The organism is Traorella massiliensis (genome assembly GCF_900104665.1).
Taxonomy (GTDB): Bacteria; Bacillota_I; Bacilli_A; order Erysipelotrichales; family Erysipelotrichaceae; genus Traorella; species Traorella massiliensis.
This window is the reverse complement of sequence record NZ_LT629967.1, coordinates 605,715-661,371: the sequence shown is the minus strand read 5'-3', so window position 1 is coordinate 661,371 and position 55,657 is coordinate 605,715. Positions and strand designations below refer to the sequence as shown.

Annotated in this window: 55 protein-coding genes, 3 tRNA genes, 1 other RNA gene, 1 pseudogene and 1 other annotated feature (1 of these 61 running past the window's edge); of the genes and pseudogenes, 15 read left to right on the top strand and 45 right to left on the bottom strand. The window is 34.9% G+C overall.

Features of this window, described 5'->3' with window-relative positions; translation table 11 throughout:
- Positions 1 to 404 precede the first annotated feature (404 nt).
- Together BQ5367_RS04430 and BQ5367_RS04425 are read right to left on the bottom strand one after the other, a co-directional pair.
- Positions 405 to 481: transfer RNA gene (locus BQ5367_RS04430), tRNA-Arg, on the bottom strand.
- A gap of 48 nt (positions 482 to 529) precedes the next feature.
- Complete coding sequence (locus BQ5367_RS04425) at positions 530 to 955, bottom strand: GNAT family N-acetyltransferase (protein ID WP_071441326.1); 426 nt, start codon at positions 953 to 955, stop codon at positions 530 to 532.
- A 139-nt stretch (positions 956 to 1,094) separates the two neighbouring features.
- On the opposite strand from BQ5367_RS04425, the gene BQ5367_RS04420 reads away from it, so the two are divergent.
- Positions 1,095 to 1,171, top strand: a tRNA-Arg gene (locus BQ5367_RS04420).
- Between the two features lie 300 nt (positions 1,172 to 1,471).
- Here BQ5367_RS04420 and BQ5367_RS04415 read toward each other — a convergent pair.
- Positions 1,472 to 2,191 (bottom strand): helix-turn-helix domain-containing protein, encoded by a 720-nt coding sequence (locus tag BQ5367_RS04415; protein ID WP_071441325.1) that lies wholly within the window; start codon positions 2,189 to 2,191, stop codon positions 1,472 to 1,474.
- A 305-nt stretch (positions 2,192 to 2,496) separates the two neighbouring features.
- On the bottom strand, positions 2,497 to 3,639 hold the full coding sequence (locus tag BQ5367_RS04410; RefSeq protein ID WP_071441324.1) for an MFS transporter: 1,143 nt from the start codon (positions 3,637 to 3,639) through the stop codon (positions 2,497 to 2,499).
- 265 nt (positions 3,640 to 3,904) lie between these two features.
- On the opposite strand from BQ5367_RS04410, the gene argS reads away from it, so the two are divergent.
- The 4 genes from argS to BQ5367_RS04390 all read left to right on the top strand — a co-directional run bounded on the left by argS (position 3,905) and on the right by BQ5367_RS04390 (position 8,505).
- Positions 3,905 to 5,548 (top strand): arginine--tRNA ligase, encoded by a 1,644-nt coding sequence (gene argS / locus BQ5367_RS04405; RefSeq protein ID WP_071441323.1) that lies wholly within the window; start codon positions 3,905 to 3,907, stop codon positions 5,546 to 5,548.
- 80 nt (positions 5,549 to 5,628) lie between these two features.
- Entirely contained in the window at positions 5,629 to 6,921 is a 1,293-nt protein-coding gene (locus tag BQ5367_RS04400) for an AraC family transcriptional regulator (protein WP_071441322.1), read from the top strand.
- A gap of 44 nt (positions 6,922 to 6,965) precedes the next feature.
- Positions 6,966 to 7,178, top strand: a binding site (T-box leader).
- Positions 7,179 to 7,214: 36 nt separating this feature from the next.
- Entirely contained in the window at positions 7,215 to 7,895 is a 681-nt protein-coding gene (locus BQ5367_RS04395) for an MBL fold metallo-hydrolase (RefSeq protein WP_071441321.1), read from the top strand.
- A complete protein-coding gene (locus BQ5367_RS04390; RefSeq protein ID WP_071441320.1) occupies positions 7,888 to 8,505 on the top strand; it encodes a pentapeptide repeat-containing protein in 618 nt (205 codons plus the stop codon). The genes BQ5367_RS04395 and BQ5367_RS04390 overlap by 8 nt, the downstream gene beginning before the upstream one ends.
- Positions 8,506 to 8,531: 26 nt before the next feature.
- Here the strand turns inward: BQ5367_RS04390 and BQ5367_RS04385 are convergent, their stop codons facing one another.
- The 24 genes and pseudogenes from BQ5367_RS04385 to secG all read right to left on the bottom strand — a co-directional run bounded on the left by BQ5367_RS04385 (position 8,532) and on the right by secG (position 30,482).
- On the bottom strand, positions 8,532 to 9,098 hold the full coding sequence (locus tag BQ5367_RS04385; protein WP_071441319.1) for a xanthine phosphoribosyltransferase: 567 nt from the start codon (positions 9,096 to 9,098) through the stop codon (positions 8,532 to 8,534).
- A 108-nt stretch (positions 9,099 to 9,206) separates the two neighbouring features.
- Positions 9,207 to 11,458: pseudogene (pflB, locus tag BQ5367_RS04375) on the bottom strand (formate C-acetyltransferase).
- Between the two features lie 73 nt (positions 11,459 to 11,531).
- A complete protein-coding gene (locus tag BQ5367_RS04370) occupies positions 11,532 to 11,858 on the bottom strand; it encodes a thioredoxin family protein (RefSeq protein ID WP_071441316.1) in 327 nt (108 codons plus the stop codon).
- On the bottom strand, positions 11,852 to 12,565 hold the full coding sequence (gene pflA, locus BQ5367_RS04365) for a pyruvate formate-lyase-activating protein (RefSeq protein WP_071441315.1): 714 nt from the start codon (positions 12,563 to 12,565) through the stop codon (positions 11,852 to 11,854). The genes BQ5367_RS04370 and pflA overlap by 7 nt, the downstream gene beginning before the upstream one ends.
- 77 nt (positions 12,566 to 12,642) lie before the next feature.
- The gene (locus tag BQ5367_RS04360; protein WP_071441314.1) at positions 12,643 to 13,392 is read right to left on the bottom strand and encodes a prepilin peptidase; all 750 of its coding nucleotides are present in this window, start codon (positions 13,390 to 13,392) and stop codon (positions 12,643 to 12,645) included.
- Between the two features lie 136 nt (positions 13,393 to 13,528).
- On the bottom strand, positions 13,529 to 14,428 hold the full coding sequence (locus BQ5367_RS04355; RefSeq protein ID WP_071441313.1) for a permease: 900 nt from the start codon (positions 14,426 to 14,428) through the stop codon (positions 13,529 to 13,531).
- 11 nt (positions 14,429 to 14,439) lie between these two features.
- Positions 14,440 to 15,456 carry a DUF362 domain-containing protein gene (locus tag BQ5367_RS04350; RefSeq protein ID WP_071441312.1) on the bottom strand — a complete coding sequence of 339 codons (1,017 nt, stop codon included), beginning with the start codon at positions 15,454 to 15,456 and terminating at the stop codon, positions 14,440 to 14,442.
- Between the two features lies 1 nt (position 15,457).
- Complete coding sequence (locus tag BQ5367_RS04345) at positions 15,458 to 15,949, bottom strand: flavodoxin (protein WP_071441311.1); 492 nt, start codon at positions 15,947 to 15,949, stop codon at positions 15,458 to 15,460.
- An 11-nt stretch (positions 15,950 to 15,960) separates the two neighbouring features.
- Entirely contained in the window at positions 15,961 to 16,482 is a 522-nt protein-coding gene (locus BQ5367_RS04340) for a cyclophilin-like fold protein (protein WP_071441310.1), read from the bottom strand.
- Between the two features lie 347 nt (positions 16,483 to 16,829).
- Positions 16,830 to 18,272: an IS200/IS605 family accessory protein TnpB-related protein gene (locus BQ5367_RS04335; protein WP_071440661.1), complete on the bottom strand. Its 1,443-nt coding sequence runs from the start codon at positions 18,270 to 18,272 to the stop codon at positions 16,830 to 16,832.
- A 212-nt stretch (positions 18,273 to 18,484) separates the two neighbouring features.
- Entirely contained in the window at positions 18,485 to 19,051 is a 567-nt protein-coding gene (locus BQ5367_RS04330; RefSeq protein WP_071441309.1) for an ECF transporter S component, read from the bottom strand.
- 110 nt (positions 19,052 to 19,161) lie between these two features.
- On the bottom strand, positions 19,162 to 19,509 hold the full coding sequence (locus BQ5367_RS04325) for a molecular chaperone Hsp90 (protein WP_071441308.1): 348 nt from the start codon (positions 19,507 to 19,509) through the stop codon (positions 19,162 to 19,164).
- 146 nt (positions 19,510 to 19,655) lie between these two features.
- Positions 19,656 to 19,731 (bottom strand) — tRNA-Ala (locus BQ5367_RS04320).
- 25 nt (positions 19,732 to 19,756) lie between these two features.
- Entirely contained in the window at positions 19,757 to 20,008 is a 252-nt protein-coding gene (locus BQ5367_RS04315; RefSeq protein ID WP_071441307.1) for a kinase to dihydroxyacetone kinase, read from the bottom strand.
- A gap of 11 nt (positions 20,009 to 20,019) precedes the next feature.
- Positions 20,020 to 20,730 carry a metallophosphoesterase gene (locus tag BQ5367_RS04310; protein ID WP_071441306.1) on the bottom strand — a complete coding sequence of 237 codons (711 nt, stop codon included), beginning with the start codon at positions 20,728 to 20,730 and terminating at the stop codon, positions 20,020 to 20,022.
- Between the two features lie 51 nt (positions 20,731 to 20,781).
- Entirely contained in the window at positions 20,782 to 21,693 is a 912-nt protein-coding gene (locus BQ5367_RS04305) for a patatin-like phospholipase family protein (protein ID WP_071441305.1), read from the bottom strand.
- Positions 21,694 to 21,994: 301 nt separating this feature from the next.
- Positions 21,995 to 23,524: a transposase gene (locus tag BQ5367_RS04300; RefSeq protein ID WP_083383155.1), complete on the bottom strand. Its 1,530-nt coding sequence runs from the start codon at positions 23,522 to 23,524 to the stop codon at positions 21,995 to 21,997.
- A gap of 189 nt (positions 23,525 to 23,713) precedes the next feature.
- Positions 23,714 to 25,222, bottom strand: coding sequence for a PepSY domain-containing protein (locus BQ5367_RS04295; protein ID WP_071441303.1), 1,509 nt, complete (start codon positions 25,220 to 25,222; stop codon positions 23,714 to 23,716).
- Positions 25,223 to 25,234: 12 nt separating this feature from the next.
- Complete coding sequence (locus BQ5367_RS04290; protein WP_071441302.1) at positions 25,235 to 25,789, bottom strand: RNA polymerase sigma factor; 555 nt, start codon at positions 25,787 to 25,789, stop codon at positions 25,235 to 25,237.
- 329 nt (positions 25,790 to 26,118) lie between these two features.
- Positions 26,119 to 26,497, bottom strand: a transfer-messenger RNA (tmRNA) gene (ssrA, locus tag BQ5367_RS04285).
- A 17-nt stretch (positions 26,498 to 26,514) separates the two neighbouring features.
- A complete protein-coding gene (gene smpB, locus BQ5367_RS04280; RefSeq protein WP_071441301.1) occupies positions 26,515 to 26,967 on the bottom strand; it encodes an SsrA-binding protein SmpB in 453 nt (150 codons plus the stop codon).
- Positions 26,968 to 26,981: 14 nt separating this feature from the next.
- Complete coding sequence (locus BQ5367_RS04275; RefSeq protein ID WP_071441300.1) at positions 26,982 to 28,130, bottom strand: CapA family protein; 1,149 nt, start codon at positions 28,128 to 28,130, stop codon at positions 26,982 to 26,984.
- A 2-nt stretch (positions 28,131 to 28,132) separates the two neighbouring features.
- The gene (gene rnr, locus BQ5367_RS04270; RefSeq protein WP_071441299.1) at positions 28,133 to 30,220 is read right to left on the bottom strand and encodes a ribonuclease R; all 2,088 of its coding nucleotides are present in this window, start codon (positions 30,218 to 30,220) and stop codon (positions 28,133 to 28,135) included.
- Positions 30,221 to 30,260: 40 nt separating this feature from the next.
- Complete coding sequence (gene secG, locus BQ5367_RS04265; RefSeq protein WP_071441298.1) at positions 30,261 to 30,482, bottom strand: preprotein translocase subunit SecG; 222 nt, start codon at positions 30,480 to 30,482, stop codon at positions 30,261 to 30,263.
- A 198-nt stretch (positions 30,483 to 30,680) separates the two neighbouring features.
- On the opposite strand from secG, the gene BQ5367_RS04260 reads away from it, so the two are divergent.
- Genes BQ5367_RS04260 through BQ5367_RS04250 form a run of 3 tightly spaced genes read left to right on the top strand, consistent with a single transcriptional unit; the run spans position 30,681 to position 33,434 of the window.
- Positions 30,681 to 31,100 carry a MarR family winged helix-turn-helix transcriptional regulator gene (locus tag BQ5367_RS04260; RefSeq protein WP_071441297.1) on the top strand — a complete coding sequence of 140 codons (420 nt, stop codon included), beginning with the start codon at positions 30,681 to 30,683 and terminating at the stop codon, positions 31,098 to 31,100.
- Positions 31,101 to 31,159: 59 nt separating this feature from the next.
- Positions 31,160 to 32,737: a DUF1538 domain-containing protein gene (locus tag BQ5367_RS04255; RefSeq protein WP_235858731.1), complete on the top strand. Its 1,578-nt coding sequence runs from the start codon at positions 31,160 to 31,162 to the stop codon at positions 32,735 to 32,737.
- Positions 32,727 to 33,434 (top strand): hypothetical protein, encoded by a 708-nt coding sequence (locus tag BQ5367_RS04250; protein WP_071441296.1) that lies wholly within the window; start codon positions 32,727 to 32,729, stop codon positions 33,432 to 33,434. Before BQ5367_RS04255 ends, BQ5367_RS04250 begins: the two co-directional genes overlap by 11 nt.
- Positions 33,435 to 33,497: 63 nt before the next feature.
- Here BQ5367_RS04250 and BQ5367_RS04245 read toward each other — a convergent pair whose 3' ends face one another.
- The 13 genes from BQ5367_RS04245 to BQ5367_RS04185 form a co-directional block, all read right to left on the bottom strand.
- On the bottom strand, positions 33,498 to 36,698 hold the full coding sequence (locus BQ5367_RS04245; protein WP_071441295.1) for a DEAD/DEAH box helicase: 3,201 nt from the start codon (positions 36,696 to 36,698) through the stop codon (positions 33,498 to 33,500).
- Positions 36,688 to 38,112 (bottom strand): SWIM zinc finger family protein, encoded by a 1,425-nt coding sequence (locus tag BQ5367_RS04240; RefSeq protein WP_071441294.1) that lies wholly within the window; start codon positions 38,110 to 38,112, stop codon positions 36,688 to 36,690. Before BQ5367_RS04240 ends, BQ5367_RS04245 begins: the two co-directional genes overlap by 11 nt.
- A gap of 139 nt (positions 38,113 to 38,251) precedes the next feature.
- Entirely contained in the window at positions 38,252 to 39,550 is a 1,299-nt protein-coding gene (eno, locus tag BQ5367_RS04235) for a phosphopyruvate hydratase (protein WP_071441293.1), read from the bottom strand.
- A 68-nt stretch (positions 39,551 to 39,618) separates the two neighbouring features.
- Positions 39,619 to 39,807: a hypothetical protein gene (locus BQ5367_RS04230; RefSeq protein ID WP_071441292.1), complete on the bottom strand. Its 189-nt coding sequence runs from the start codon at positions 39,805 to 39,807 to the stop codon at positions 39,619 to 39,621.
- A gap of 106 nt (positions 39,808 to 39,913) precedes the next feature.
- On the bottom strand, positions 39,914 to 40,561 hold the full coding sequence (locus BQ5367_RS04225; protein WP_071441291.1) for a CBS and ACT domain-containing protein: 648 nt from the start codon (positions 40,559 to 40,561) through the stop codon (positions 39,914 to 39,916).
- 1 nt (position 40,562) lies between these two features.
- Positions 40,563 to 41,267: an ABC transporter ATP-binding protein gene (locus BQ5367_RS04220; protein WP_071441290.1), complete on the bottom strand. Its 705-nt coding sequence runs from the start codon at positions 41,265 to 41,267 to the stop codon at positions 40,563 to 40,565.
- Entirely contained in the window at positions 41,267 to 42,043 is a 777-nt protein-coding gene (locus BQ5367_RS04215; RefSeq protein ID WP_071441289.1) for an ABC transporter ATP-binding protein, read from the bottom strand. Before BQ5367_RS04215 ends, BQ5367_RS04220 begins: the two co-directional genes overlap by 1 nt.
- Positions 42,040 to 42,999, bottom strand: coding sequence for a branched-chain amino acid ABC transporter permease (locus BQ5367_RS04210; RefSeq protein ID WP_071441288.1), 960 nt, complete (start codon positions 42,997 to 42,999; stop codon positions 42,040 to 42,042). The genes BQ5367_RS04215 and BQ5367_RS04210 overlap by 4 nt, the downstream gene beginning before the upstream one ends.
- 1 nt (position 43,000) lies before the next feature.
- Positions 43,001 to 43,879, bottom strand: coding sequence for a branched-chain amino acid ABC transporter permease (locus tag BQ5367_RS04205; RefSeq protein WP_071441352.1), 879 nt, complete (start codon positions 43,877 to 43,879; stop codon positions 43,001 to 43,003).
- A 75-nt stretch (positions 43,880 to 43,954) separates the two neighbouring features.
- Positions 43,955 to 45,130 (bottom strand): ABC transporter substrate-binding protein, encoded by a 1,176-nt coding sequence (locus tag BQ5367_RS04200; RefSeq protein WP_071441287.1) that lies wholly within the window; start codon positions 45,128 to 45,130, stop codon positions 43,955 to 43,957.
- Between the two features lie 168 nt (positions 45,131 to 45,298).
- Entirely contained in the window at positions 45,299 to 46,042 is a 744-nt protein-coding gene (gene tpiA, locus BQ5367_RS04195) for a triose-phosphate isomerase (protein WP_071441286.1), read from the bottom strand.
- A 2-nt stretch (positions 46,043 to 46,044) separates the two neighbouring features.
- Positions 46,045 to 47,241 carry a phosphoglycerate kinase gene (locus BQ5367_RS04190; RefSeq protein ID WP_071441285.1) on the bottom strand — a complete coding sequence of 399 codons (1,197 nt, stop codon included), beginning with the start codon at positions 47,239 to 47,241 and terminating at the stop codon, positions 46,045 to 46,047.
- An 85-nt stretch (positions 47,242 to 47,326) separates the two neighbouring features.
- On the bottom strand, positions 47,327 to 47,956 hold the full coding sequence (locus BQ5367_RS04185) for an HAD family hydrolase (protein ID WP_071441284.1): 630 nt from the start codon (positions 47,954 to 47,956) through the stop codon (positions 47,327 to 47,329).
- A 408-nt stretch (positions 47,957 to 48,364) separates the two neighbouring features.
- Between BQ5367_RS04185 and BQ5367_RS04180 the strand changes: the two genes are divergently transcribed.
- The 7 genes from BQ5367_RS04180 (at position 48,365) to BQ5367_RS13895 (ending at position 53,616) form a co-directional block, all read left to right on the top strand.
- A complete protein-coding gene (locus BQ5367_RS04180) occupies positions 48,365 to 49,354 on the top strand; it encodes a nucleoid-associated protein (RefSeq protein WP_071441283.1) in 990 nt (329 codons plus the stop codon).
- Between the two features lie 189 nt (positions 49,355 to 49,543).
- The gene (locus BQ5367_RS04175) at positions 49,544 to 49,999 is read left to right on the top strand and encodes a MarR family winged helix-turn-helix transcriptional regulator (RefSeq protein WP_071441282.1); all 456 of its coding nucleotides are present in this window, start codon (positions 49,544 to 49,546) and stop codon (positions 49,997 to 49,999) included.
- 96 nt (positions 50,000 to 50,095) lie between these two features.
- Positions 50,096 to 51,832 (top strand): ABC transporter ATP-binding protein, encoded by a 1,737-nt coding sequence (locus tag BQ5367_RS04170; protein WP_071441281.1) that lies wholly within the window; start codon positions 50,096 to 50,098, stop codon positions 51,830 to 51,832.
- Positions 51,822 to 52,220, top strand: coding sequence for a 6TM ABC transporter family protein (locus tag BQ5367_RS13660; RefSeq protein ID WP_202615258.1), 399 nt, complete (start codon positions 51,822 to 51,824; stop codon positions 52,218 to 52,220). Before BQ5367_RS04170 ends, BQ5367_RS13660 begins: the two co-directional genes overlap by 11 nt.
- Positions 52,198 to 52,830: an ABC transporter permease gene (locus BQ5367_RS13655; RefSeq protein ID WP_202615257.1), complete on the top strand. Its 633-nt coding sequence runs from the start codon at positions 52,198 to 52,200 to the stop codon at positions 52,828 to 52,830. The genes BQ5367_RS13660 and BQ5367_RS13655 overlap by 23 nt, the downstream gene beginning before the upstream one ends.
- A complete protein-coding gene (locus BQ5367_RS13900; RefSeq protein ID WP_202615256.1) occupies positions 52,805 to 53,104 on the top strand; it encodes an ATP-binding cassette domain-containing protein in 300 nt (99 codons plus the stop codon). Before BQ5367_RS13655 ends, BQ5367_RS13900 begins: the two co-directional genes overlap by 26 nt.
- Positions 53,105 to 53,169: 65 nt before the next feature.
- Entirely contained in the window at positions 53,170 to 53,616 is a 447-nt protein-coding gene (locus BQ5367_RS13895; protein WP_202615265.1) for an ATP-binding cassette domain-containing protein, read from the top strand.
- A 173-nt stretch (positions 53,617 to 53,789) separates the two neighbouring features.
- Here BQ5367_RS13895 and BQ5367_RS04160 read toward each other — a convergent pair whose 3' ends face one another.
- From BQ5367_RS04160 to glgA, 4 genes are all read right to left on the bottom strand, one after another.
- Complete coding sequence (locus BQ5367_RS04160; RefSeq protein ID WP_071441280.1) at positions 53,790 to 54,113, bottom strand: hypothetical protein; 324 nt, start codon at positions 54,111 to 54,113, stop codon at positions 53,790 to 53,792.
- 611 nt (positions 54,114 to 54,724) lie between these two features.
- On the bottom strand, positions 54,725 to 54,973 hold the full coding sequence (locus BQ5367_RS04155; RefSeq protein ID WP_071441279.1) for a hypothetical protein: 249 nt from the start codon (positions 54,971 to 54,973) through the stop codon (positions 54,725 to 54,727).
- A 219-nt stretch (positions 54,974 to 55,192) separates the two neighbouring features.
- Positions 55,193 to 55,315 (bottom strand): hypothetical protein, encoded by a 123-nt coding sequence (locus BQ5367_RS13890; RefSeq protein ID WP_268874431.1) that lies wholly within the window; start codon positions 55,313 to 55,315, stop codon positions 55,193 to 55,195.
- Between the two features lie 186 nt (positions 55,316 to 55,501).
- Positions 55,502 to 55,657, bottom strand: the 3' end of a protein-coding gene (glgA, locus tag BQ5367_RS04150; protein ID WP_071441278.1) for a glycogen synthase GlgA. Its footprint extends 1,287 nt past the window's final position; 156 of the gene's 1,443 nt are visible here — the last part of the coding sequence; its start codon lies beyond the right edge, outside the window; the stop codon is at positions 55,502 to 55,504.

Sequence of the window (55,657 nt, the reverse complement as noted above, 5' to 3'; positions counted from 1 at the left end):
AGCTGGTGAAGCTCGCTGTCCTTAAACGCGGCTCCCTTATAGGCACGATCGTAAAGACATTTATAGGCCTTATGAAGGACACGGTTATAGACAGCAAGATCATGAAGAACGGTGTTCTTCAGATCAGGGAATTCGCGGTAATAGAAACGGTTGGAAAGAGAAAAGACTTTCATGATGCCTCCTTGACAGAAATGAGATGTTTTGTACATATATTATATCATATTAATAACTATAATGATACTATAATTTCAAATTAATTATATATACTATCATAAACATAAATAACATTTAAGTTTTTTATTTTCTTTCATCATCTTTCTATCAATCAAAAAATGAAATTTCCTAATATACAAAAAAAACAATAGCCTTCTCAAAAAGGATATCGTTTTTTTTAGATTTATGAATGGCGCGCCGTACAGGAATCGAACCCACAACCTTTTGATCCGTAGTCAAACGCTCTATCCAGTTGAGCTAACGGCGCATCCAAATACACTCATATCATATCATACAAATTTTTAAATTCAACCACTTATTCGATATTACATATTTTTTTCATCCAAATATGTTCCATACCTTCATCTAAATCTATATCACCATAAGGCTCATATCCCATGCTTTCATAAAAAGAAATTTTTGTGCATTGAGCATGCAAATGAATTTCTTTTATATGATATTGTTTTAAATACTGTTCAGCATATAAAACAATTTCTTTTCCTAAATGTTTCCCTCTATACTCTTTAAGAAGTGCTAAGCGTCCGAAAATCCAGACTCCTTCTTCTTCATCTTTAAAAGTTCTGATACATCCTATACAATGATTCTTGTCATAAAGAGTGATGAAAATACATTTATCATCAATTTCATCATATTCATTCTCAAACCCCTGTTCTTCCATGAAAACTATTTTACGTATCATAAAGCAGTCATCTTTTTGATTGATCTTGAAACTTAAATTCATTGTTATCACCAGCCTCATCATAGCATAGCCTCAATTTTTTTCAATCCCTGATATCATGAATCTTCGCACGATCCGTAAAAATTATTAAAAAAGAATTGCCTTTTTTTTATATTAGTGATAATATAGATTAGCAATAAGTGTCCACGTAGCTCAGCTGGATAGAGCATACGCCTTCTAAGCGTACGGTCGGGGGTTCGAGTCCCTCCGTGGACGCCATTTCTGTTTATACAGGCTTTCCTTGATGATGAGGAAAGCCTTTATTTATGTAGTTTTTAGCTATATAGTGATTTTTGCTTATTCAAGCTCGCCACTTTTTCGCCACTTTTTGAGGAAAAAATATCATTTACTACCTATTTTTTATATTCAGCTCCAATATGAGTATAAAGTAGGATTGATATAAGAAAATGGATATTCATACAAAGTTAGATGAAAATATTCTGATTCGATTAGACAAAACAAGTATACTATATAATCAAATGTTTTTCTTTTATCCGTTTTTGTGATAGAAAAAAACTCCTACTCTTCTTCAGAGAGGGAGTCGATTGTGTTTGCCGATGTATAATTGTTATGGATAGCTTTTTCATATAACTCCGAAGATACCAAAAATTCTTTATTTATTATTTTTCTATCTACTGCATTATTTATTTCATATATATATCTATGAATTCTTATATCATTTTGGTATATTTCATCATCTTCATTATCAGGATGAGGAAAAGGTATATATAAATTTTTAGTAAACATAAGCATTATTTTTTGAAAATCAATATCTGTTATCTTATTAGCTTCATACATGGAATTTAATTCTTTGATTCTTAAATTATTCCATTCATTATAGGTAAGATCATTTTGAACCATTTCTGGACTTAAATATTTGTCTTTTATACTTTTTAAGTATTCTAAAGTTTCTAACCTGCCTTCAGTTGTTATGTCTTTACAAATTTTAATTATTTCACTTAGAAGGCCATCTTTTGTGTCTATGTATCCATCACTTTCAAAACATTCCAATTCTTCTTCTGTCCAAATAGGCTGATAACCCTCTAAGCCTAGAATATATTGAGGGGGTAACCCCAGTACATCAGAAATTGGAATTAGAATATCTCTTTTAATCGTAGAATTATCTCTTTTAGTAATTCCATAAAGTGTGTTAATCGAAACACCAGACATCAGAGATAATTCTTTAATAGTTACATTTTTATCGTTTAATATTTGTTTTAATCTAGTTCCTACACCCATTTTATATCCTCCTACTTTCTTGATATTTCTATCATTTATTTAAAAAGTACATAAGTACTAATAAAATTATATAGTACAAATGTACTATTGTCAATATTTTTTAGCACATATGTACTAGTAAAAAAAGTGATTTATATGACTGTGATTTAGATTATAGCTTTACTTATGATGAATTCCGTGAAACCATTGAAAACCATAAAGAAATACATGATAATTTACCAAGAACATATTGATCTTCAGAGAAAAGCAAAAGAAGGAGATGTGAAGGTGTCGGTAGTTCGTCTTCTATTTTAAAACCTATAATTTTATTCTACCATATGACTTTTGTTCCAATGCCTAAATAATAAAATCCCAATGATTGAAAATATACATCCTAAAATAAAAGCATAAGACACTGTTATATCTGCACATTTTCCAAACATTAGATTTGTAAGAACACTTCCTAAATTCATTATCATAGAATATACCGATAATATCGTTGCTCTTGAAACTTTCGCATGTATATTCATTATCGTATCTAATAGTGGATAATACAATGCCTCGCATATTTGAAGAAGAGCAATGCCGAAAACAGATAAGATCGGTGATAATGTAACACTTAAAATTAAACAGGCGATAAACACAACACCATACAAAATGGTAATCAAAGTTTTCATATGTACTTTATGAATAAGCTTTCCAACACCTCCGTTAACAAGTGTACATAGAGTCATCAATGTATAAAGAATCCCGTACCATTCTACAGAAATTCCTACTTGTTCGTATTGTAACTGATTGTAAAAAACTCCTAATGTATGTGTTGTCTCCGTTAATAAAGTAGCCGCTATCAAGAAAAGAAACATTTTCTTTAATGACTTCAAACAATATGAAAAACCTTCTTTAGAAAAAGAAGTTATGTTATCATTTTTTCCTTTTACATCTTTTAAGAAAAATGTTAAGAGAAAAGCTAATGCATAAGGATAGATCGTCCATAACCCGCTTTTTAAAATATCATCTTTAATGAATAACGAAAACATTAATGATGCGATCATCATTCCTATCGTTGATGATGCGTGATAATATCCAAAAACACCCGCTGCCTCTTCTTTTCCTGTACTGACATAAATCAAGGCACTATCACAGCCAGATAACCCTGAAATAACAATTGCCAGTAAAATTCTTTCACAAAGAAACAGCATAAAACTATCGGCTCTCCAAAATACGATCTTTGATAAAAGATAAATGAAATTACATATGATCAACGTCTTTTTATAACCGATACGATCACAAACCATGCCCCATGGAACTTCTAATATCAGTATTAATATTGAAAGTACAGATTCAATGATTCCCATCTCTAAAAGAGTAATTCCTTGTGTCTGACGATAAATCGTTGAAACAGCACTATAAAAGACCATGCCTTGCAGAAATGCAATGGCACACATAAGAATTATATTTTTATTTTTCATAGATGTCACCTTTCCATTATAAAAAACACTACTTAAAGCTTATTTTCTAAATATGTTTTTTATTAATGCACAGGCACATACATCTAATAATCAACTCCTTCTTTTAGATTATAGATTTATAGTTATCTGTTGTCAATGGTATTGTAAGATAAACTTATATGATATATTTAAAACTTGAATTTTACGTGTTTTTCAACATTTCCCTTGTTTTATTTTCTAAATATGTTAGACTATGAACGAAAGCAGGAGGCTGAAAGGAGAAAACATGAATAATATTGAAGTAGCATTAAAAGGTAGTATTGAAAAAGCCGTTCAGGAATGTTTCAATATCACACCTGAGTCTGGTCTTGTCATGATTGAGATCCCTAAAGATAATTCTAATGGTGATTATTCAACAAATATTGCAATGAGACTGGCAAAGGTAGTCCGATCGAATCCTCAGGTTATTGCGAAAGCATTAGTAGAAAAATTAGAATCAAATTTAGAAAATGCTGATAAGATTGAAGTTGCCGGACCTGGATTCATCAATTTCTGGATCAAGAAAAGTGAACTTGCCAGTGTAATCAATACTGTAATTGATGCGAAAGATGATTATGGAAAAAATAACAGCGGCAACGGTTTAAAAATATTAGTGGAATATGTGTCTGCTAATCCGACCGGAGCTTTACATCTAGGTCATGCACGTGGAGCTGCATGGGGTGACAGCATATGCCGTCTTTTAAATAAATCCGGCTATGACTGTTTAAGAGAATATTATATCAATGATGCCGGACATCAAATTGATATGCTTGGAGAATCTGTTTATGCTCGTTATCTGCAGTCTTTTGGTATGGAAGCCACACTTCCAGAAGATGGTTATCATGGACCTGATGTTGTAGAAATCACTGCAGAGATCAAAAAAGATGTTGGTGATAAATATCTAAATTGTCCAAAAGAAGAAGCTATCAAATATTTCCGTGAAGAAGGAAAAAAGCGTGAGCTTGATCGTATCAAAAAAGATTTAGAGTATTACCGCTGTGAATTTGACTCATGGGTCAGCGAACAGAAAATCGTAGATGAAAACCGTGTAAATCTAGTTATGGATAAAATGATCAACATGGGATTAACCTATGAAAAAGATGGCGCTATTTGGTTTAAATCTACAGAATATGGTGATGATAAAGACCGTGTATTAAAGAAAAGCGATGGCTATTATACTTATCTGACACCTGATATTGCTAATCACATGTATAAATTTGAACGTGGCTATGAAAAACTTGTCAACCTTTGGGGAGCCGACCATCATGGTTATATTCCTCGTATGAAGGCTGCTATTCAAGCAATGGGTTATGGAAAAGATGCTTTAGAAGTTGACATTATTCAAATGGTACGTCTAGTTGAAAATGGCGAGGAAGTCAAAATGTCAAAACGTACAGGTAACGCCATTACTATTCGTGAATTAGTAGATGATATCGGTGTTGATTCAGCTCGTTATTTCTTTGTAAGCCGAGCTGTTGATACACATATGGATTTTGACTTAAATCTGGCAAGAAGCCAGTCAAATGAAAACCCTGTTTACTATGCACAATATGCTTATGCTCGTATCTGCTCAATTTTAAGAACCAGATCAGCACAGCGTTTAGAGAATTATGATCTTTTAACAAGCGAAAAAGAAGTAGATTTATTGAAGCATATCAATGAATTTGTAAACGTCGTATCAGATGCTGCATTTACAAGAAGTCCAAATAAGATTTGTAACTATATTCAAAAATTGGCACAGTATTTCCACTCTTTCTATGGAGCACACAAGATCATTGATGACTCTCAGCCTGAGTTGACAGCTCAAAGATTAGCGCTTCTGGAAGCAACAAGGATTACTTTAAAAAATGCTTTGGATCTTATTGGTGTAAGCGCACCTGAAAAAATGTAATTTTTACCGTCATTAAATGACGGTTTTTTTGATATTTAATAGAGATTCATGTATAATGAAATTAAGAGGGAATTATATTTATGAATCGTTATGCTACAATACAAGATCAGTTCTGCTCCAGCTATGATAAAAGAAAGCTGTGCAGCTTTGATATCGAATTTGTTGACAGGCCTACAAAGCCACTTTTACACCAGACTTCAAGGTTTTTATATTTTTTAAAAGGTAAAGGAACTATTAAAATAGATGGAATTAGTTATCCTGTAGTTCCCGATACTTTTATTGCGATATTACCATGGGAAACAACGGTCATTGATGAAGTAAAAGAACCTATGCAATTTATGAAAATTGTCTATAATTCTGATTTTATCACCCAATCAATGAAATCATCATATAATACTTCGAATGAGCTATTCAGTGTTTTAACACCAATTGGAAATACTCCTGTTGTTTACTGTACTCCTGATGAAGCTAAAATCATTAAAAACATTATGAATGAAATCAAAAATGAAACAGGTGTTGAATCTATTTATGATGTTCAAGAAGAAAAAGAATTAAGTAAAGTCTATGTAACAAATAAGCTCTGTGAACTTTTGATTCATTTTAAACGTTTCATCACCAAAAAAGAATGTGTTCAAATGGATGGCAGCAGTATTGAATTAGACCAAAGAAATGCTATTTTTAAATATATGTATTCACATTTAAATGAAAAACAGACATTAACAAAAATATCAGCGATGTTTTTCATGAGTGAATCAGCAATCAGTAAATATATCATGGATGTTACAGGATTGTCCTTTACTGAGTTACTTAATGAAATGCGGATCGTTAAAGCTATGGATCTTTTAACGTATACTGATCTTACTTTAAATGAGATAGCGAGTATTACTGGTTTTACTGACGCTTCCCATATTTCTAAAGTATTTAATGAACGTGTAGGTACAACTCCAAAAACTTATCAGAATATTTATCGTAATCTTCATGAAATATTTGGTGAAAAAGAGAAAAGTGTCAGCTATGAAATTATTACTTATATTTATGAAAATTATATGGAAGATTTAAAAATTCAAAATGTTGCTGATAAATTCCATATCAGTGTCATTGAGTTAAATCGTATTCTTCTTTTCCAGCTTGAAAAAAATTTTGAAGATCTGATTCATTTTTTACGTATCAATAAAGCCTGTGAAATGCTTCTAACAACGGATGCTGCAATTACTGACATCGGTTTTCAAGTAGGTTATAACACTGTTAAGACTTTTAATCGAAATTTTGTAAAGCTAAAAAATATGTCTCCTGGAAACTTTAGAAAAACAATTTTATTTCAAAAAGGCAGTGAAACCATCTTAGTTGAAAATTTACATCAAGAAAAAGAATAATTTTTCATTTTAGTGTTGACAAGTGATTTGTTTTGATTATAATAATGTCATCGACGATGAGGAAAAGTAACTATTCCTTCACCATCAGCGAGTCTGAACAGAGTGAGAGTCAGGCGGTAAGAAGCATAGTGAAACGCACCTTTGAGATTTTGATTGAAGTAATAGTAGGTCAAGACGTAGTTCGGCGTTAACGGATGAGGCGGCTTGCTTTTTATGCAAGCAAATAGAATGGTACCGCGATTAACATCGTTTCTATATAGAAACGATGTTTTTATTTTACAGGAGGGAAAAAGATGGTAAAAGAAATCAAACACGACTTAGGCTGGTTTAAATTATTTGATTGTTCACATAACACTTATGCAATTAGTGAGAATTACAAAAACACAACTTCTACATCTTATTTGATTTGTGGTGACAATCAAAGCATATTACTTGATACAGGATGTGGAATCGGACGTATGAAAAAGCTCATTTTCTCATTAACAAGTACCGTTCCTACTGTTTTAAATTCTCATGCAAGTGCTTATCACTCTTCTGCTAATAAAAAATTCCGTTTAGTTCATATCTTAAATGAAGAAAACGGAATCAATTTTCTTACACATGATTATTCAGATGAATGGATTTCTTCACAAGAAAAGTTAACTGAAGATGATAACACTTTTCTTCCTGCCCTATTCACAACCATGTCAAATGGTAAAAAATATGCATTAGGTAAAAAAACACTTGAAGTAGTCGCTAATGATAAGACCAAGGTCAATGGATGCATGCTGGCAGATCGTACAAATAAAATTCTTTTCTGTGGAGATATTTTTGATGAAGAATGTATCGCTGCCTTAGATGAGGAAACAAAGAAAGTGTATGCTCAGGGATGCAAAGAAATTATTGAAGAATTCAAAGATTATACTTGGTTCTTCTCTACCGGCGAATTATCGAACGAAGCAAAAAAACAAACATTGATCAAAAAATATGCATAAATGTAAAGCCCCTAAAATTTCCTATCTTGAGGAAAAGACATGCATCAAAGGTGATTTCATAAATAGTGAATATCAACATCTGGAAGGATCTTTTCAATTTGAATTTATAAAAATTGATGAATGCTTATTTAAAAATGTTATCTTTAAAGGGAGTTCTATTATCAAAAGCGATTTTATGGATGTAATCTTTGAAAATTGCGATTGTTCTAATATGAAGTTTTCAAATAGTTCTTTTCATCGAGTTATTTTCAAAAGCTGTCGCATGATTGGCTGTGATTTTACAGATACTTATTTAAGCGATGTGCAATTCTTAAGTACTCGTGCACAATTCATTAATTTTTCTGGAAGTAAAATTAAAAATTCTCGTTTTATTGAATGTGATTTTCGTGAATCACGATATGTCGAGACTGATTTTAATAAATGTGAATTAGATCATTGTAACTTTACACAATCTGAGTTTATTCACACTTCTTTAAAAGATCTTGATTTTAGTACAAGCGAAATCGCAAGTATTACATTAACTGCAGAAAGCATACCTGGAATCATAGTTAGTTCATTTCAGGCTGTTGAACTTTCAAAATTATTGGGGATTGTTATAAAAGATGAGTAAAGGAACAGTGCAGTGTACTGTTCCTTTTATTTAAATATGATTTTACCGTTATTAAAAGCTTTAATATCTGCCAATGAATATAAATCATAACCTTGACTAATAATATATTCATGACCTTTTTGAAATGATTTTTCTATGACGATACCCACTCCTTCAAGTCTGGCTCCGCTTTGTTTTATGATATCTTCTACCCCTCGAAAAGCCTCACCATTGGCAAGAAAATCATCAATGAACAAGACAATATCATCATTATTCAAGAAATGTTTCTCCATACAAAGCGTATAAGCTTTGTTTTTAGTATATGAGAAGACTTCAGAAGTAAGCGGCTGCCGCATTGTAGATGGCTGGGTTTTCTTTAAAAAGACTAGCGGCACTTGTAATTTTAGAGCACACATAAGTGATGGTGCGATTCCACTTGATTCAACAGTCAGTACTTTTGTGATTTTTCTATCTTTGAAATACTCAGCGAACTCAATGCCAAGTTTTTCCATTAATATAGGATCGATCTGATGATTCATGAATGAATCAACTTTCAATATATTTCCTTCAAGTATTTCACCTTTTTCTAAAATAACATCTTCTAACAGCTTCATATATTTTCTCCTAAGTAATTTTTATCATCTTATCATACACGTATCGGGTTTTCAAGATATAGCCAAAATAAAAGATGACTGCTTCTCACAGTCATCTCAAGTTAAGAATTACATTGACTCATGCATGGTTCTGCGAATGACATCATCCTGCTGCTCTTTTGTAAGTTTATTGAAATTAACAGCATATCCACTAACACGAATCGTTAATTGAGGATATTTTTCAGGATGAGCCTGAGCATCTAACAATGTTTCTCTATTGAATACATTTACATTTAAATGATGTCCGCCACTCTGAGCATAGCCATCGATCATCGTTACTAAGTTATCAATTCTATCAGACATTTTCTTTCCTCCTGTTATTCATCTTTTCCTAAAGCATTTGGCACGATTGAGAAAGTATTTGAAATACCATCTCTTGAATATTCATATGGAAGCTTAGCTACTGATTCCAGTGAAGCTACTGCACCATGTGTATCTCTACCATGCATTGGGTTAGCACCTGGTGCAAATGGTTCTCCGGCTTTTCTTCCATCTGGTGTATTTCCTGTTTTCTTTCCATAAACAACATTTGATGTAATTGTCAGAATACTCATTGAAGGTACACCATTACGATAAGTACGGTGTTCTCTGATCTTATTCATGAAATTCTTTACAAGATCTGCAGCGATCTGATCAACACGGTCATCATTGTTTCCGAATTTAGGGAAATCACCTTCAACTTCATAATCAATTGCAATTCCATCTTCATCACGGATTGCTTTTACTTTCGCATATTTGATTGCTGAAAGAGAATCTGCTGCTACTGAAAGTCCTGCTACACCTGTTGCGAAGAAACGTCTTACATCATGATCATGTAAAGCCATTTCTAAAGCTTCATAACAATATTTATCATGCATGTAGTGAATTACATTCAAAGTATTGACATATAATCCAGCCAGCCATTCCAGCATCTGATTATATTTAGCCATAACTTCATCATAATCTAAATATTCTGAAGTAATTGGTTCCATTCTTGGTGAAACCTGAATTTTCTTCACTTCATCCATACCACCGTTGATTGCATATAACAGACATTTTGCTAAATTTGCACGAGCTCCAAAGAACTGCATATCTTTTCCAACTTTCATGCAGGATACACAGCAGGCGATACAGTAATCATCACCCATCTCTACACGCATCAGATCATCATTTTCATACTGAATAGAGCTTGTCTCAATAGAAATCTTTGCACAGAAACGTTTGAAGTTCTTTGGCAATCTTGTAGACCATAATACTGTTAAATTTGGTTCAGGAGCCGGTCCTAAGTTTACTAGCGTATGAAGCATTCTGAAAGAATTCTTTGTAACTAATGTTCTTCCATCAAGTCCCATACCACCAATAGATTCTGTTACCCATGTTGGATCACCAGAGAATAATTCATTGTATTCTGGTGTTCTCATGAATTTCACAAGACGCAGTTTCATAACAAAATGATCGATCAATTCCTGGGCTTCTTCTTCAGTAATGAGTCCCTTATCCAAATCTCTTTGAATATAGATATCAAGGAATGTAGAAGTACGTCCTAAAGACATCGCTGCTCCATTCTGGTCTTTCACTGCCGCCAGATATCCAAAGTAAACAGCTTGCACAGCTTCTTGTGCTGTTACAGCTGGTTCAGAAATATCACAGCCATAGATTTGTGCCATTTCCTTTAAGGCATATAAAGCACGAATCTGCTCAGCTACTTCTTCACGTTCACGGATTCTCTCTTCAGTCATGCTTCCTAAAAGGATTTCCTTGTGAAGTGTTTCCTTATCTTTGATTAGAAAATCAACACCATATAAAGCAACACGACGATAATCGCCAACAATTCTTCCACGTCCATATGCATCAGGAAGACCTGTCAGGATAGCACAGCTTCTAGCACGACGCATTTCTGGCGTATAAACATCAAAAACCCCTTGATTATGTGTTTTACGATATTTTGTAAAGATTTCCTTGATTTCCGGATCAAGCTCATAACCATAAGCTTTTAAGGCACTTTCACTCATTCGGATACCACCAAATGGCTGCAGTGAACGTTTAAATGGCTTGTCAGTCTGGAAACCAACGATCTTTTCTAAATCTTTATTTAAATAACCGGCAGCATGTGATGTCAGTGAAGAAACCACCTTTGTATCTGCATCCAGTACTCCCCCTGCTTCTCTTTCTTTTTGATTCAGTTCAGATACCTGTTCCCATAATTTTTTTGTAGCTTCAGTAGCAGGTGCTAAGAAACTATCATCACCTTCATAAGGCGTATAATTTTTTTGAATGAAGTCACGGACATCGATTTCCTTGCTCCATTTACCTAATTCAAAACCTTCCCAGCCTTTATACATAAATACCTCTCTTTCATTAACGCAAGTATTGTATCATAAACCCCTTTTCAAGTCATCTATAAAACTCTTATTTTTAACTTGCTCTTTTTCCTGTTTCTTCCAGTTTCGCTTCAATGTAAAGCTCAAAGATTTCTTCAGGCTGATAACCTGTAATTTTTGATATTGCTTCGCCATAGCTTGTAAGCAAAATCGTTGGTACAACTTTGATATCATAATGCTCATTGATCTCATAATTTGAAGGACTGACCTCAACGATATAGACATCCATATCATTACGTTCTTTCAATTTCAAAACCATTGGAAGCATACTGACACAATTTGCACATCCTTCACCGCTAATCAGCGTTACCGCAAATCTGCTTTGTCCCAATACTTCCTTGAAATTTTCATTATTCAGCATACACCCAATATCTCCTTTGCTCTTTCAATTTCTTGCGCTGTACATACCTCTACGCCCTTGAGCGGATATTCCAGCCCCATCTTTTCGTATTTAACGATACCCATCGTATGATAAGGAAGCACTTCTACCTTCTCTACATTATGCAATGTATCAAGAAAAGCTCTTGTTTTCATAAGATCTTCTTCATTATTGGTATAACCATTAACCAATACATGACGGATCCAAACCGGTTTATTCCTTTCATCGAGATAGCGGGCAAAAGCCTGCGGCCGATCTGCAGACACTCCAGTCAGATCCAGATGCTTCTTAGTATCAATATGCTTGATATCTAATAAAAACAAATCACACACTTCTAAAAGCTGATCAAATTTAGACGTATCATGACAATCAAATGTAATACCACTTGTATCCATACAAGTATGAATACCTCTCTTTTTCAAAGCTTTAAATAATTCGATCGCAAAATCTATTTGCATTAAAGGTTCTCCGCCACTAAGAGTTACGCCACCATCTTTAATATAGTTTTTATATTTCATGATTTCACTGACAACCTCTTCAACACTGTATTCTTCTCCACCCTGAAAATTCCAAGTATCAGGATTATGACAATACTTACATCGTAAAGGACAGCCTTGCATAAAGATTACAAAACGCACGCCCGGTCCATCTACTGTTCCAAAGCTTTCAAAAGAATGAATTCTTGCCATGATCTCACCCCTCTTTGTTCAATCATTATAACACAGCGACTTTGCTTTTTTAACTCAGATGATTCAATAACTTTGTATCAAAAATTCACAAGCTGTAAATAGATATCAATCATTGATGTCCCATAAAAAAGACTCATCGTGATTCCTAAAGATAGAAAAGGTCCAAATGGCATATGACTCTTACGGCTCGCTCTCTTTTTGATCAATAAATACAATGCATATATAGAAGCACTCATGATCCCAATCAGACCAGCAGCCAGTGTTTTCGTCCATCCTAGAAGAAAACCTGCAGCTATCATCAATTTCACATCTCCACCACCGAATGAATGACTCACAATCAAATTCATGACAAACATTGGCAATGAGATGACTATCATACCTATCAAGCGATGAATCAAGGAAATTTCAGGATGAAACCAATAAGAAATAAACGCTAAAATCGCTAATGAAACATTTAGTCCATTTGGTATCATCATCGTATTAAAATCAATAACACTAACAACAAACAATAGCTCACAAATAAAAAAAATGATAAAAAAATCCACACTAAGACCAACATTCATAAAACATAAAAAACCTATTCCTACACTTACTATTTCAACAAGCGGATAACGAATAGAAATCTTATGATGACACCAGCGACATTTTCCTTTTAATAAAAACCAGCTAAAAATAGGAATCATATCCCTCATTCTCAGAGTATGATGACAGTTTGGACAGTAAGAACGACCATTTACAAAATTTTCTTTCTTTGGCAACCGATAAATCAGCACATTGGCAAAACTGCCTACACAGCTACATAAAATAAATACATAAAAATAAATCATAATTCATTTCACTCCTTTTTATATAATATGAGTCAAAAAATAATACTATTGAGCAAAATGAATAAATACTTATTTAAGAATACCATAAATCACAAGAAAAAAATAGCCTCCTTAAAAAAAGCAGTTCTTAACTGCCTCATAAGATAAAATTAATAAATATCCCTGTCAAAAAAGAAAATATGATAACATAACCAAGATATAAACAAAAATGACGCACGCCCAAGACGATTTTCAATGCTCCTAGATTGGTGATCTTCGTAGAAGGTCCTGTAAGCATAAAAGAAGCAGCACTACCGATGCTCATTCCTTCCCATAGCCACTGTTGAAGCAGAGGAATGGTTCCACCACCACAGGCATACAATGGAACACCTATCGTAGCTGCCATCAAGACACCTAAGGCTTCATTCCCGCCAAAAAGCATCGTCATCATTTCTGCAGGTACATAACGCTGGAAAAGTGCTGAAAGTAATATACCCAAAAAGAAATATGGACCTGTGGCTTGAATATTACGTCCTACATTTTTTAAATAACGTACAAACATATTGCTGTCTGTATCTTTATTTATAGGCTTTTCAAAACTGCTAAAATTGAAAAAAGATTGATCTTTGTATAAGAAATGAATCAGCAGACCTGCCGTAATACCACACAACAAACAAGATATAATACGTACGATCAAGACCTCTTTTCCCAAGGCGGCACTATAAATGATCAGCTGAGGATTTAAAAGAATTGAAGCCATCATAAAGGAGGCCAGCCAGTCATCCCGCATTCCTCCTTTTGAAAAAGAAGCAGCAATCGGAATGGTCCCATACATGCATAAAGGTGAAGCAGCTCCTAGAAAAGAGGCAGCAAATATACCTAAGATACCAATCCGTTTCTTCTGTAAATATATGAGCGCATGATGAAGATGATCCTTCGCAAATACCGAAACTGCTGAACCGATCATCATACCAATAATCCAGTAAACAAATATCTGTTCGAACTGAATACTAAAATAATACCAGATATAAATGAACTCCCGACGTAGAATTTCCATTCATCTCTTTGTTACTCATCAATATTGACTAATTGATAGGTTCTGCTTCCCAGTCCGATTTCTTGCGCATGTTCCAAGGTAAGCAAACCATTTCTTGATTCGATACGCTGAATTAAAGAAGCCCCATCTTCTGCGGAATATACAAGATCAATACATGCCTGGTCCAAAGCTACTGGATCAAAAGATGCAAGAATACCAATATCATGCATATCAGGTTCAGCTGGGCTTGAATCACAATCACAATCTACTGAAAGACGATTCATAACATTGATATATAAAATATTTCCATCTAAATAATCGGCGACTGACTTGCCAGCCTCGGCCATCGATTCTAAGAAAGCATCCTGATCACCACTCCACATGCTGCCACCTGTTCCACCGCTATGGATATGAGCTTTACCTTCAGAAGATGCAATACCAATTGATATATTTTTAATTGCACCGCCATATCCTGCCATTGCATGTCCTTTAAAATGGGATAACACGACATAATAATCATAATTGGCAAAATGTGAACCCACATAATTTTCACTTAAATGTGTACCACCACTTACCGGCAAAGTCATAGAACCTTCTTCATCCATGATATCTACATCCGCAATGGCAGTATAACCATGATCTTCCGCAACCTGATAGTGCATAGCAGTACTTGCTCTTTGTCCTCCATAAGCTGTATTACATTCTACGATAGTCGGATGATCAAAAGATTGTACTAAATCACCAATAAGATCTGTCCGTAAATAATTGCTCCCCGGTTCTCCTGTGGATAACTTAACCGCCACATTACCTTCAATCTGGGCACCAAGAGCATCAAAAATTGCAATCAAGCTATCAGAACTAATATTTTCACTCATATAGACAACACTTGTTTCCCCTTGAACGTTATCTTCAGGTTCTTCAATTTCTTCTTCCACAACTTCTTTTTGTGGTAGTATATTTTCTTCAGCTTCGCTTTTTTCAGATGAACATCCAGCTAAAATAAACAATGATATAACTAATATCCAACTTAAATAGCATAATTTTTTCATACTACTCTCCTAAATTTATTTTTATCTGTTCCACCCACTGTACTAACTGATCTGTACTAGGATCGCCATTAAGAAGTCCTCCTTCAATGAATACTGCATCCTTGACCATGATCGAAAGATCCTTTACAGTATTTCCCAGACCACTTCCACCAGAAGTAGCAAACAAGATAATTGTTTTTCCACTAAAATCATGACTTTCTAAAAAAGTACGAATTATTGCAGGAGCGATATACCACCAAATAGGAAAACCTAAATAAATTGTAGAATAAACTTCTAGTTCTAATTCTCGACTGGCAAGTTCAGGACGTGCTGAAGGATCTTTCATCTCGATCGTACTTCTGCTTTTCTTATCCATCCAATTTAAATCATTACTGCTATAAGAATTTTGGGGACAGATTTCATAAAGATCTGCCGTTGTCACATCAGCAAGCTTTTGCGCAACTCTTTTTGTTGTACCAGTAGCAGAAAAATAAGCCACTAATTTTTTATCCATAAAATCCCCCTTTATTCAACAGCATTGATCGTAATCGTTCCAGATATCTCTTGAATAAGTTCTTCACCTGAAACAATATGTCCCAATTCATATAACGATGAATTTGTATTAAAGTCACCATAGAACATAACAACATCCCTCCATGGCGCATAATAGGCTAAAACACCTGAACCGCCTTCTGCAAGAATGGCTTCGTCAGTATTCAATTCCTGCAATGGATAGAAGATTTTTTCATTTGTACTGAAATCTTCTGATTCAACAGTTAGTGGTAACTGTTCATAAAGAGAATCAGCCGCTAGACTCTCATTAAGCTCATAAATAATTACATGATCACCAAATTGTACAGAAATTTGACGTACATTATTTTCCTGTATAACTTCCATTTCCTGTGTATCCTCCGTTTCGTTTGTAGCTTCTTCATTTGTTTCAATTTCAGTTAAAGGCGAAGAAGTTTCTTCATGTTGAATATTTGAAGTACAGGCACCAAGTGAAAAAGCCATAAATGGTAATAAGAAAGAAAATATTTTTTTCATAAGAGTACCTCCTGTTTATTAGTATTATAAAAAGTATTTTTTCTAATGTCTAATACCTATATTTAATTCATTGCCATACATTTTATGCATACTTATTTCCAAGAAAATGATTTTGTAACCAAAATCATATGCAAATAAGCAACTCCCTATCTGCATACCCACCTGCCTTTCTAGCGGCGTGGTTCCACCGGCACCTTCACATCTCCTTCTTTTGCTCCTCTCTGAAGCGTAAGGCATTGGCGAAATGTTCCAGTGTCAGCTTATTATTTTTTTCTGGCAGGATTCCATCCCTTTGCCATGCTTCCATCTTCCAGTGAATCGCATGACTGCCGGGTCCTGCTTCTTTTCTATCTGAACAGGCATAAATAGGGAGTTCTCTGACATTCCTCCAATGTCGCTTTCCCCAGATCCCTGATCACTTCTTTCCATTCCCTGTATTCATGATATTCGTTCGGTATCCTTTCCCGGTACCCTTCTCCCCTCCTTGCAATCACATACGCTGCACTGTGGTGGATGCTTAGCCCTAGCCGCTTCGCATATTTCAGCTTCCCGATCTGCGTTGTGTGCCTTGGATCCACCTTCCTTAAATATACTCCTTTTTCCATGCATTTCCTTTCAATCTTCTCCTCCAGCCTCTTATATGCAAATGTTCCCAGCATCCGGTTATAGTTCCTGTCCCTGTACAGGCTCTCTTCTTTCTTCCTCTCGAATTCTAAATCTTCCATGATCAGATTCTTTTTCTTGCCCGCACATTCCTCTACGATCCGTTTCACTGCCACATACCTTTCATATTCCCTCTGGTTCCTTGTTCCTCTTTCTTTCAACGGAATCCTCCATGCCTTTACCAGATTCCCTTTTCTGTCGGTTTCTGCCAGCGCTATATGATCCCTGTTGATATCCATTCCGATACTTCCTCTGCCGGATGGTAATACCGGCTCGCCAGGATATTCAGCAATTGCTTTGATGATAAAATATTCTCCATGATCATACAGCTCATACGCAATGGCCTTCCCGGGAGTATTGTGCTTCATTCTTACTGCTCTTTCTATATGCTCCCTGTGCTGATGAAAAACAACCGGCATCCTTATTTCCTGTCTGATTCCCCGGTAGACAAGAATCCCTTCATCGATATGATATTTGAAAAGATTATTGCCGTACTTTCCCTGCCTTCTTCCGCAGATCAGCATCCTTTTTCTGCGGTTATAGCGGTAGGTATCCATATCATGCTTCAGATTCTTCCTTCCTCCGAAGCATACGCTTTTCGGCTTTTCCATGAATCTTTCCTTTTTCTGCTTTTCTCCTGTTAACCGATACTTTAATAGTTTGATCTGATTCTTCAGATTCTTTATTTTAGGATCGATCACAGTTGCTTCATACAGATAGTCCTTTTCTGTAGTTCCATGCAGTTTCGTTTTCCGGATCATCTTTTCCTTTTCACAGATGACCTTTTCCAGTTCCGTTTCCTTTTCTCTGATCTTCATTCTGATCCTATTCATTCTTTTATCTGTTTTCCGGATCAGTTTTTTATTCAAGGCAGCATTAGCCTTTAGCAGGGCCTTGGCTTCATGGACAGCAGACAGAGGGATATAGTCATTGAGATGAAACTGCTTTTTAAGGAGCTGGTGAAGCTCGCTGTCCTTAAACGCGGCTCCCTTATAGGCACGATCGTAAAGACATTTATAGGCCTTATGAAGGACACGGTTGTAGACATCAAGATCATGAAGAACGGTGTTCTTCAGATCAGGGAATTCGCGGTAATAGAAACGGTTGGAAAGAGAAAAGACTTTCATGATGCCTCCTTGACAGAAATGAGATGTTTTGTACAGATATTATATCATATTAATAACTATAATGATACTATAATTTCAAGTTGATGATATATATTATCATAACATAAATCACACTTAACTTTTTTTATTTTCTTTCATCATCTTTCTATCAATCAAAAATGAAATTTCCTAATATATAAAAAAATCCTCAAGATTAAATCTTGAGGATTTTACTACTGCAATTCATTTTTTGTCTGCATTGAAGCGTGTTTAAATGGTAATACTTTTGTACGATCAAGGGCTACCATCACTGCCGGTATCAACACTAACTGCATAATGATCCCTGGAATTGAATTTAATAGAGCACTGCTGATAAATACCTCAAATGTCAGCATACCTCCATTTACACTCAAAAGAATCATTTGTACGATTCCCCAAACAACTCGTCCAGCCAGCATTGCACAGATCATACAGCGATATAAAGCCTTGATGCACTGCCAAGGTGACTTTTCATATAAATGACCTGTAACAAATGCATAGGTTGCTAATTCAAACGCCATTGCTAATGCTGTAGGATAAAAAGGCGGCATACCAAATACTAAAGAACGTAATAATGGCAAAATAAAGGCCATAATTGTACCATATTGCCATCCACATATCAAAGCACATAGAAATACAGGCAAATGCATTGGAAGCAGCATGTTACCAATCTGAGGAATCTGACCCGTAAAAAAAGGCAATATCATCCCTAAAGCTAAAAACATTGCTGTTAAGGTAATATTTTTTACACTGTTTTTCATAAAATCCTCCTAATCATTTTAGACATTATTAGTATAACGAAGATTTCTTTTCATGTAAAATATTTATTTTACATTATCAGCCATGCATATATTGAATAGAAAATGATATTTTACCCTAATAGATTTATAAGTTCTTCAACAATAGTACAGGCTGGACAATCGCAATAAACTGCACCCTGTTGTTTGATAGCATTGCTATGTTCAACGATTTGCAAAGCCTTTTCTTCACCAAAATACTTTTTGCCATTTTCTGAACTAGCAAAACCAATCAATTGATCAATTGGCATAATATCTTCCTTTAATTTCTGAAGAAAGAGAGCTGTCTGCTTTTCTTCGTCCACCGTTCCTACTGCATGCAACCATGCTGAAGCTGCCTCTTTCAAATCAGCACAACATGTCGGAGCTTCAATCAGCTTCTTTGTTTTTTCGATAACTTGATTTAATAATTCTTTTTCCATATATTGCCTCCTAACAAACTCATAGTAACATAATTCTTTCACATTCTCAATTTGAAAATATAGATTCTCACAAGTATCAATATCTTTTAGATATATATATATATATTAAAAAAGTGCCTAATATAACCAGGCACACTTCGATAATCTGGTGGAGCTTAGGGGGCTCGAACCCCTGACCTCTACGCTGCCAGCGTAGCGCTCTCCCAACTGAGCTAAAACCCCATGTCATCATCTTTCGATGATGTCTTTAACCTTTAAGTCCTCTGGATTGGCGATCCATATCCTCTATAACAATATCATAGATCTCTCCAAGTGTCGAGCAATATTTTAATACTTCCCATGGCTCATTCGTATGAAAATGAATCTTAATCAATTCATCATCACCTACCGCCAATAAGCAATCTCCCTTGAAATGAGTTGTGAAATAATCATTGATTGCATCCTCATTTAAATTCTTACCTTCAATAAGAAGCTGTGTATCATATCTAAATTCTAACATCTTTTTCTCCTTTATTTCTCTTTTTCAATATACCATTTTTCACCTGTATCAAGACAATAAACACCTAAATTCATTCCAAAAACACATCCACAATCAATAGCTATATGATGATTTTTTTCAATAATTTGGCCTCTTTTTTTCTTATCGATAGATATCGTTGGTTTATGCCCGCTCACAAGATATTTATCCGCAAAATATACCAAATCATAATTAGGAGATTTAAAAATAACCTCTTCCAACTGATACTCTTCTAAAGGTTTATCGGGTAAAAAAGGATATAATCCAGCATGTACTAAAATAAAGTTTCTGCCATTTACACTAATTTCTTCCAATAAACTAAACTCTTCCAGATAATCTAAAATATCTAACTGTTCTTCACTGGAAAGCTTGCGAAACTGTTCTAAAGTAACTTTGCCTCCATCACTACACCAATGATAGAAATTCTCCATATCTTCTTCATCTAAATGTGTTTCTACATTCTCTTGAGTAATTTCAACACAAAACTTTCTCAATACAGTTAAAGCCATATATTCATGATTTCCTATGATTGGAAATACATTGCTTCGCATCATCATATCTTGCAAAAGCTTAATAGGTTCCTTTCCTCTATCTACTATATCACCCAGCACATATAGTTGATCATTCTCGTTAAAACCAATTACTTCCAATGCTTTTAAATATTCCTGATAACAACCATGCAAATCGCTCATTACGTATATCATATCTTCTCCTCTAAGACCATTATAGCATGAAACTTTACAAATCACTGCATTTTAACTATATAAATAATCCCATAAAGCTATGATCTGTGAACCACCATCTTCATATCCTTTCCAATACAGCTCACCTAATTTTTCCATATTTCTTTCAAGTCTTTTAATTTCAACCGGAAAAGAAGGAGCAATAACAAAGATTCTTTTTTCCTTTTCTAATCTATCTATTTCATCACATTGCTCATTATATCGGCAATCACTTGTTCCCAAAGCATGGGCAAACTCAGGGTAACCATGATAAAACTTTTGAGCTGCTAATTCAAGTTTCTCCATATCAGTATGTTTTCTAAAAGAAGCTTCTCGAGTTCTTACAACAACTATCTTTTCATATCCCTGATCAATGGCCCATTGATATGGAATTTTATCACTACATCCACCGTCTAGATAAGGAATTCCATCTATCTCCACCATTTTAGACACATATGGGAGACTGGAAGAAGCTCTTACTGCTTGAAATATATCGCTGCACTTTCCTTTTTCCAGATAGTCAGCCTGACCGTTCAAACAATTTGTAGCCACTGCCACAAATCTTCTATCATCATTAAAAAAGCGTTCTTTATTAAGAGGCTCTTCGTTGTCGATCGCATCAAACAAAAAATCAAAACCAATCACACCTTTATTTGTAACTAAGGCTTTTACGCCAACATAACGACTATCATGACGATATTTTAAATTGACTCTGCCACTTCGTCCAATCTGTCCAGCTACATAATTGATACCATTCATAGATCCGGCAGAAACGCCAATTGTTGTCCTAAAATTGATACCTGCCTGCATCAGAGCATCTAACACGCCTGCAGTATATAAACCTCGAAAAGCACCCCCTTCAAGTACAATACAGCCTTCTGTTATCTTATCACGAGCCATTCCATAAGGAAGCTGTCCTAATTTTGTATAAACTTTATTTTTCATTACAACTACCTCCTTGACTTTTCATTTTAACATCCATGAATTATATTTTCTCATTTTATAAATTTTTTTTCAATCACTTCATTAATAAATCAATTCAATTTTTTTCTTACCACTTAAGAAAACAAAGGGGCTGTAACGAATAAGTAACTTTTTAAGATTACTGAGAGCGTTATAGCTCTTTTTTCGTATTTGTAGTTCAGTTTCATTATTTTCCCTGACTATTTTGATTTTTGAGAGGTTTTTTGGGCGCACTAAAAACAAAGAGTTGTTTTTTCGTATTTTTTTTGATCTGTTTTTCGTCTTAAGCCATCAGTTTATGCTCATTCTGCTTTTTCCGTGTATGATATCTGCGTAAATTATGGCCCATGGATACCAGTAGAAGTTCTAATTTTACCCCGGGATTGCCTCGACGGCATAGTCTTGCATAATTATTGTCCTGCTTGATCTGACCGAAAATTCCTTCTGCCTGTATGCTTCGCTGTTTCATCAATTCTTTCCCTTCATCGCTAGAAAGATTAGTCAGTACCTCATTCTGATATTCTATGAGTTCTTCATTGATCGTTAGCGTTCGTCCCTGTTTTGATTTGGTGCATTTTGATCGGAATGGACAATCTGCGCAATGTTCATTCCTGTAATGTTTAAGTTTCTTTCTGTATTGTCCTGCTGTATCTATGGTTTCTTTTTCTAAAGTAAATTCCTTGCCTTCAGGACACAGGATCTGTCCATTTTCATCAGGCTGCATCCGATAACTTTTAAACCGATTCTTATCATTCAGCTCCTCCTGCTGTTTTCTTAATGTGCTGTACTTCATATACAGATCGATCTCATGTTCCTTACAGTATGAATAATTTTCAAAACTTCCATATCCAGCGTCAGCGGGTGTCTTGCATGGATATTTCCCGTAGGCCATATGATATCCTTCCATAAAAGGAATATATGTGTTGACATCATTGGCATCACTCGATACATAGATATGGCGGATATATCCTTCACTGCTTCCCATCTGTACATTATATCCAGGCTTGAACACATTGGTATGATTGTAGTAATCATATTTCATATGCATAAATGTGGCATCATGATCTGTTTTAGAAAAGCTGTTTCGTCCGTCCGCAATCGTATAATATACGGCATATTTTAAAATCTTCTCGGCATCTTCCTCAAATTCTTCTTTGAATCTTTGAAGAGGATGCTTGCGCTGCCCCTTGCCGCTTTTTAGTTCTATATTTTTCTGATTCATGATCTTCTCAATCGTTTTGGTAATTTCACAAATATATTCAAAAGAGAATTCTTTCAATACGGACAGCTGCACAGGAATAGATTCATTCTTACAATAGATATTAAAAGATATGATTCTCTTCATGATCTTCTTCCAGCGCTTTTCTCTGAATTTCCTGGTTGCCTTCATCCAGACAAAAGTCATTTTATTAGCGTTGGCTTCAAATTTTGTTCCATCAATATATAAAACATCCGTATCAATATCATCATGAGATTCAAAATATTTATTGAATTCGACGAACAGATCCTCAACAGGCATAAGAAGATCATCGTGGATAAAACGATGAAAAGCCATATGGGAAGGTGTCTGTCCGTTCATGATGAACTGGAAACGGATATCATACTTACATAAATCTTCAAGCTCGCGCACAGAGGCATAGCCTTTCAAAGCGAAAGCGAGCAAAACACATTCAAGCATTTTCATACCATCATATCCATAAGAGTTGCGATGAGAGAAATCGACATACTTTAAAATATTCACTCCTTCTACGACTTCTTTCACTGTTCTGGAGATATCATCTTTAGCGATAGAATCTTCATAAACAAAACTCAAAGGGAATTGCAAAGATGGCTGAATTGCGTTACAATTAACTAGGTATTGGTACACAAACAATTATACCAAAAAGACCGTAATATGAGGAGATTTTATCCAAATATTACGGTTCTTTTTTTGATATTTAGGACTTTTTAATAATCGAGAAATCAATCATTTCTCGTTACAGCCCCTTTGTTTAATCTTTCACTAATCATCGATATCCTTTTTTGATTTGATAATAGCTCCGGTAGTTCCATTGATCTCATATTCATATTCATAATTACCAGATCTAAAATCAATTTCATAAACAACAATCCCATTTTCACTGTCTCTTTCAACCTCATAGCCGCTTATTTGATCAGCAGAAAGAGATGCATGGTTTAAAACAATTTGTTTTGCCTGATCAGCAGTGATTGAAGAAGTTGACTGAGAAGTATTGCTTGAAGATGATGAATTATTTGAGGAACCAGATGAATAATAATGATCATTTTCCTGATCTCTTTCGGATTTAATAATTTCACCGCTTAAAGCATTAATTTCATAATCATATTCTGTACTTCCTGCATAAAACTCAATTTCATAAATGATATTACCGTCATCTCTGTCCATCTCTATCCAATAATTAGAAATATCATTTTCTGTAACACCGGCATTCTCAAGAACAATTTGTTTAGCTTTTGCTTCGCCAATATAAGATGAATTAGATGGAATATTTGTTTCTCCTGTTGCTTGTGACGGACTCGATTTCTGTTCAGATTCTACATGCAGAACATCACCTGTCAATGCATTGATGTCATAATCATATTCTGTACCATTTGCATAGAATTCTACTTCATAAACCATCGTACCCATTTCATAATCTAGATGAATATCACAATAGCTGACACCTGATTCTGAAACATTCGCATGTTCTAAAGCTATCTGTTTTGCTTTATCTTTACCTATATAATTCTTATCACTTGCTGATCCTGTTGAAGTAACATTGCTTACATTTTGACCATTGATCAATAAATTCAATTCATTAATCGTTAATTTAGAAAGGTTATCAAACGTATATAGCGAATTTACTGAAAGAACCTGCTGGATCAGCTGAGCCTTTCCCATCGTAATGCCATATTCCTTCGCAAGAGTTCTCAGTTCCTGATCATCTGTGATGCTTTGACTTAATACAGCTCCATCAAAATTATTCGTACTGATCAGCTGACTAATTTCATCGCTTAATTGTTGTTGAAGCTGAGCAGCTCTTTCCGGATCATTATTTTCAACACTGATCAATATAGAATTTGCCAGATCACTTAAATAACCATTACGAATCATAGATCCAATCAGGGCATTGACCGCAACATCCAAATCACTTCCTTTAAGATCCATATCACCGATTACCGTTGTCGCATCATCATTCAAAGGGATCACTTCTAATATCCGATCTTGTTCATTCACTTTCATCTCAATGCTTGGATTTACGTCAAAAGCAATCGTTGATACAGCTTTGTAATTCATTTCATAATAACTAAATCCAAATATACCCGCAGCTACAACTAAAACCATCGCTGCAAGTGCTAATCCTTTAAACAAAGGTGTTTTATTCTTTTTTTCCATCATGACCACATTTCCTTTCTGAGTTTCGCAATCAGAGAGTATAGAGTCGATAATATCCGGAGCAGTAATTTGCGAATATGCTTTTTTTATTTTCTTTTCTACTTCACGATTATTCATTTTCACCCTCTCCTACTCTAAACATGCTTTTAGTTTTTTTAATGCACGGTGGTATTTTGAAAGAACCGTTGATAATGGAAGTTCCATGATTTGTGAAATTTCACGATGTTTAAATCCGCTTACCGCATGCAGATAAACAATCTGATGTTCTTCATCTGAGAGATTTTTCATACAATCTTTCAACACAATCATATCTTCTGCCGAAACATCATTTCTGTCAGCAATATCATGCTCCCAATTTTCATAAGGATAATCAGCATTTTTTTTACGCTCTCGCATTTTTAACAAGCACAGATTTCTGGCAATCGCCATGATCCATGCCAACGGGCGCCCGCTTGAACGATAATTTTGAGTTGCTGAGAAAACGCTGACATAACAGTCATGCAGGATATCTTCCGCATCATGAGAGTTCTTCAAAATAGAAAGAATAAATCCATAAACAGCAGCACTAGTCATAGCATAAAGATCTGCCAGAGCATTTTTATTCCCATTTGCAATTTCTTTAATATATTGATCTAAAACAATATCATCTATATCTGTGCTGACTGATTGATTCAATGAAATCATATTTTCTTATCCTTTCATAATATTATTACATAAGCATTCATTTTTATTGCATCATTTTTTTATTATTTTATCATTTTTTATTTTCTTTTCAAATAAAATGAACTGTTTACTATCATTCTTTAAGATTGAATCATTAACTACTTACCTGTTTTTATGAAAAACATTACAATATCTAAAAAAATTAAGTCATCGTGATATTAACATAACATTAAAAATCTATACGCATTTTATAAAAATGTTGGCAATGAATCAGTAAACTTCATCAACCAAACTTCTCAAAATCTTCTCACATATAAAGAAAAAGCCTTAAAATAGGCTTTATTTTTACTTGGTGGAGCTGGCGGGAGTCGAACCCGCGTCCAGAAACAGTCCCACGTATAGACATCTACAATTTAGTTCATACTTGATAATCAGCAGGTAATGATGAACAAACTCCTTACTGATGTGTCTGATTTAAACTTCGATAATACTTCATCAGACAAAAGCATTATCTATCCTTTATTTCTGACACCCTGCTTATTCCTAAAGGAGAAAAATAAGAGGACGGCTGCGAACCAGTAGTTAGGTTAATTAAGCAGCGAAAGCAACTTCACGGTTTCCACCGAAGAAGTTAGCAAATTTGTTTCCGTTTATTTTTAATAGCTTTTACGTTAGCCACACGATTGCAGTCTACACCAAACATATCCCTGTCGAAACCATGACAGCCCCATGTTTCAGGTGAATGCTCACCTGTAATTTTTCATTGCTTTTTCAATTTCACGCTTTGCGGTTTTTTCTTTTTCGCTATTGCGTTTATCATGAAGATCTTTACCTTTCGCTAAGGCTATCTCCATTTTCGCATATCCGTTATGAAGATACATACTAAGTGGTACTACGGTATAACCTTTAAGCTTTACCTTATCACTTAATTTTCTGATCTCATCTCGATGAAGAAGAAGTTTTCTTTCCCTTGTTTCATCATGATTAAAGATATTTCCATATTCATAAGGTGAAATATGCATTTCTTTGATAAAGGCTTCACCATTTACAAAGCTGACATAGCTATCCTTCAGCTGTACATGTCCTTTACGAACTGACTTAATCTCAGTTCCCCTTAGAACAATACCGGCTTCAAAGCGATCTTCAATAAAATATTCATGATATGCTTTTCGATTTTCAGCCACTGATTTCTTTGCCATGACTCACCACCTTCTTAATACACGATTTCAAACTTGTCATTCATGACTTCTTCTGTTTTGTCAATAAAATACTGACGGGTAATACCTAACCGATGCTGTGATGCTAATTCATCTGTATAATCTTTCAACAGATATACTCGATAATCTCTCGTTCCTGCCATATAATCACCATATGAAATGTGATTAACTACCGGATACCACTTTACATTCTCCACAGTCGTTTCACCTGTATTGCCATCTTTACGAATATCAAACGATGCACAGCCTCCTAACATATTGAAAGCTTCATCCTGTGAAGAAAGAAAATTACCTAAGCTATAGATGACTAAGGTTAGGTTACCATCCTTACCTTCTATCCAATCCATAGGCTGAATAACATGAGGATGTTCCCCAATAATAACATCAACACCTAAGTCAGCCATATACTGTGCCAATTCCTGTTGCTCAGCATTTGGTGTTGTTGAATACTCATCACCCCAATGCATACTGACAAGGATTGAATCACAAGTTCCTTCTAAACGTTCTATATCCTCTTTGATTCTTTCTTTTGAATAAAGATTGACTAGATACTCCTTACCTTCTGGTATCTCAATACCATTGGTACCATAAGTATAACCTAAAACGCCAAATTTTACACCATTTCTTTCAATATATTTATTTGTTTGCTGTTCCTCAAAACTACGATTCAATCCTGTTGTTACAATATCAGGATACTGATCCCAAAAATTCAGATCTGAAATAATACCATCTTCAAATTTATCCATTGAATGATTGGAACAACTGGCAATCCAGTCAAAACCAGCATTTGCTACTGCTACACCAACTTCTTGAGGAGAATTAAACATCGGATAATGTGATAACCCTAGTTCTGTTCCACCTAAGATCGTTTCCTGATTGATATAGGCAACATCTTTTGACTCTACAAAATATTTGATTTCTGAATAAATATCATCAAATTCATAAGAACCATATTTCGCATAAGCATTTATATAGATGGCCCCATGAATCAGATTATCACCCACTGCCATAAAAGAAACGACACTATCTTCCTTTTCCTCAACAACAGGTTCTTCTACAGGCGCATCTACTGATGGCTCTTGCGTTTTTTGCTCAGCACACCCCACAAAAAGAAACAAACTTAATAAAACAAATAGCTTTTTCATCTTTACCCCCTAATCAGTTCAAAATCAACTTGCTTTTTAAACCGGCTGGCAGCGATGCATTTCACCTTTACCTTCTGTCCCATCGCATATCTTTTCTTTGTTCTCATTCCCAGTAAAGAGCGTGTCGCATCATCATATACATAATGATCATCATTCAATAATGATATATGCACCAAACCTTCTACTGTATTTTCCAGTTCTACAAAAAAGCCAAATTTAGTGATTCCACTGATCATACCTTCATACTTTTCACCGATATGCTTTTCCATATACTCAGCCTTTTTCATATCATCGACATCTCTTTCACATTCAATAGCTTTTCTTTCCTGAATGCTTGACTGCAAAGCAGCCTTTTCTACCCATGCTTCATCTTTTTTCATGACTTTCTCTTCGGGCATCTTTCCAAAACAATATTTTCTTAACATCCGATGAACGACCAAATCAGGATAACGACGAATCGGTGAAGTAAAATGTGTATATTCTTTCAAAGCTAATCCAAAATGTCCCAGACACTTTGCATCATATTTAGCTTTTGCCATACATCGTAAAAGTGATGTTGAAATAATCGAATATTCTTCTTTTTGTTTTGCTTCTTTTAAAAGCTTCTGACATTGCATTGGCTTTACGTTTAAAACATTACCCTTAAATTTAAGATGCGATAGCTGAGCAATATGTACAAACTCTTTCATCTTTTTAGGATCAGGCTGTTCATGAATACGATACATCGAAGGTATTTCTAACCATTTCATATGAGTAGCCACTACTTCATTTGCCTGAATCATAAAATCTTCAATGATACGTTCACTTTCTCCACGTTCACGAAGCTTTACATCTATCGCTCTTCCCTTTGCATCCAATATGATCTTACCTTCTTTGGTATCAAAATCAATGCATCCTAGACCTTCTCTTCTTTTACGGATGATCTGACTCAGCTTCATCATATCATCAACCATTTCAAGAAGATGTGCATATTTTTTACACATTTCCACATCCTGATGAATGATCTTATTCACATTTGCATAGGTCATTCTTTCCTTTGACTTGATAAAAGATGGAAAGATTCGATAATTCATGACTTCTCCCTGCATGTTAATATCCATGACACAAGAAATCGTACATCTTTCAACATTCGGATTCAACGAACAAATTCCATTACTTAAAAACTGCGGTAACATCGGTACGACACGATCACAGACATAAATCGATGTTCCTCTTTCATAAGCCGACTTATCCAAAGCACTTTTTTCTTTCACATAATGTGAAACATCTGCGATATGTACTCCTAAACGATAACCATTTTCAATCTTATCGATGCTGATCGCATCATCAAAGTCACGAGAATCATCACCATCAATCGTAATAATAAGCTGATCAGTTAAATCTTCACGTCCCTTTTTATCTTTGGCTGTAATATGATCTTCAATCTGATTTACTTCTTTCATGACTTCATCGCTAAATTCAATATCAACGTCATGTTCCAAAAGAAGTGAAGTAATATCAACTCCCGGATCATACTTATAACCAATCACCTTTTCAATTTCAGCTTCCAACGGCTCGTACTTTGTAATTCGTACAAGTACTTTAGAATCATTGACAAGCTTAAAATCATGAAAATTAAGAATACGAATACGCTGTGAAACAAGTGGACTGTCAGGAAGAAACTTAAAAGATCGACCTTCTTTTTTCTTAATCGTTCCCACCAAATGTTTCATATTGTGATGCAACACTTTTACGATCTTACATTCCGGCTGTTCATTTTCTTTATGAATAAACTGGGCTAATACTTCATCCCCATTCATCATTTTGCCCACATCAGCTACATAGCAGTGAAACTCATCATTTTCCACAAAGCCAAATCCTTTCGGATGAACTTTCAGAATACCTTTAAAATAACCCTCTCTGCTAGCTAGATAGATCTTATCTTTTATCTCAATGAAAGTCAGATCTTCGATTCCCTCATTGTATTCTTTCATAAAAGATATAAATTCTTGTGCGTTGCTTAAATCAAACATTGCTTTTAATTCTTCCAATGTCTTTCCTTTATATTTTGAAGACATCATGGTATCTATCAATATTTTTTTATAGTCCATTGCTTCACCTCCTTCTAAAATAAAAAGACCTTATGCGGTCTTATTGGAATCTCATAATTATTACAAGAACGAAGAACAATATTCCAACGATCATCGTCAGATTAGAAATCATCTTTTCAGGACCTCTTTCCTTTACGTTGGCAAAAAGGTTCAACCCCTCAGATCCTGTAAAAGCTCCTGATAATCCATCGTTCTTCCCGCTTTGCATTAAAGAGAGAATTATCAATGCGACCGATACAATCATTAAAACAATTCGCAGCATTTATAAATCCTCCTTTCTTTGGCTTTATTATTCTATCACAAACAAATGCAAGTTACAACTATTAAAATCCATGAATCCATTATTTTATCCACTTTTTTGCTGTTCAAAGTCAAAAAGAAAATGGCTTATAGCTTGACATCAAAGCGAAGATGACGTTATAATTTAACTAACAACGTTAGTAAAATCAAGGAGATCTATATGGATTATAAGGAAATGGCTCTTGACCTTTTAAAAACCCGAATTGATTTTCTTCATGTTCCTGTCAGTCAAAAGCTTTCAAATTTCATTAAAGGTGAATATTTTGTTTTAAATTATCTGCTTACCCATGGCTCGCAGGCACATCCAAAAGAGTTGAATCGTGAAATGGCTGTCAGTTCCGCAAGAATTGCTGCCTTGTTAAATCATATGGAAGAAAAGGGTCTTGTGATTCGAAAAGATGATGCAACGGACAATCGACAAGTCATTGTCTGCCTTACTGAAAAAGGAAATGCTTTGATCGAAGAAAGAAAAGCCGAACTTCTTCAAAATGTGATTCAGCTTTTGGAATATTTAGGACCTGAGGATGCTCAAGACTATATCAGGATCCAAAAGAAGATCATTCACGGTTTAGCAAAGTAATTTTTATAGGCATTGATTGCCTTTCATTTTACACAATTATCTAACATTGTTAGCAAATTGTGCTCACTGATTTATACTGGCACGAAAGGAGGAATATTATCATTTCTATCAACGAGAAATTAAAAGAAAAAATTCTGGAATCTCTTTTCAGTGTATTGCCAATTACATGTATCGTTCTTTTAATGAGTATGATCCTGGTTCCTATGGAGATCGGTACGCTTGCTTTATTTTTAATGGGAGCATTGCTTTTAACAGTTGGAATGGGCTTTTTCCAGCTAGGTGCTGAAACAACAATGACGATATTAGGACAAGGTATCGGTGGCTGGATGATCAAGCGTAAAAATATTTATTTGATCATCATTGTCAGTTTTTTAGTCGGTGCTATCATTACTGTTTCAGAACCTGATTTACAGGTGTTAGCAGCACAGGTAGCTTCTATTCCCAACATGGTCCTTATCTGGACAGTGGCTTTAGGTGTGGGAATCTTTCTAGTTATCGCTGTATTAAGAATCTTATTCAAAGTTTCTTTAAAAAAGATCATTACAATTTTTTACATTGCTCTCTTTCTATTATCCTTTTTTTCACCGGATGCTTTTACAGCAGTGGCCTTTGACTCGGGTGGTGTAACAACAGGACCTATGACAGTACCCTTTATTATGGCTATCGGTGTTGGTTTATCAGCCTCTAGAAGTGATGCAGAAAGTGTCAGTGACAGTTTTGGTTTAATTGCCTTCTGCAGCATTGGTCCTATCCTGATGGTATTGCTTCTAGGAATGATTTATCACCCCAGTGAAGCAACCTATAATGCAGTAGAAATCGTTCCTGTAATCACTTCCCAGGATGTCATGTTTCAATTTCTTCAGGCTTTGCCACAATATATCCATGAAGTCATGATCAGCATTTTACCGATCATCGTTGTCTTTATTCTTTTTCAAATCATCGCAAAAAAATATAGTAAGCGTCAGGTCATCCGAATGAGCATAGGTTTTATTTATACAATTATCGGTTTAATTTTATTTCTAACAGGCGTAAATGTCGGTTTTGCCCCTGTGGGTAATCTGTTAGGAAGTTCTCTGGCTTCTACAAATTACTCATGGATACTGATTCCAATCGGAATGGTCATTGGTTATTATATCGTTAAAGCTGAACCTGCTGTTCAAGTATTAAATAATCAAGTAGAAGAAATCACCGGAGGAAGTATTTCAGCAAGTTCCATGAATCTATGTTTATCCATCGGTGTTGCTTTTGCTGTCGGATTGGCCATGGTTAGAGTATTAACCGGAATTAATATTTATTATATTCTTATTCCAGGCTATATTATTGCACTGATACTTAGTCACTTCGTAGAAAATGTATTTGTTGGCATCGCCTTTGACTCAGGTGGTGTTGCCAGTGGTGCTATGACAACAACGTTTCTTCTGCCAATGGCCATGGGTGCCTGTCTGGCAGCAGGCGGCGATGTTGTAAAAGATGCTTTTGGTGTCGTTGCCATGGTAGCCATGACGCCTTTGATCGCCATTCAAATCATGGGCTTTATCTATACGAGAAAAGCAAAACAGCTAGAAGCTCTTCCTGTGGAAGAAGTATCTGATGACATCATTTTATTAGAAGATGAGGAGAATGAAAATGATATATAGAGAAAAAGAAATTCATCAACGTATGCTTCTGATGATTACCCATGCTGATGATGAGCATAAATTAGAGAAAACTTTACGTGACCTGCATATTCCTATTTATTATCAATGTTATGGAAAGGGAACTGCTACTTCTGAAATACTGGATATGTGGGGCCTTAGTGGTACAAAACGTCTTGTTACTGTATGTCTGATGCCTAAACTTATTTCATATAAGATTCTTTTTAAGATCAATCAGATCATGGCTTTTCAAAAGAAAGGAAAAGGCGTAGCTGTGACAATTCCTGTTACAGGTATGCAGGATGGCATTCGTCATCTGCTGGATCATCAAAATATATATACTGAATCAGATATAAAAGAAGGAGAAACGATCATGAAAGAGAAAATAGAATATTCAGTCATCCTGACCGCTGTTAATCATGGTTACAGTGAGAATGTCATTCATGCCGCTAAAGGTGCCGGTGCTAAAGGTGGAACCCTCTTAAAAGGAAGACGCTTTGGTTCAGATGAAGTTGTACGTTTTTTAAGAATTACAATGCTTGATGAACAGGAAATGGTCCTGATCATCGTTCCCCAAAATAAAAAATCGGCTGTTATGTCCGCTATCTCACATGAATGTGGTATGAAAACACCTGCTAGAGGTATCGTCATTGCCCTTCCTGTAGAAGAAGTTGCCGGTTTAGAAGAACTGACAGAATAAAAACAAAGAACTGCACCAATTAAATGGCAGCAGTTCTTTTTTATAGCACTACACAGATTCATTTTATATTTTAAATAATTCCATGATATCATTCTTATCCATCTTTGCCAGACTTCCTTCATTATTCTCTACAAAGCTATCTGCAAGATCTTTCTTCTTCTCCTGAAGCTTTAAGATTTTTTCTTCAATACTGTTTTTCATCACCAGTTTAAATACTTGGACATTCTTTTCCTGTCCAATACGATAAGCTCGATCGGTTGCCTGATTCTGAGCAGAGATATTCCACCATGGGTCAAAGTGAATCACAGCCTGAGCCGCTGTCAAATTCAATCCAGTACCTCCAGCCTTTAAAGAAATCAAGAAGACTTCAGTATCATCATTTTGAAATTTCTGAATCAGCTCTCTTCTCTCTTCTTTGCTTGTCTGTCCAGTCAGCTTATAACTCGTAATACTTAATAGATTTAACTCTTTTTCAATCAGATCCAGCACACTGGTAAAAGAAGAGAAAATCAATACTTTCTGTGAATTTTCCTTTAAATTAACCACCAGATCCATACAAGCTCTCATCTTACTTGAAGAATGATAGATATTATCAAATAATAAACGTGGTTCACAACATATCTGACGCAGTTTTGTCAGCATCGCTAAAACAGCAATCTTATCTACCTTTTCATTCCCCATCATCGCATTCAATTCTTTATTGATACTTGCCATATGTGCCAGATATAGCTTATGCTCATCTTCACTAAAATCAATCAGCTGTACCTTTTCAATTTTATCTGGAAGCTCTTGTAGAACTTCTTTTTTATTTCTACGTAATATAAAAGGCGTTACTAACTGTTTCAGCTTTTTCTTCTTTTCCTCATCATCATTTCTCACAATATCATTTTCATAATGATTCAAAAAATAATGATAATTAAACAAATATCCCGGCATTAAAAAATCAAAGATCGACCATAATTCAGCTAAAGAATTTTCTATTGGCGTACCTGTCAATGCCAATTTATGATTTGCAATCAATTTTTTCACCGAAATTGCATTCTGCGTTTTCTGATTTTTAATATACTGTGCTTCATCCAAGATCACATATTCAAATGAATGATTTTCATACAACTCACTATCTCGACGCATATAGTCATAACTAGTAATATACAAATCTGCCTTTTCTTCTAACAAGTGACGACGATTTTCCTGATTACCAACAATACATATTGCTTTAAGCTTTTTCGAAAATTTTCCCACTTCATCCATCCAGTTATACACTAAAGAAGATGGTGCCACGACAATCGAAGGAAGCTCTGTATCCAGATCCTCGATAAGCGCAATTACCTGCAATGTTTTCCCCAATCCCATATCATCTGCCAGAATACCATTAAAATGATAACTATTTAATAGTTTCATCCACTTAACGCCTTCTTTTTGATATTCACGCAAGATATTTTCATATTGCGATGGAATCGTCATTTCATCCATGGCCTTCACACTAAATTTATCCAAAGCATCCTCAAAAGACTGACTACGTTCAAAAATGATATTTTTAGAAGCATTGGCTTCTTGTTCCACCGCAAAAAGACGATAAGGATTCAGTACAACCTCTCCATCAGCAATATCTTTCGCATCTAAATGGAAATCATCCATGATTTCACTCAGTTCTTCAATTGCCGGAGAATTTAGATGAATCAATTCACCATTTTTTAAACGATAAAATTTCTTTTTTCGCCGATATTGTGACAAAATAGATGAAATTTCTTCTTTTGGTATATCTTCACTCTGAATATCAATTGAAAGAAGATCGCTCTCATAACGCACTCCCACACTAATGCGATACATCTTACGCTCATTAAATCTTTTCAAAGCATCACTGATATAGACATCCCCATAATTCTGTAAGAAAGAAAAACCTTCTTCAACAAAATCCAGTGTTCTTTCATCATTGCTATCAAACAATGCAGTATTCTCTTCTATTCTAGCGGCATATTTACGGATATAGCTTTCTACCAGATCCTGTTCATAAGTAAGAATATTTTCACTGGTAAACCCTGGTGTATGGTGTTGATCACCATACAGATATTCAATATTGATTGCGACATCGCCCTCATCATTAATATCTCCAAAGATCTTGATTTTTTCAAGCTGACTATTAGGCAGTTCAAAAAGATTCGCAATATCAAAATAATCAGTAAGATCATTTAAGACATATTTATAAAAATCATTACGCTCTTCTTTTAATATGCGTATAGGATGTAAGAGCAATTCTTTGATCAGCATGATTGCCTGCCCTTTTTCATCTAACGCCAGCCTCTGAAACGAATAATGATTACGACTATATTCAATCGCATACATATGTCTGTTACCACAAACATATTCTGATAGATCGCTTACCAAAGAAAGCTCATCATATTTAGCTTTTTCCTGCCAGCGAAGCTCAATTTTCTTCTCTTCTATCTGACAAGTAAAATTAGCGCCCCCTTCTTCTTCATAAGTATCAAAGAAATCATCAATATTATTCGTTTCCAAATTGATAGATCTCCCCAACTGTGAAGCATAATAATAATCTTTACCTTTCAAAAGTCTTTCCATTTCTTCCATAAAATGAATTTGTTTCTGACCAAATTCATTAAATGATTCTAATTGATGTGTCATTTCTAACTGCTTGCCATAACTATGAAAAGCACGCTGACGTATCATTTCTAAAAAATTAGAGATATTTTTGATAACATACTTTTTTTCATTTCCTACTTTGAATGAAAGACTTAAATGACGACCAAACTCATCATTTAAAGTAGCTTCTATCTCATATCGCTCTTTAGTAATAATCCGTTCTAATTCACTTTGATAATCTTTCTTACGCAATTCAATGATATTTCTTCCCAGAGAAGTCATTTCCATCAAATGTGCTGATTCTCTTCTATCAGCACTGTTTTTTCTCTCTTCTAATATTTCATTTTCTAAATTTTGTTCATAGTGAAAAGGAAAATCCTCAATTTCTAACTGATTGATTTTCAACATGACCGCACCAATATGAGCACAAGGCTCCTGTTCACAATAAGGACATTCACATTTATATTCTAAAAGCTTTTTTTCTTCATCTAAGATGAAAGAAATATCAAATTTTTTACCTAGTACATTTACTATGGCATGTATATCAAAATGATTCTTTTGAACATCTATATCTAATAAAACAACATTATCATAACGCTCATAGCGGTGAGCAATAAGAAGACTCGTTTTATTTTTTATATACTTTTCTATTTCAAGCTTCATATTCTTCTCCCATGACATTATCCAGCAGTTCTATCAGTTTATGCTTATTTGGATTTAGTTTCTTTAAATAATAAATCATATATTCTACTCTTTCTTGATTTTTTGAAATAACAAGATACTCTTTTAAATAATCTGCAACCATTTCATAAGCATGAGTACTTCTTGCCATATTAGCAGCATTTACTGCCACTTCAAAAACTACTTCCACAAACAATTCTTCATCAGCTTCCTGAATAAGTTCTCCATAAGCATCAAAATTATCTAGCGTCGGTTCTTTATAAAGCATATAAAGAGCATATTCCCATTCATATTGCTGACGTATGAACTGCTCAAAGGAATAAGCATCTACCTTTTTTCTAACAAGATCATAAATATCATCCCTTATTTGTGACCAATCAGCTTTAAGAAGCTCCTTAGCCCGTATAATTTCACTAAAATCAGGATTCCAGTAACTAAGCTTATTCACAAATTGTGAAACATAACCGGCAGGATTACTTTGCATCCATGCTTTTTCATAAAGAGCATTCATTTCTTTCACAAGTGCCATATTTCGATGAGCATTCTGATATGAACGAATCATTTTCATTGCATCGGCATACTCTTTGTTATCCAATGCTTCCACAGCTTCTAAATAAACCATCGCTTCTGAATTTTTGAATTGAGCATATTTCTGTGCAAATTCTTTAAAACTTAATTGAGAATTTTCTTTTAAAATCATTAAAATATTTGAACAAAGAGCCTCATTTAATATAACAGGCATCTGCATCAGCAATTCATCACAGATACTTTGTATTTCTGCAGGATCTTTTTTACGAATCAAATTTAAGAAATAAGGCTGTAAATAAGCATTCTTATTCCATGATAAAGAATCAATTCCCCATTGAAAAATACTTTTCTGAAGTTTTTCATCTTTCATCAAAGTATTTAATGAACGAATCATTTGATGTACTAATAATTGAATACGATTTGATGGATAAGTAATACGTGGCAATTCTTCACAATAACCTTTGATCGTTTCCCATGAACCTTCTTTAGACAACGTAATCAAATGATTCAAAAGTTTTGTTTCAAATTCCTGATAATCTTTTAGTTTAGGCTTGGATTTACTTGAAACATAAACATTGTATAAATTGCGAAGTGTATCTTTTCTTGGCTCTTGTGTACCCTCATTCATATAACGAATAAACAAAGCAGCGCTATGAGGACATTCATGATATACTTTGGCATATGTACAATCACAGTATTTAGCATTTAGTTGCTTAGAAGTTCCAAAAACAAGCTTTACTTTATGTAACTTGTGATCCATGACTTTTCCTTCAACAGCATTTCCATTCACTGTAAGACTGCTAACTTTCATATTCTGATACAGTTTCTTTCCTTGCTGATAAATTGTATAACTGAATGGCCTTTCCATAAATACCTCACTTATTACCTAATAATAAGATTATATCATATTTTTCTTATGAATACTGTTTATATTTATTTCATTACTTTTTGATGAAAATAAAAAAGCGACATAACCGAAGTTATACCGCCATTCATCAAAGTATAAACTATTTATTGATGTTGTAGAAAGCAGATTTACCTAAGTATTTAGCGCTATCTCCTAATTCATCAGCAATTCTGATCAATTCATTGTACTTAGCGATACGGTCAGTTCTTGACATAGAACCTGTCTTGATCTGTCCAGCGTTGAATCCAACAGCGATATGAGCGATTGTCGTATCTTCTGTTTCACCTGAACGGTGAGATACAACTGCTGTATATCCAGCTTCCTTAGCCATTTCCATAGCATCGAAAGTTTCTGTCAATGTACCGATCTGGTTAACTTTGATCAGGATAGCATTTGCGATGTGTTTTTCAATACCTTCTTTTAAGATAGCAGGGTTTGTAACGAATAGGTCATCACCAACCAACTGAACCTTGTCACCAAGTCTGTCAGTTAATTTCTTCCATCCGTCCCAGTCTCTTTCACCAAGACCATCTTCGATAGATACGATTGGATATTTTTCTACCCAGTCTACATACATATCGATCATTTCATCAGTAGTCTTAGTTCCCTGACCTGATTTAGCTAAATCATAGTTCTTAGTTTCAGGGTTGTAGAATTCACTGGCAGCAACGTCCATAGCGATGCAGATATCTTCACCTGGAACATATCCAGCAGCCTTGATTGCTTCAACGATTAATTCTAGTGGTTCTTCGTTACCTTCACGGCAGCTAGGAGCAAATCCACCTTCATCACCAACGTTTGTGTTGTATCCTTTACCCTTTAATACTTTACGTAAGTTGTGGAATGTTTCAGCACCCATTCTTAATGCTTCGTTGATTGACTTAGCACCTACAGGCATGATCATGTATTCCTGGAAATCAACTGTTGAATCAGCGTGGCTTCCACCATTCAATACATTCATCATAGGAACTGGTAAAGTCTTACCATTGAATCCACCTAAATATCTGTATAAAGGCATTCCATAGTAATCAGCAGCTGCATGAGCACATGCCAAAGAAACACCTAAAATAGCGTTAGCACCGAATTTAGACTTATCTTTTGTACCGTCTAATTCAATCATCTTCGTATCGATAGCTACCTGATCTGTAACATCCATACCAATAATTTCATCAGCGATAATATCATTTACATTAGCAACAGCTTTTAAAACACCTTTACCTAAGAAACGAGACTTATCACCATCACGAAGTTCTAAAGCTTCTCTTTCACCAGTAGAAGCACCAGAAGGTACCATAGCGCGTCCAAATGCGCCTGAATCAGTTGTAACTTCTACTTCTACAGTAGGGTTACCACGAGAGTCAATGACTTCACGAGCGTAAACATCAATAATAATAGGCATAATTTAAAATCCTCCCTTGTTAATTTTTACACACAAAGTATATCACAAGCACCATTTAAAATAAAGGTTTAATTCTTATTTCTTCGTGGTTTTTGTTTCTGATTCATCATAAAAGCACCAGCTACGATCAGTCCTATCGGCCAGTAATGCACAAGTATATAATTCAACATCATCATGACCTCATCACTCTTAAAATCCGGCTGTATCAAAAGCAAGATACCACTTAGACACATTACAGTCCCAATTCTTTTTTTCATACATATTTCCTTTGAGAATATCATATACTGTCATAATGAAAAACAATGTCGATAAACCTCAAATATCATTTTAATCTCAAAAAAAGCAGGAATACCCTGCTTTTCTCTATTTCTTCATTATACCGTTTACTTTAAATCCATTTTGATTCAATTCTTTTTCTAATTCATCTGTTTCCGTTAACGTTGTTCTTAATATCAAATCAGCAGTAGAATCATCATTATTACGATAAACTGTAAAATTCGTGATATTTGCGTTATTATCTACGAATATCTTACTAATTTCTCCCAATATACCTAATGTATCCGGAACATTTACCTCAATACGGCTTCCTTTTCGCTGCCATCCTAATATATCTAAGAAAGCTTTAAACAAGTCATTCTGAGTCAATATTCCTACTAATTCTCCATCATCAACAACAGGAAGACATCCAATATCATGAGCCAGCATCAGACTCGCCGCTTCTTCCAAAAGTTTATTTGAAGATATTGTTACAAGATCTTTTAATTTGATCATCACCGTCTTCACACTGGTACGATTCAATAGATAATTTAATTCAAAAACACTCAAACTTGTAGCTCCGCCAACACCCTTCGATGTAATTAAACCTTTGGTAACAAGTCCTACTAACTTTCCATTTTCCATTACCGGAAGACGGTGCAAATTATTTTCGCTCATGATATCAGCTGCTTTTGAAATCACATCATCAGCATTGATTGTAATTGGATTTGCTGTCATTTCATTTTTTACGTACATATTAACCTCCAAGGTATGCCTTTTGAATTTCTTCAGAATTGCTTAATTCTTCTCCAGTACCACTTAAAGCAATCTTGCCTGTTTCTAACACATAAGCTCGATCAGCAATAGATAATGCCATACGTGCATTTTGTTCGACTAGTAACACAGTTGTGCCTTGGGCATGAATATCTTCTATGATCTTAAATATTTCCTTGACCAGGATTGGGGCAAGTCCCATGCTTGGTTCATCTAAAAGCAAGATTTTTGGCTTTGCCATCAATGCTCTTCCCATAGCCAGCATCTGCTGTTCCCCTCCTGACAAAGTAGAAGCGTCCTGAGAACTTCTCTCTTTTAAAATAGGAAAGCGTTCATACACTTTTTCTAAATCCTCTTTGATTTGTGCCTTATCCTTTCTGAGGTAAGCCCCCATCAATAGATTCTCATAAACACTGAGACCCGAAAAAGTTCTTCTGCCTTCAGGCACCTGGGTAATACCAGCCTCAACGATATTTCTTGTTTTTGCTTTAACGATATTTTTCCCTAAAAATAAGATTTCTCCTTGTGAAGGGCGAATCAAGCCACTGATCGTATGAAGCAAAGTTGTCTTGCCGGCTCCATTTGCACCAATCAGAGCTACGATTTCCCCTTCATTCACACACATCGTAACATCCTTCAATGCATGAATCACACCATAATATACATTCAAATTCTTTATTTCCAGCATTAGATTTCCTCCCCAAGATAAGCCTCAATTACTCGAGGATGATTCTTGATTTGTTCAGGGGATCCTGAAGCAATGCATTTTCCATAATCTAATACATAAATTCTTTCACAAATGGACATAACAAGCGACATATCATGTTCAATCAAAATAATCGTTACCTTAAATTTCTCTTTAATTTCATGAATCAATGCAGTCAGCTCTCCAGTTTCCTGAGGATTCATGCCAGCAGCCGGCTCATCCAAAAAAAGAATTTTAGGATGTGTTGCCAATGCTCGGGCAATTTCCAAACGGCGCTGTTCTCCATAGGGAAGATTTTTGGCGAATTCATCTTTTTTATGATCAAGACGAACGATCTTCAAAAGATTTATTGCTTCTTTTTCTACTTTTTCTTCTTCGGCATAGAAAGCAGGTAAACGGAAGATACCTGCAAGCACTCCATACTTAATATTTTTATGCATGGCAATCTTTACATTATCAAGTACACTCAAATCTTTAAACAGACGTATATTCTGAAATGTACGAGCTAACCCAAGTCGTGTAACAGCATAAGGTTTCATCCCCCCGATGCTTTTCATTTGACCATCTACATTCAACTCTATTTTCCCTGAACTTGGTTCATATACACCAGTCAAAAGATTAAATAAAGTTGTTTTACCCGCTCCATTAGGTCCAATCAACCCAATAAGCTCTTGCTCATCAATTTCCATATTCACATTATTGACCGCACAAAGACCGCCAAAATTTCTTGTTAGATCACTAACCTTTAAAATAGTCATTGAGAAGCCTCCTTTTTCTTAGTAAATCTTTTGAAAAGACTGGAAAATTTAAATTCCCTTGTTCCCAAAAGACCGCTTGGACGGAAGACCATGATCATTACCAAAGCAAGACCATAGATGATCATTCGCATATTTGAAAAACTTTGTAAGAAAGAATTGATAAAACCAAGTACGACTGCGGATATAACACTTCCTGTCATACTTCCCATGCCTCCAAATACAACAATTACAAGAATATCGATTGATTTGCTGTAGGTAAACATACCTGGATTGATGACATAGAAATTACCCGCATATAGAGCTCCTGCCCAAGAAGCAATCAAGGCTCCTATTACGAAGGCGATAACTTTATATTTTGTCGTATTGATGCCCATTGCCTCAGAAGCTATTTCATCTTCACGTATCGAGATGCAAGCACGTCCTGCAGCACTTCTTGTAAAATTAACTACAATGAGCAATGCCACTACCATGAAAACAAACAGAATCGTAAAATCAACGACTCGTGGTAAAACAAGACCAGCTGCACCATTGGTAATGTCCATATTTAAAACAATGATACGAATAATCTCGCCAAATCCTAAAGTGGCGATCGCTAAATAATCTCCTTTCAAACGCAAGGTTGGAATCGCTACGATCAAAGCTAAAACAGCATTGATCACCATTCCTATAAGAATTCCAATAAAGAAACCATTTAATCCCCCTATCTGCTTCAGCATCACTCCAGCACTATAAGCCCCAACACACATAAAACCTGCATGTCCTAATGAAAATTGACCTGTAATGCCAATAATCAGATTCAAAGAAATTGCTAAGATAATATTTACGATAATTGTCTGAATCACTGTCTGATTAACTGCATCGATAATACCGGCACTCATCAGTCCCATCAGCAGTGCATAGCCTCCGACACAAAAAAGAAGCCAATAGAGATTTGCTTTATTCAACATTTTCTTCATACTATACTTTCTCTTTCACATTCTTACCTAATAATCCTGCCGGTTTGATTACTAGAATAACGATCAAAATGATATAAACAACAGCATCCTTAAATAAAGATCCCCCATATCCGCTGACAATTGCTTCACAGATCCCAATGAAGAAACCACCAAACATAGCGCCAGGAATAATACCAATACCTCCAAACACAGCTGCAATGAATGCTTTGATACCTGGAAGCATCCCCATCAAAGGATTAATTGAACTATAATAAATTCCGACCAATACACCTGCAGCTCCAGCCAATGCTGATCCAATTGCAAAAGTAATCGAAATCGTCGCATCAACATTGATTCCCATCAGGCGTGCGGCATCACTATCCGTAGAAACGGCTCGCATGGCTCGCCCAATCTTTGTTTTCTTTACAATAAACTGTAAAATAAGCATCAGTACGATCGTCGTTACAAAAATATAGATTTGCTGTTCAGTGATACGCAAGCCCGCAATATTAAAAACCTGATTGTTTAATACTTGTGGAAAAGCTCGAACACTTGTACCCATCACCTGCTGCGTCCCAGCTTCCAAGAAATAAGAAACACCGATTGCTGTGATCAATGCAGCAATACGAGTTGCATTACGTAATGGCTTATAAGCAATACGCTCAATGACAACTCCTAGAATTGCACATAAAGCCATTGAAATCAAAATAGCTGGAAAAAAGCCGACATGAAGATACGTAATTGCTAAAAAACCAAAATAAGCTCCCAACATGTAAATATCACCATGAGCAAAATTAATTAATTTGATAATTCCATATACCATCGTGTAACCTAGAGCAATCAAAGCGTAAATACTTCCCAATGAAAGCCCATTAATTAGCTGCTGGAAAAATACTGTCATCATCCATCCTCCTTTTTAAACAAATAGGAGAAAGCTGGCTTTCTCCTATTGTATCATTTAAATTGTAAAATTGTCTTATTCAGGTGTTACAGAAACAGCTGTTTCCTGTACACCATCCACCAATTCAACAACCAATACAGATTTATTTGGAGTATGTGTTTCATCGAAAGTGAAATCGCCAGTAACTCCTGAGAATTCCATATTTGCGATCGTTTCATTCACTGTAGCCTTATCTGTGGTTCCTGCCTTTTCAATTGCTTCAATCAGCAGATTTGTTGCATCAAATGCTAAAGCAGCAAACATTGCAGGAGCTTCACCATATTCTTCTGTATAAGCATCAATGAAAGCTTGCAGTTTTTCACTGGCATCAACCGTTGTATAAGCCGTTGTGAAATATACATCATTCAAGTTATCAGCACCGGCAAGTTCAACCAAAGTATTTGCATCAAAACCGTCTGGGCCAATAATTGGACAATCAATACCTAATTCACGAGCCTGCTGAATGATCAAACCTGCTTCATTATAATATCCAGGAATATATAATGCATCAAATTCCTGAGAAGCTAAAGATGTCAATACAGCTGAGAAATCTGTATCACCATCCTGATAAGATTCATTTGCTACTACTTGACCACCTAATTTTTCAAGCTGTTCTGTAAAAGCAGTGTTTAATCCTTTGGCATAATCACTTGAAACCGATCCATAAACAGCCACTTTCTGAACACCTAAAGTATCAACTGCAAACTGTGCCATAGCAGCTCCTTGATATGAATCTTCAAAACAAACACGGTAAACATATTCATACACATCTGAATTTGGATCATCCGGATCTACAAGCGTCTGATTATTTGCTGTAGCACTAGGTGAAACAACAATCGTTTGTGCATCGTTTAAAATCGGATAAGTAGCAGCACTCGGAGCTGAAGTAGAGGGTCCTATAACGCCGACTACACCATCAGAAATCAATCTCTGAGAAATGGTAATCGCTTCATTTTCACTCGATCCATTATCATATTCAATTCCTTCATACGTAAACTGATAATCTTCATTTTCATTAGCCAGCTTTATGGCTAGCTGACTGCCACGCAATTCGGCATTTCCATAATCAGCTGCATCGCCTTTTAGCTCATAATGCAAGCCGATACTTACTTTTTCATCAGTCGTACCGCCTCCATCGTTCGAACAACCCGCCAGTGCCGTCAAGGACAAGGCGCCTGCCGTTAATAACTTAAAAAAATTTTTTGAATCCATATCCTATCTCTCCTTTGTTTTTGTCTGATGAACTTATTATAAAGCTTTTCATATAATTTTCAACCCCTTTTTCATATCTTTTTACATTCTTTTACACGAAATTGCAAAACCCTTACATCTGCATATCAAAAAAAGACAGCCTATATTTCAGACTGTCTACAATTCAATTTATCTTGTCTTTTCAATCAATTCTTTGAAAGAATCAATCTTCAATGAAGCACCGCCAACTAATGCACCATCAATATCTTCCATTGCCATATATTCAGCAATATTTTCAGGTTTAACACTTCCACCATACTGAATACGTACTTTATCAGCTGCTTCATCACCATACATCACTCTGATCTGATCACGAACGATATGACAGCAGTTCTGAGCGATTTCTTTCGTAGCAGATTTTCCTGTTCCGATAGCCCAGATTGGTTCATAAGCAATAACAAGATTTGCTACACATTTTGGACATAAATCAGCCAGGCTTCCTGTCAACTGATCACGGATCACTTTTTCAGTTTCACCAGCATCAAACTGTGCTTCTGTTTCACCGATACAAACGATAGGTGTAATACCAGCTTCAATTAAACGTTTTGCTTTCTTATTCACTGTTTCATCCGTATCACCAAACATCTGACGACGTTCAGAGTGTCCAATGATGCAGTATTTAACACCAATTTCTTCCAACATTGGTACACTAACTTCACCTGTATAAGCACCATTGTCTGCAAAGTGGCAGTTTTCAGCCGCAACGATCAGATTTTTAGCTGCCTTATTAGCTTCATTCAATGCCAAAAATGAAGTAGCTACACCATAAGTAGCACCATCATGGCATGCAGGATCAACAGCATTGATAAATTCAACCGCTTCAGCGATTGTTTTGTTCATTTTCCAGTTTCCAACAATAATAGGTTTTCTCATAATTACTTATCTTCAATTACCGCAATTCCCGGTAATACCTTTCCTTCCATGTATTCAAGTGATGCTCCTCCACCTGTAGAGATGTGAGAGAATTTATCACCAAAGCCAAGCTGAATAGCTGCAGCAGCAGAATCTCCACCACCGATAACTGTAGTAGCATCCGGCAATTCAGAAATAGCCTTGCATACTTCTAATGTACCATTTGCGAATGGTTTCATTTCAAATACGCCCATTGGACCATTCCATACAACTGTCTTAGCACCCTTCAACGTTTCTCTATAAAGCTCAACTGTCTTAGGTCCGATATCAAGACCCTGCCAGTCAGCTGGAATCTTATCAGAATCAACAACTTTAGTGTTTGCATCTTCTGCAAATTTATCAGCTACGACATTATCAATTGGCAATACAAGCTTATCGCCTGCTTTTTCAAGATATTCCTTAGCCATTTCAATGCGGTCTTCTTCAAGCAATGACTGACCAACTTCATATCCCTTAGCTTTTAAGAATGTATAAGCCATACCACCACCGATGATGACTTTATCAGCAATCTTCAATAAGTTGTCAACGACTGCAATCTTATCAGATACTTTTGCACCACCAATAATAGCAACAAATGGATGAACAGGTGTATCAACAGCAGCACCTAACATCTTCACTTCTTTTTCAACAAGGAATCCTAATGCACTTGGCAAGTGAGTAGGAATACCAGCTGTAGAAGCATGAGCACGGTGTACTGAACCAAATGCATCTTCTACGAATAAATCACCAAGGCTTGCCCAGTATTTACCTAATTCAGGATCATTCTTGCTTTCGCCTTTTTCATAGCGTGTATTCTGAACTAATACGATTTCGCCATCTTTCAAATCAGCAACTGCTTTTTCAAGTTCTTCACCACGAGTAACAGGTACGAATGTAACCTTTGTATCTACAACTTCTGCCAGTCTCTTGGCTACGACTGCCATATCGTTTTTCTTCTTGTCAGCTTCACACTTTTCAGGGTCTTTGTGATCAACCTTTCCTAAGTGAGACATTAAAATAACTTTTGCTTTGTTTTCAATTAAGTAATTAATTGTAGGTAAAGCGGCCATGATACGGTTGTCATTAGTAATAACACCGTCTTTTCTAGGAACGTTGAAGTCAACACGAACAATGACGCGTTTTCCAGCAACATCTAAATCTTTGACTGTTCTTTTAGCCATAACTAAAAATCCTCCTCTATTTCGTCCCTATTATACCACTAAAATTTTTTTGACTCAACATTTCAATGCATCTTTGTTATCAAAATCACATGCCTTCAAATAAATCTAATAATTCAGAAAATTGATTGATCGTCTTCCATGCTTTTTCTACCTTTCCAAAGCCGTAAGATGCATAAATCATCGGTATGCCGGCAAACTCACAAGCCTCAAAATCTTTCATCGTATCTCCTACATAATAAGCATGATCATAATGATTACGACGCATGATCAGTTTGATGTTTTCACCCTTTACAAGTCCTGTCCGGCCATGTGTTTCATAATCCTTAAAGTATTTTTTCAAAGGATGAGCTGCAAACATCGCTTCTACATAGCCATCCTGCGCATTGGTCACGATCATCAGATCATGTTTTTGAGAAAGCTTTTCAAGTGTTTCCTCCACTCCCTCATAAAGAATTCCACCATGTTTTGATATATATTTATTTTCATTCTCCAGACATTCCAAAGTCAGCTTCAATCTTTCATCACGATTTAACTGTGGAAAGTAGATATCTGCAATCTCTTCAATTTCAAGTCCCATGACCTGATTCATGATATCCTGATTCAAATAATTTTTGATCCCTAACTTTTTTTCAATCACTTCATTTCCAGCAGCAAGAACAGAGGCACTAGAATCCCATAAAGTACCATCCATATCAAAAATAATGCATTTTTTCATACTCACCTTGATGATATTAGTGCATTTAAAACACACTCCATCACTTTCCTTTCTATCACTCAAATCAATTATACTATTAAACGAAATCGAAAAACAATAAATAGAGGGCAAAACAGTCCTCTTCTTCATATATCACCATATAAACAGATCATAAAATCATTCAAACCATTAATTTTTATTATTTGGAAATAAGCCTAGTATCAAAATAACCAGCAAAGCAATAATGATAACTAATTCCAGTGCATTAATTATAAGCATATGATTCCTCACGATTCATTTTGTATCTTTTCTTAATTTTATTTTATCATGATGCTTACCTATAATCGTTATTAAACATTCACTAGCATTTTCAAGTTTGCAAACACCCTTTGAGATATGTTACTATAAAAAGCACGTAAAGGAGCATTTATGGAAATACTTAAACTAATCCTTCACATCATGGATACCCAGCAAAATATCTTTGTACCCAGTGATTGTGAAATTGAAAAAATGAATGAAGACATCTATCCTCATATAGAAAGCAAACTCAAAAAAATCTTTAATAGTCAAAATAAAAAAGAAGCTCATTTTCTCAACAGTCCTGTAGAACAATGGATCTTTGACTATAAGACAAATCCCAATGATTTTGTAAAGCTCTCCGTACAGATTGCAAATCATATTTTTGAAGAAAAAAGAAAATGGAACCTTTTTCAAACCAGCGATTTTATCTTTGCGGAAGTTAAACATGAAGATATTCGCTACCTGGTTGGTATCGATAATGTCAATTTTTCTAAACTTACTCATGCGACACATAGTGATGATACACAGATTCAAAATGACTTCATATTATATAAAACTCTTTTTTCAAGCAATATCATGAAAGAGGACAGAATTTTTATCGTAGAATATGCCACTTCTCATTTACAGCTCATTGAAAATCCTTATATTTTCCAGACTACAAAGCGTTATGTATTAGAAGATATTCTTTCATGCAAAGCAAAACCCAGCTATAAAGAAGCTATATCCGCCATTCACGAATGCGTTGAAAACCTTACAAATAAATATCAAATGGACGAATTAAAAACCCTTCCTGCTTTAAAAACAGCCATTAAGGAAAGGGTTGAAGAAGGAAATCAAATAGAAACGAATGAGCTTGCGGAATTGTTATTTGAAAATCCTATTGCTCAAAGTGAATTTAAAGAAGAATTAAAAAAACAAGGAATTGAAGAAACAGTCAATGTCGAAAATATAAAATTAAGCAAACAGCAAAAAACTCAAAAAATCAAAACAGATAACGGCATTGAAATTACCATCCCTATTGATTATATGAGCAGTAGAGAATTTGTTGAGTTTGTTAGTGAACATGATGGTACTATTTCAATTCGTTTAAAAAATATTCAATCTATCATGAGTAAATAAATCATATCATCAATGAAAGAAATTCATTAAATCCTTTAAATAGAAGGTATTTTTGATTTTCTTTCATTTTTTTATATGCATTATGATTAAAATATAAATTATCATTGACATTCAATTGAAAAGGAGCATAATTCATCATTATCCGATTTAATACAGTATGAGTTCGGACAATCGGAGGTGAAAACTCTTGTGAAAGATAAACCAGATTATGAACAAGTAAAGCTCTTTCGTGATACCTATAAGGATTTAGAAAGTGTTTATGATACCTTTCCTAAGCTTTGTGGATTATCTACTACTGAATATTGGGCTTTATTAATGATTCATGAAGGTATTTCTACTCAGCATGGTATCTGTGAACATCTTTCTTTAAGCCGTCAGACAGTCAATTCAGCATTCAAACAATTAAGAAATAGAGGTTTGATTCGTTTAGAAGTTATGGATGAGGATTTACGAACGAAACAAATATTTCTTACTGAAGAAGGAGAGAAGTTTGTAAAGAAAGAAATTTCACACATGCATAAACTTGAGGAAGATGTTTGGAAAAAGATGAGTCATGAAGAACAAAAACAACTGACAGAACTTATTTATAAGTATAAAACGCTGTTATCAGCAGCAATCCAAAATTATAGAAATAAATCAGAATAGTTCATCGGAGGACTTGCAATCGCAATTGTAATGTCGAGAAGATGTCGAGTGCGTTCGGTTAAACCGGGCGTTTTTTTTGTAAGGAGGAATCAGATTATGAAATTAATGACGCAGTTTATCAAACCTTATCGTAAGTTACTGATATTTACGATACTGCTGATTTTTTTAGATGTTATAGGTGCTTTATATATTCCGACTCTTGTTGCGGAAATGTTGAATCAGGGAACGAGTGGCAGTACCATGAATAATTTGTATATGACAGGTATTCAGATCGTTATCGCTTCACTTGTTTCCGGAGTAGGAGCCATTTTAGGCGGTTATACTTGTGCTGTCCTTTCTTCTAAAGTCTGTAAGGATATTCGTGATGCTTTATATCAGAAATCACTAAAGCTATCGGTTTATGATTTTAAACAGTTTGGAACAGCTTCTATTACTACTAGAACCATTTCTGACGTTACGAATATTCAGACTGCTTTTATTAGTGTGATTCAGATGGTACTTCCTGTCCCAGCCATCTTTATCATTGCCATCATCTTAACTTTCCATTTAGATACAATGGCAGGAACTATCTTACTTATTGTATTAGCGATCGTTATCCTTGTAGCTATATGCATTATGAAAATGACTTCACCTTTATTCAAAAAGTTACAGAAGCTGTTAGACCGTATGAGTACCGTTATCTTAGAAAATTTAACTTGTGTACGTGTCATTCGAGCCTTTAATAAACAACAGGATGAACAAAATCGATTAGATCGATCATTTGAAGATTATGCTGGTACATCTATTAAGACAAACCAGATGTTTGCCAATCTTGATGGATTATCATTTTTTTCAATCAATATATTCATCATTATTATTTATTGGATCAGTGGTGGAAGAATTAGTAACGGATATTTCCAGATCGGTGATATTACTGCACTGATCGAATATGCGATGCTAGCCTTATTTTATCTGATGATGGCGCAGATGATCATCTTGACCTTGCCAAGAGCTTTAGAATGCTGCAATCGTGTACAGGCCGTTTTGGAACATACACCAGAAATCGTCGATCTTGTAACAACAGATACACAGGATGAAGCAAGTGAAGATGTTTTAACTTTTGATCATGTTTCTTTCCGTTATGCAGATGCCCAGGAAGATACGCTTCATGATTTAGATTTTTCATGTAAACGAGGACAAACAACCGCAATCATCGGTGGTACGGGAAGCGGTAAATCAACGGTAGCTTCATTGATTTTACGTTTCCATAATGTTACTCAAGGCAGCTTACGTTTAAATGGTAAAGATATCCGTGATATGACTCAGCATCACTTACGTGAACATATTTCATATGTTCAACAGCAGGCTTGGTTATTTTCTGGAAGCATTGCTGATAATTTACGCTATGGTAATGCAGATGCAAGTGATGAGGAACTCCAACATGCATTAGAGGTCGCACAAGCAAGTGACTTTGTCAGTTCTTTACCAGAAGGACTCAATAGTTTTGTTGCGCAAGGCGGCACTAACTTCTCCGGTGGTCAAAAACAGCGTCTTTCTATTGCCAGAGCTTTAGTAAAGAAACCAGAATTGTATATCTTTGACGACAGTTTCTCAGCTCTTGATTTCAAAACGGATGCTGCTTTACGAAAAGCATTAGCAAAAGAAACACAAGATGTTGCCGTTTTAATTATTGCTCAGCGTGTAAGTACCATTCGTCATGCTGACCGGATCGTTGTCTTAAATGAAGGCAAGATTGCTGGAAAAGGAACCCATGATGAGCTAATGGAATCATGTAGTGTTTATAGAGAAATTGTAAATTCTCAGACAAAGAAGGAGGATGAATATGAACAATAAAAAGTTAAATATTGATGCCCCTACAAATACAAAAAAGACTGTAGTACGCTTGTGTTCTTATTTAAAACCGCAGTCTTTACGTCTTTCAATTGTTGGAATATCCATTATCCTATATACTATTTTATCAATCTATGCACCATTTAAAAGCGCCCAGGTCATTGATGCAATCCTACAAAATGTAACTTCCAGTCAAAATGCTAATACAACATTTACAATTCAGTGGCAAACTTTAGGAAAAAGTCTCTTATCTTTACCTATCTTATATTTATTTACATGGTTATTTTATTACTTACAGTCTTTTCTTATGGCAAGTATTGCTGATAAACTGACACTAACCTTGCGAAAACAGATTGCCTCTAAATTGAATGTTTTACCACTACTTTTTTGATCAAAATAAATCCGGTGAAATACTTAGTCGAATTACAAATGACCTTGATAAGATCACTGAAACATTACAAACAGGTTTATTAAAGCTATTAGTAGCGATTGGTACCATTATTGGATCATTGGCAATAATGATTTATTATAACGTCTTATTAACCTTTATTTTCTTGATCTTTATGGTGATCTGTATCATTATTACTCAAGTTGTCGCCAACAAAAACTTGAAATATGCAGCATTACGTCAGGAAACGCTTGGTAGTCTAACAGGAGTTGTTGAAGAATACTATACTGGCAGAAATATTATTAAAGCCTACAATCATGAGAAAGAAAGTATTGAACAGGTCCAGCATTATACTGAACTAAACCGTAAAGCTACGCAAAAAGCTGACTTCCTTACAAATAGCGTAAATCCTCTTATTCGTTTAATTACAAGATTAGCACAAGCCATCATTGCGGTTATCGCAGGACATGCCATGTTAAGCGTAACAATGAGCGTAGGTGTCGTACAGGCTTTCTTCCAATATGTCAACCAGGCTGGTGAACCACTTACACAGGCTTCATTTATGATCAATACCCTTCAGTCAGCACTTGCTTCCGCAAAAACGTACATTTGAACTGTTAGATAGCGAAGAAGAAGTTGCAGACACAAAACAGCCAATAGAACTTGAGCGTGCAAAAGGTATGATTTCTTTTGAACATGTAAGTTTTGGTTATAGTCCTGACAAACTGTTAATGAAAGATATTAACTTTACGGTTCAGCCGGGACAGAAAATTGCGGTAGTTGGAAGTACAGGTGCCGGTAAAACAACGCTGATCAACTTATTAATGAGATTCTACGAAGTTAATAGTGGTAAGATTTTAATCGACGGTTTTCTTCTACCGACATGACTCGTAAAGGTCTTCGTCAGAATTTTGGTATGGTACTTTAGGATACTTGATTATTTGGAGGAACCATTGCGGAAAATATCGCTTATGGAAAAGCTGATGCAACCCGTGAAGAAATCATTGCTGCTGCTAAGGCCGCTAAAGTCGATTATTTCATCCGAACGATGCCACAAGGCTATGATACGATGCTGGATAATGAAGGAGCTAATCTTTCTGTTGGGCAGCGACAGCTCTTAACCATTGCCAGAGTCTTTTTATGTAATCCGCCAATGCTGATCCTTGATGAAGCTACTTCAAGTGTAGATACTCGTACAGAGAGTGAAATCAGTAAAGCAATGCAACAGCTTATGAAGGGACGTACAAGCTTTGTGATTGCTCACCGTCTTTCAACCATTCGTGATGCTGATATCATCCTTTTCATGGAACATGGTAATATCATCGAACAAGGAAACCATCAGGAATTATTAAAGAAAAAGGGTGCTTATGCTACTCTATACAATAGTCAGTTTGCTTAAAATTACTCTTTATTTTAAAGTAAAAAGTCTAGTATTCTAGACTTTTTGTAGTAATGAATTAACCCTGAAAACATTGTATATGATAGTTCTTCACTAATTCACTCTTAAAGCTATTTCATCAAAGTATAAATCTTCTTGGTGAAAAGCAATCATACAATCAATTCTTTACATATTTATTTTGATTTTATTTCTACAATCTCCTTTTTGCTAAAATATATATATTTTCGTATAAAGTTTTTTTCCAAACAGTCAATTCCAATGAGTATTAATATACAAAAAATAGCATAAATAATAAAATCATACCATCCTTCCGCTTTATTCACATGCATGATATATATAAAACTACATATAACCACGGGAACGAGCACAATATCCAGACTCCACAATAATTTATAAAGATTACCTTGTATTAGAAATTCATATTTTTTACTTCCTAATACAAAATCTTTTTGGAATATTGAGTGTTTTTTAATTGCTTCGAAATAATCTTTTTTCATGTTCTTCACTTCCCTCTAAATTATCTAAAATTTTTTTACTAAGTTCATATGTATATGCTTAAGATAAGTCTACTTTCCCTTTCATAATGTTTTTTCATTTTCTTATCCTCCACCTATATTTTACCACATTATGTAAGTGCTTTACAAAAAGTAACCTAATAAAATAAAAATGCCTTTTAAGGCACTCTTTTCTAAAAATGTTTACGATCCATAACTATCTTTACAATACTTCTTCTTTAATATATTGATAATAAGATCCGCTTGAACACATTCATTTTTTCACCTCAAATCTTTATTGTATTATCCAATAACTTCTTGTTATTCTCCCAGCACTATTGTATATACAACTGCAGGACTATCTATTAAATCCACATAATACCATTGACATAATCAAATTTCATTTACACTGATTCAAATCAAATAAATACACATTCAATCTTACCTGTGTATCCGATTCAATCATTATATATCATGACAACCTTCAATTCACTATATATACCAATAGGTTTTACAACTCTTTGCACGTCTATGTACTTCAATAAAGATAGTATAAGCAACACAGACAATCAATCTGTGCTGCTTTCTAATCTCATCACAATATCTTTGCAGATTTAATCTTTTGGTTTAGGATGATTTGGATTCATCCAATGAGAATAGGTATTAAATTTGACGAAGAAGATAATACATATCAGAACCAAAAGCAATACAATTCCTATCCTTGATATAAAACTCCCTATATCCGGATCATTCACTGCAAAGGTATTTACTGCATCATACACGATGTATATCAACGCTATCGGAATACTCAATAAAAACAAATATGTTTTTTTATTGATTACGATCAGCCATTTCTTTTTCATAATTTCCTCCATTTCTTATTTACGCAAAACGAATAAAAATATTCATAGGTTTAAATAATTGTAAAAATAGAATATATTGTAGATTTTCATTAGATAAAATTAAATAATGATATTTTAATTCATTATATACTCAAGATAAGTCTATCTTCCCTTTCATAATACTTTTTCATTTTACTAACACCACCTTTTCATTTATAGTAATCAAATTACTATTTTGAATCATTCTCCATTACCACACAAGGGTCCCGGACATATTGATTGATTTTGGTATGGAGTAGACTTATAAATAAATCCAGCTCCTAATACAAATGCTGCCAGTAAAATAAGTAATAATTTTTTCATATTCTTATCCTTCCATTTATATTTTACCACACTTTGTAAGGGCTTTATAAAAAAATGACGCTTGCGTCATTTTTTTATTCTTAAATAACTAAAGAACTGTCCTAATTTCTTTTTTTCGTTTTCACTATAAATTTGGTACATGAAATCCCCTTTCTAAAAAAGCACTGTCACCAGTGCTTTTCTTAACTATTCACCACAGAGTTCTCTATAGATACCTAAATAGAATTCTGCGCTTTGAGCCCATGAAACATCTTTTTCCATGGCATTCTTCACAATACCTTTCCATGCAGCTGAATTATTATAGTAAAGATCGATGGCTTCCCACAATACATGCATCATATC

Bases quoted from the DNA above. Each gene is read 5' to 3' on its own strand.
- BQ5367_RS04425 (WP_071441326.1), bottom strand. From the start codon at position 955: ATGAATTTAAGTTTCAAGATCAATCAAAAAGATGACTGCTTTATGATA.
- BQ5367_RS04415 (WP_071441325.1), bottom strand. From the start codon at position 2,191: ATGGGTGTAGGAACTAGATTAAAACAAATATTAAACGATAAAAATGTA.
- BQ5367_RS04410 (WP_071441324.1), bottom strand. From the start codon at position 3,639: ATGAAAAATAAAAATATAATTCTTATGTGTGCCATTGCATTTCTGCAA.
- argS (WP_071441323.1), top strand. From the start codon at position 3,905: ATGAATAATATTGAAGTAGCATTAAAAGGTAGTATTGAAAAAGCCGTT.
- BQ5367_RS04400 (WP_071441322.1), top strand. From the start codon at position 5,629: ATGAATCGTTATGCTACAATACAAGATCAGTTCTGCTCCAGCTATGAT.
- BQ5367_RS04395 (WP_071441321.1), top strand. From the start codon at position 7,215: ATGGTAAAAGAAATCAAACACGACTTAGGCTGGTTTAAATTATTTGAT.
- BQ5367_RS04390 (WP_071441320.1), top strand. From the start codon at position 7,888: ATGCATAAATGTAAAGCCCCTAAAATTTCCTATCTTGAGGAAAAGACA.
- BQ5367_RS04385 (WP_071441319.1), bottom strand. From the start codon at position 9,098: ATGAAGCTGTTAGAAGATGTTATTTTAGAAAAAGGTGAAATACTTGAA.
- BQ5367_RS04370 (WP_071441316.1), bottom strand. From the start codon at position 11,858: ATGCTGAATAATGAAAATTTCAAGGAAGTATTGGGACAAAGCAGATTT.
- pflA (WP_071441315.1), bottom strand. From the start codon at position 12,565: ATGGCAAGAATTCATTCTTTTGAAAGCTTTGGAACAGTAGATGGACCG.
- BQ5367_RS04360 (WP_071441314.1), bottom strand. From the start codon at position 13,392: ATGATTTATTTTTATGTATTTATTTTATGTAGCTGTGTAGGCAGTTTT.
- BQ5367_RS04355 (WP_071441313.1), bottom strand. From the start codon at position 14,428: ATGGAAATTCTACGTCGGGAGTTCATTTATATCTGGTATTATTTTAGT.
- BQ5367_RS04350 (WP_071441312.1), bottom strand. From the start codon at position 15,456: ATGAAAAAATTATGCTATTTAAGTTGGATATTAGTTATATCATTGTTT.
- BQ5367_RS04345 (WP_071441311.1), bottom strand. From the start codon at position 15,949: ATGGATAAAAAATTAGTGGCTTATTTTTCTGCTACTGGTACAACAAAA.
- BQ5367_RS04340 (WP_071441310.1), bottom strand. From the start codon at position 16,482: ATGAAAAAAATATTTTCTTTCTTATTACCATTTATGGCTTTTTCACTT.
- BQ5367_RS04335 (WP_071440661.1), bottom strand. From the start codon at position 18,272: ATGAAAGTCTTTTCTCTTTCCAACCGTTTCTATTACCGCGAATTCCCT.
- BQ5367_RS04330 (WP_071441309.1), bottom strand. From the start codon at position 19,051: ATGAAAAACAGTGTAAAAAATATTACCTTAACAGCAATGTTTTTAGCT.
- BQ5367_RS04325 (WP_071441308.1), bottom strand. From the start codon at position 19,509: ATGGAAAAAGAATTATTAAATCAAGTTATCGAAAAAACAAAGAAGCTG.
- BQ5367_RS04315 (WP_071441307.1), bottom strand. From the start codon at position 20,008: ATGTTAGAATTTAGATATGATACACAGCTTCTTATTGAAGGTAAGAAT.
- BQ5367_RS04310 (WP_071441306.1), bottom strand. From the start codon at position 20,730: ATGATATACGTAATGAGCGATTTGCATGGTTGTTATCAGGAATATTTA.
- BQ5367_RS04305 (WP_071441305.1), bottom strand. From the start codon at position 21,693: ATGAAAAATAAAGTTTATACAAAATTAGGACAGCTTCCTTATGGAATG.
- BQ5367_RS04295 (WP_071441303.1), bottom strand. From the start codon at position 25,222: ATGAATAATCGTGAAGTAGAAAAGAAAATAAAAAAAGCATATTCGCAA.
- BQ5367_RS04290 (WP_071441302.1), bottom strand. From the start codon at position 25,789: ATGATTTCATTGAATCAATCAGTCAGCACAGATATAGATGATATTGTT.
- smpB (WP_071441301.1), bottom strand. From the start codon at position 26,967: ATGGCAAAGAAATCAGTGGCTGAAAATCGAAAAGCATATCATGAATAT.
- BQ5367_RS04275 (WP_071441300.1), bottom strand. From the start codon at position 28,130: ATGAAAAAGCTATTTGTTTTATTAAGTTTGTTTCTTTTTGTGGGGTGT.
- rnr (WP_071441299.1), bottom strand. From the start codon at position 30,220: ATGGACTATAAAAAAATATTGATAGATACCATGATGTCTTCAAAATAT.
- secG (WP_071441298.1), bottom strand. From the start codon at position 30,482: ATGCTGCGAATTGTTTTAATGATTGTATCGGTCGCATTGATAATTCTC.
- BQ5367_RS04260 (WP_071441297.1), top strand. From the start codon at position 30,681: ATGGATTATAAGGAAATGGCTCTTGACCTTTTAAAAACCCGAATTGAT.
- BQ5367_RS04250 (WP_071441296.1), top strand. From the start codon at position 32,727: ATGATATATAGAGAAAAAGAAATTCATCAACGTATGCTTCTGATGATT.
- BQ5367_RS04245 (WP_071441295.1), bottom strand. From the start codon at position 36,698: ATGAAGCTTGAAATAGAAAAGTATATAAAAAATAAAACGAGTCTTCTT.
- BQ5367_RS04240 (WP_071441294.1), bottom strand. From the start codon at position 38,112: ATGGAAAGGCCATTCAGTTATACAATTTATCAGCAAGGAAAGAAACTG.
- eno (WP_071441293.1), bottom strand. From the start codon at position 39,550: ATGCCTATTATTATTGATGTTTACGCTCGTGAAGTCATTGACTCTCGT.
- BQ5367_RS04230 (WP_071441292.1), bottom strand. From the start codon at position 39,807: ATGAAAAAAAGAATTGGGACTGTAATGTGTCTAAGTGGTATCTTGCTT.
- BQ5367_RS04225 (WP_071441291.1), bottom strand. From the start codon at position 40,561: ATGTACGTAAAAAATGAAATGACAGCAAATCCAATTACAATCAATGCT.
- BQ5367_RS04220 (WP_071441290.1), bottom strand. From the start codon at position 41,267: ATGCTGGAAATAAAGAATTTGAATGTATATTATGGTGTGATTCATGCA.
- BQ5367_RS04215 (WP_071441289.1), bottom strand. From the start codon at position 42,043: ATGACTATTTTAAAGGTTAGTGATCTAACAAGAAATTTTGGCGGTCTT.
- BQ5367_RS04210 (WP_071441288.1), bottom strand. From the start codon at position 42,999: ATGAAGAAAATGTTGAATAAAGCAAATCTCTATTGGCTTCTTTTTTGT.
- BQ5367_RS04205 (WP_071441352.1), bottom strand. From the start codon at position 43,879: ATGACAGTATTTTTCCAGCAGCTAATTAATGGGCTTTCATTGGGAAGT.
- BQ5367_RS04200 (WP_071441287.1), bottom strand. From the start codon at position 45,130: ATGGATTCAAAAAATTTTTTTAAGTTATTAACGGCAGGCGCCTTGTCC.
- tpiA (WP_071441286.1), bottom strand. From the start codon at position 46,042: ATGAGAAAACCTATTATTGTTGGAAACTGGAAAATGAACAAAACAATC.
- BQ5367_RS04190 (WP_071441285.1), bottom strand. From the start codon at position 47,241: ATGGCTAAAAGAACAGTCAAAGATTTAGATGTTGCTGGAAAACGCGTC.
- BQ5367_RS04185 (WP_071441284.1), bottom strand. From the start codon at position 47,956: ATGAAAAAATGCATTATTTTTGATATGGATGGTACTTTATGGGATTCT.
- BQ5367_RS04180 (WP_071441283.1), top strand. From the start codon at position 48,365: ATGGAAATACTTAAACTAATCCTTCACATCATGGATACCCAGCAAAAT.
- BQ5367_RS04170 (WP_071441281.1), top strand. From the start codon at position 50,096: ATGAAATTAATGACGCAGTTTATCAAACCTTATCGTAAGTTACTGATA.
- BQ5367_RS13660 (WP_202615258.1), top strand. From the start codon at position 51,822: ATGAACAATAAAAAGTTAAATATTGATGCCCCTACAAATACAAAAAAG.
- BQ5367_RS13655 (WP_202615257.1), top strand. From the start codon at position 52,198: ATGTTTTACCACTACTTTTTTGATCAAAATAAATCCGGTGAAATACTT.
- BQ5367_RS04160 (WP_071441280.1), bottom strand. From the start codon at position 54,113: ATGAAAAAAGATTATTTCGAAGCAATTAAAAAACACTCAATATTCCAA.
- BQ5367_RS04155 (WP_071441279.1), bottom strand. From the start codon at position 54,973: ATGAAAAAGAAATGGCTGATCGTAATCAATAAAAAAACATATTTGTTT.
- BQ5367_RS13890 (WP_268874431.1), bottom strand. From the start codon at position 55,315: ATGAAAAAATTATTACTTATTTTACTGGCAGCATTTGTATTAGGAGCT.